This window comes from Desulfovibrio sp., from assembly GCF_018379785.1.
Taxonomy (GTDB): domain Bacteria; phylum Desulfobacterota; class Desulfovibrionia; order Desulfovibrionales; family Desulfovibrionaceae; genus Desulfovibrio.
In genome coordinates this window covers 1-54,597 of the sequence record NZ_JAGZUV010000012.1, presented here as the reverse complement: position 1 = coordinate 54,597, position 54,597 = coordinate 1, and the positions used below count along the sequence as shown (strand labels likewise).

Here is a 54,597-nt window from a genome sequence, read left to right as displayed (position 1 = left end):
TTGAACAAAGTGAAAGCCGGCGCCTTTAGACGCTGGCCGGTAACAAGCCCTTATAGGGCTGGAGCAAACCACCCGCTATGCGGGTGGTTTTGATTTCCGCCATGTCCGGAACGCCTACAGGGCGGCGGCCCTCGGAGCGTCGGCCAGCATGACGTTGATGACCGTTTTATCGACCGAGCACATGCCCTGCGTGCTGATGGTGCCGAGATTCTGGATGGTCGTTTCCGGGCGGATCGAGACAATGCCCTGCCCGTGGCCGATATGGATGTTCTGGCTGGCCAGAAGGGCGCAGAGCACGGCTTCGGAAGCCGCTGTGGCCAGTTTGAAAGCGCAGCCGCCCTTGGCTCCGTCGCAGAGCATGCCGGCCAGGGTGCCGCTCATGGAATTGATGACCCCGGCCAGTTGGCTGTCGTCGCAGCCGAGAAGCCAGGCCACGGAAACCGCCGCGCCGACGCCGGCCGCAATGGCGCAGCCGCACACCGGGGACAGGGGGCCCGAGAACTCCTTGATGGCGATGGTCACCAGATGGCTCAGGGCCAGCGCGCGGATCAGCTTTTCTTCGTCCAGATCCTTTTCGCGACAGACGATATAGGGCGGCAAAATGGCCGTAATGCCGTGATTGCCGCTGCCCGCGCTGGACATGACCGGCATTTTGAGCCCGGCCATGCGCGCGTCCGCCGCCGCCGCCGCGTACATGCGGACCTTGTTGACCATATTTTCCTCTATGACGCCCTCGTCCATCAGGCGGCGCAGAGCCGCGCCCAGGCCCAGGCCGGGCATCTGTTCCAGACCTGCCTGGGCCATGCGGTAGTTCATGGGCACCCCGGCGATAAGGAAGGCGATCTCTTCCAGCGGCAGGGCCTCGACCTCCTGCCGCAGTTCCTGGATGGTCATGTCCTTGAGAATGGGCGTGACGGCGCTTTTCTTCCCGTCCTCCGTTGCGGCCGGGGCGGCTTCCTCCACGGTTTTTCCGTCGCGTTCCACCAGAACTATATTGGTGTGGCCCCCGATGATGACGGCCCGGCCCGTGCCCTGCGCGCCGGTGACCACGGCTTCGATGAAGAAATTTTCCTCCGCGTCGCAAAGGCCCACCTGAATGGGAACGGCATCCAGAAGCCCGTGGGCCCGGTTTACGGCGTCCCCGTTCACATCGGCGAAGACTTCCAGGCCTTTGCGCCAGTCGCCGCAGGCAAGGGCCAGAGCCACGGCGAATTCTATGCCGTATTCACTGGTTCCCGGTATGCCCACGCCGCGCGCGTTTTTGAAGATGTTGCCGCTCAGGCGCACCCGGACGTCCCTGATGTCCCCGCGGCTTTCCTCCCGGGCGCGCGACACGGCCAGGGCGATGGCCGCCGGTTCCGTGCAGCCCAGGGCCGGTTTGACGTTACGCTTGAGCAAAGAAACGAGATGGTCGCGATACATGTTTTTTCCTTTCAGAGCGGACGCCTGTAACGGAGATGCCGGAGCAGGCCATCCGCGCGGTTATTGAGCGCCTTTTTCTTCCTTGTACTGGCGGATCGGAGCGGCGAAGAAGTCGCTGTACTGCTTGAGCACCTTGCCGAATTCCGCGCCCGGCAAATAGCTGGGACGGATATAGACCTGTTGCAGTTTGGCCTGCACGCCGGGATCGGCCAGGGCTTCCTTGAACAATTCCTGGAGGCGTTCCACGCGGTCGGCGGGAATGCGCCTGGGTCCCACGATGCCGTATACCGAGTCGAAAACCAGATTTTTGTCCACCTGTTCCACAAAGGTGGGCGCATCCGGGTAGTAGGCGTCGCGTTTGGCGCTGGAAACCGCGATGACTCGGATGGCGTCCTTGTGCGGCAGGAAGTTGGCCACCGGCGTATAGGCCACGCTGATGTGCCCGCCCAGCAGGGCCGTCACCAGTTCGCCGCCGCCGTTGTAGGCGACGTAGGGTACGTTGGAGCCGGGGAAATGCTTCATGAGCTGCATGTGAAAAAAGCGCTGCGCCGTGAGCGCGCCGGGGCTGCCGAGACTGTATTTGTCAGGCGCGGCCTTGGCTTTTTCCATAAGGTCGGCAAGTGAGGTGATGCCCGATGCGGGCAGCACGCCCCAGCCCATGGTGAACTCGGAAATCTGCGCGATGGGGGTGAAGCTCTCGTAGGTGAAGCCGCACGGCTTGACCTGCGGCACCACGGTCAGCACGTTGGCCGAGGTCAGGCTGATGGTGTAGCCGTCGGGCCGGGCGCGCGACAGCTCCACCATGGCGGGAATGCCGCTGCCTCCGGCCTTGCTGGTGACCAGCAGGGTGATGCCGTGCTTGTTTTGCAGGTATTCGCCGAGGATGCGGGCCAGCGTGTCGGGGGCGTTGCCCGCGCCGAAAGGCATGATCAGCGTAATGGGGCGGTCGGGAAAGGTTTCCGCCGTTGCGGGCGCGGCCATACAGCACAGGGCCAGCAGGCAAGCGGCGGCTGTCGCCAAACGTCTTTTGACTGTCTCAAACATGCTTGTTCTCCTTACGGTTGCAGGCTATCCCGCCGGTGTGGCGGGTTTGCGGCGCAGTTCGTCCCAGGCCGCCTTGAGGATGATCAGAAGGCTGACGGCCAGGATGGTGCAGGCAATGGGGCTGGTTACAAAAATACTCAGATCGTTGCGGGAGATAGAGAGCGTGCGCCGGAAATTGGATTCGGCAATGGGTCCCAGAATCAGCGCCAGCAGCAAGGGCGGCTGCGGAAAGCCCCCCTTGATCATCAAATAGCCGAGCAGGCCGAATCCGGCCATAATCCACAGGTCAAAGCTGGAATTGTTGGTGGCGTAACTGCCGACGGCGCAGAGCACCAGGACAATGGGCATGAGAATGGGGGTGGGCACATGGACTATTTTGCCCGCCACGCGCACGGCCAGCAGGCCGATGACCAGCATGGCCGCCTGGGCCACGAAGAAGCTCGCGAAAATGCCGCTGACCACCGTGCTGTGCTCGCTGAACAGCAGCGGACCGGGGGCCAGGCCCTGAATCATGAGCGCGCCCAGCAAAATGGCCGTCAGCACGTCCCCCGGCACTCCCAGAACCATCATGGGAATGAGCGCCCCGCCCGTGACGGCGTTGTTGGAACTTTCCGTGGCGGCAATGCCCTCAAGGGTGCCCGTGCCGAAGGCTTCCGGCGTGGCCGAGTGCCGCTTGGCTTCGCTGTAGGCGATGAAACAGGCCGCGCTGGCTCCTGTGGCCGGAATGATGCCGATGATCGTGCCGATGACCGAGGAACGCAGCAGATTGAATTTCTGGACCAGCAGCTCCTTGAGCGCCAGGCCCTTGTTGGAAAGACGGCCGTATTTCACTATGCCGAACTGGCCGCGAAAGACGTCTTCTAGGGAAAGCATGACCTGCGACACGGCAAACAGGCCCACCAGCGCCGGCACCAGGGGAATGCCGCTGAACAGGTCCGGCATATTGAAGGTATTCCGAAAATCCCCTGAAACCTGGTCAATGCCGATGGAGGAAAGAAAAAGTCCGAAAAAGGCGGCCGCAAGGCCTTTGATAATGTTGCCGGAAGAAAATGTCGCGACCACCGTAAGGGCGAACACGGCCAGGGCAAAGTATTCGGGCGCGCCGAAGCGCATGGCCGCCATGGCCAGCAGCGGGGCGCAGGTCACCAGGGCGACGCCGCTGAAGGTGCCGCCGAGAAAGGAGGCCCAGGTCGCCATGTCCAGGGCTTTGAGCGACTGCCCTTTTGCTGTGAGTTTGGGGCCTTCCAGGATGGTCGCGGCGGCGGCCACGGTGCCGGGGGTGCCCACCAGAATGGCCGAGATGCAGCCTCCGTAAATGGCGCCGCAATACATGCCCAGCAGCAGGGAGAAGGCCTCCACCGTGGGCATGCCGAAAGAAAGCGGTATGAGCAGCGCGACGCCCATGGCCGCCGTCAGGCCCGGTAATGATCCGAAAATGATGCCCAGAGCCACGCCCGAGCAGTTGGCGAGAAGCGCCGCCGGCGTCAGGGCCTGTTGCAGTCCCGCGAAGATATCCATTATGCCGGTCTCCTGTTAGGGCAAGAGAATTTGAAAAAAGCCGCCGAAGGCCAGCACGAGAATGCCGGTGGTTCCCACGGCGACGCAGATGATTTCCATGGGCTTGCGCCTGCCGAGCACGGGCAGGGCCACAAGCAGGAAAAGCAGGGTGGCAACGATGAACCCGCCGTTATGGGGCATGCCGAGCCAGGTCAGACCGCTGATCAGGTCGCCGAGCCAGACCATGGCGGCCATGTAGCAGACCCAGAACACATAGAATGCGAGAACTTTGGGGTCGAGATTGAACGACCGCGAGGCCTTGTCCGCATGACGACGCGCAATCCCCGTTATGACGAGAAGAATGCCGCATAGCGTCGTCGCGCCGAGCGTGATATAGGGCAGGGTGGAGGGACCGGCCCACTCCCCGGCGGACGGGGGCGGCAGCTGGCTGGTGCTCAGGGCGCCCACGGCGCAGAAAAGCAGGATGACGATCCCGGAAATGACGTCCTTATGGATTCTCATGGTCTCCTTCCCCCGGAAGTCTCAGGCTCTTTTTCTGCCGGGGCCTCCCGGCGGAGGCCCCGGCTCATGACGGATTAGGGCCGGGCTTTTTTCCACAAGCGGACGCGGCAAAAGCTGTCGCCCTTGCCGAGCCGTTCGACGATATCGCACGGGATGTCGTGCTCGGCGGCGCGGTTGCGGTCCAGCTCCATGGCGATATCGCAATACAGGTCCTGCTTTTCAGGGGAAAGTCCCATGGCTTTCCACTCTTCCAGCAGGGGACAGTAATGCATGCGCATTTCGCTGTACTCGTCGTTCTTGGTGATTTCCGTTTCAAAAACGCCGCCCATGTCGCGGTAGTGGATGTCCACCCATTCGTCGGGCGTTATTTTGTGTCCGTCGCGTTCCGCACGGATACAGCCGTAGCTGGTGATGGCCTTTCTCGCAGCGGCTTCGGCCTTGTCGGAAGGCAGAATCTTTTCCAGTTCGCCGCACAGGCAGGCCATTACACGGGCGCGGTCGCGCATTGCGCCGCGAACACGCTGTGTGACTTCTTTATTCCACTCCATACAGGCTTCTCCTTGTATAAGGACTAGTAGTCAAGCATGCTTTATGTATTTTGCTATAAAGAAAAAACACCATAGCCGCAGCATATGCTGTCCAGTGTATAATCAAATATTGTGCCAAAAATGTTCTCAAGAGATAACATGCTATTTTTTAAGTCTTTTTCTTGATAGCGGCGCATAACGGCCATGGGCAGTGAAGCGATTTTTTTCACATTTTTTAAAATTTTATTCTCATTTTTCTTAAATAAAGTTTATTTCTGAAAAAGCTATTGATTTTTTAAGATAAAAGTATTTAAAAAAATAAAAAATTTCTCAATATAAATTGCGAATGATAAAAATCGAGCGGGAGAAGGCGGACATGTCTTTCGTCAACGGAAATATGCAGTTGGTGGGGCAAAGCCCGGCTATTTGCCGATTGCGCGAACAGATCGGCAAAGTCGCCGCCATGGACGCCGTCGTCCTTGTGCAGGGCGAGTCCGGCACGGGCAAGGAACTGGTGGCGCGAGCCATTCATATGCAAAGCCCGCGTCAGCAGAAGGCGTTCGTGGCCATCAACTGCGGGGCCATTCCCGAGTCGCTGACGGAAAGCATTCTTTTCGGTTACGAGGGCGGGGCTTTTTCCGGAGCTCACAGCGCCGGTCAGACCGGTCTGCTGGAAAAGGCCAACGGCGGCACCCTGTTTCTGGACGAGGCGGGCGAAATGCCGCCCAGCCTGCAGGCCAAGATGTTGCGGACCTTGCAGAATTATAAAATCCGCCGTGTGGGAGGCAGCCAGGTCTGCCAGCTGGATGTGCGGATAGTCGCCGCCAGCAACCGGAACCTGCGCGACGCGGTCAAATCCGGGCGTTTCCGCGAAGATCTTTTTTACCGGCTGGACGTCATTCCGCTGATTGTCCCGCCCTTGCGCGAACGACAGGGGGACATACGCCTTCTGGTGGAGTTTTTTCTCGAGTCTTACAGTGCCGCGAGGGGGGTCCGTTACGAAATCTCCTCCGGCCTGCTCAAGAAGTTCGAGGCCTATGCATGGCCCGGCAATGTGCGCGAACTGAAAAATTTTGTGGAGTACGGCATCTGCTTCAGCGAAGACGGTCGGCTCACCAAAAAACTGCTGGAGCCGCGCTTTGCCCTGGTCGGTGCTTCGGAATGTCCCGGCGCGCGGGTCGTGCGCCGCCGGAAGCCTGCCTTTGACGCGACGCAACTGGAAACGCTGCTGCGCCGTTACGGCCGCAGTACGGAAGGCAAAAAAGCCGCGGCCCGCCAGATGGGCATCAGCCTGGCCACGCTGTACCGTCACCTCAGGCGGGATCAGGAGGACGGCGCACGGTAGGGCGGGCGAAGCTGTTTATGGTAACGGCTGCGGAAAGTCCGCGCAGAGCGTTTGGATATTTTCAATAGCAAACGCTCTGAAAACAGTGAAGGCCGGTTCCCCCGCATCCTGTCGGGAAAACCGGCCCTTTCCGCATGAACGGGAAAACGCGCTCAGCGCAGAGCCAGATCACGCAGCAGATTCGCCACGGCCATCCGGCCCATCTGTTCGGTGGCCCCGGCCGTGGACGAGGAGCAGTGCGAACCCATGACCAGATTGTCCAGCGCGTACCAGGCCGGATTTGCCGGGGGTTCCTGCTCAAAGACATCCAGGCCCGCGCCGTGGATACGGCCTTCCCGCAGGGCGGCCAGCAGGGCGTCCTCGTCGATGAGGCCGCCGCGCGCCGTATTGATCAGCACGGCTGTTTTTTTCATGGCGGCCAGGCGTTGGGCATTGATCAGATTACGGGTTTCGTCCGTAAGCAGCGTGTGCAGGGTGATGAAGTCGGCCTCGCGGCAGATGCGGTCCACATCGGCGCGCTCAATGCCCGCCTCCTGGGCGTAGGCTTCGTCCCAGGCGATATCGTGGGCCAGGATTTTCATGTCGAAACCGCGCGCCCGACGGGCCACGCATTTGCCGATGGCCCCCAGGCCCACAATGCCCAGGGTCTTGCCGTAGAGGTCGATGCCGGTGATCTTGCTCCAGTCCTTTTCCCGGCAGCGCCGGTCGATGAGCGCCGCCTTGCGGGCCACGGTGAGCATCAGGGTCAGGGCGTAGTCGGCCACGGCGTTGCTGTTGGCCCCCACAGTGCGCGAGACGGCGATGCCCCGCGCCTTGCAGGCCTCCAGATCAATATTGTCCAGACCCACGCCGTATTTGGCGATGGCCCGCAGTTTGGGCGCGGCGGCCAGCACCGAGGCGTTCATGGGGTCCACGCCCAGGATGACGCCCTCGCACGGGGCCAGCTTCTCCTTGACGGCTTCCTCGGAGAGGATGCCGCCCGTGTCGTTGCGGATGACTTCCAGCCCGGCGTCGCGCAGGATGTCGAAAAGTTCGGGATTGTTTTTGCCGAAGGAACGGGGCGTAACAAGAATCTTCACAGGACGCGCTCCTCTCGAGTTGTGTGCGTGAAATTGGGGATAGCGCCCGGCGCGGGCGTTTTTAATGAGGCCCGACCCTAACCCAAGGGCCGGATTTGTCAATGCGTCCGCCGTTGCGCGCCGCCGGGCCGCCTTGACTATCCGCATCCGGTTTAGTAGTGCATTATATCGTAGGATAGGGAATAATTACGCTTTTACGGATCGGGAGTCCGCGTGGTTCTGCTGGAAAAAATCAAGGAGTCGGCCATTTCCGTCATTCCGGTGATGCTGGTGGTCTGCCTGCTGCACTTCACGGCGGCCCCACTGGGCGACGCCCTGGCGGAATTTCTGGTGGGCGGCGTGCTGCTGATCCTCGGCTTGAGCGTTTTTTTGCTGGGCGCGGACATCGGCGTGCTGCCCGTGGGGCAGAAGGCGGGTTCGGCCCTGACTTCCCGCCGCAATCTGCCGCTCCTGCTGGGCGCGGGTTTTGTGATCGGCTTCTTCATCACCGTGGCCGAGCCGGACGTGCACGTGCTGGCCCAGCAGGTGAGCGCCGTGGACCCCGGCCTGTCCCGGCCCCTGCTGGTGCTCATGATCGCCATGGGCGTGGGCCTGTTCGTGGCCATCGCCCTGGGCCGGATCATCCTGCAGGTATCGCTCCGGTTGCTGCTGCTGCTTTTTTACCTGCTGCTGTTCGGCTGCGCGGCTCTGACCAGCCCCGCCTTTCTCGGCGTGGCCTTTGACGCGGGCGGCGCCACCACCGGGCCCATGACCGTGCCCTTCATCATGGCGCTGGGCGTGGGCGTGGCCGCCGTGCGCGGGGGACGCGGCAAGGACGACAGCTTCGGCCTCATCGGCCTGGCCTCCATCGGGCCGGTGCTTTCCGTGCTGATTCTGGGCATGCTGCACCACGGCCGCACCGGCGACGTGCCTGAAGTCATTGAGGCGCAGGCTTCCACCCTGCTGGGGCATTTTCTGGCCCTGGTGCCGGAAGTGGCCGGAGAGGTGGGCATGGCTCTGGGGCCGCTGGTGGGGCTGTTCGTGATCTTCAGGATGTTTCTGCTGCGCCTCACGCGTTACCAGACCATCCGCATGGCCGTGGGCCTGGTCTATACTTTTCTGGGCCTGGTCTGCTTTTTTGTGGGAGTCAAGGGCGGCTTTATTCCGGCCGGGCGGGAGCTGGGGGGGATTCTGGCCCAGCATGACTTCCGTTATTTCCTGATTCTGGCGGGCGTGGTCCTGGGGGCGCTGGCCGTCTGCGCCGAGCCCGCCGTCTGGGTGCTCAACGCCCAGGTGGAGGAAGTCTCCGGCGGGCATATCAAGCGCACGGTCATGCTGGTTTCGCTGTGCATCGGCGTGGCGGCGGCCGTGGGCATGGCCATGCTGCGGGTGGTGACGGGCATGAGCATCTGGTGGTTCCTGATCTCCGGCTATGTGCTGGCGCTGGGCCTGACCCTGTTCTGCCCGCGCATGTTCACGGCCATTGCCTTCGACTCGGGCGGCGTGGCCTCCGGACCCATGGCGTCCACCTTCATTCTGGCCTTTACCCTGGGAGCTTCCCACAGCCTGGGCGGCAACCCCATTACCGACGCGTTCGGCGTCATCGCCATGATCGCCATGACGCCTCTGATCACCATTCAGATTTTGGGCATTCTTGTGGATCGCCGGGAAAAGGCGGCCGCCCGGCGCCGGAACGCCTTGCGCGAACCGGCTTCCCGTGCCGCCGGGGAAGGGCGGTCATGAGCCTGTTGGCGACGATCTACGCGCCCGGCAAGCTCCTGGTGAGCATTGTGGGCAGGAATCAGGGCGATTGGGTGGTGGAGGCCGCCAAAAAGGCGGGCGCGCGCGGCGGCACGGTGCTGCTCGGACGCGGCACGGCGGAAAGCCGCATTCTGCGGCTGCTCTGCCTGGGCGATACGGAAAAGGACCTGGTGCTCACCCTGGCCCCGGCCGGGGAAATGCCCGCCATCATCAACGGCCTGCGCGACGGGAGCCACATGGCCGGGAAAGTGCCGGGCGTGGCCTTCGTGATCGACGTGTCGGGCATTCTGCGGCATATTCTGTCCGCGCCCGGCGCGGCCTCTCAACCTTCCCATACGGCAACAGGTGAAAGCATGAACGCACAGGCAAGCCATCAACTGATCTGCGTCATCGTCAACGCGGGCTATGCCGACGACGTGATGAACGCGGCGCGCACGGCGGGGGCCACGGGCGGCACGGTCATCAACGCGCGCGGCACGGGCCGGGAAGAGGACGTGAAATTTTTCGGCATCACGCTTGTGCCGGAAAAGGAATTGCTGCTTATTCTGGCGGAACAGGCGGCGGCTCCGGACATTCTTGAGGCCATCCGACGGACGCCCTGTCTGAATGAGCCCGGCATCGGCATTGCCTTCTGCATGGCGGTGGAGAGCTTTTTCCCCCTGGGCCGCGCCGGGGCGCCGGACTGAACGGCGTCGTATCCACGGCGCGCAATGAAGCGCGGCCCGGAAAGCCGAAGCCCCGGGCCGTGCCGGATCATGCCGAACCGGGCCAGTCGCGCCGGTTCAGGCCTCGAGATTCAGCTTGGAGCCGATGCCCTCGGCGGCCAGGCCGTCGATGCGGGCCATGTTCTGCTGCATCTCCTGGCCCTTGTCGAGGCTGCCGTTGATCACGGCCGACGCCATGGTGGCCTGAAAGTTCAGGGCATCCTTGGTGACGGCCACGCTCATGCCCATCTGCACGTCTTCCATTGCACACTCCTTGCGCCGTAAGCGCGGCGCTGCTGATAGTCTTCAACACATCTATCGGCCGGAATACGCATGCCTTGAGGGTGCGTGCCCGGCTTTTTTACCGGCTGTTTTCAAACCCCGACCGGATGTGTTTGCCCCGTTCGCCCGGCAAAAGCCGTTGCGGGCAGGCGGCGGGGCGTGTATAATAGGAAAAACAACAGGATATCGCCCATGAGCACTCTGCATGACGACACGGCCGTGACCATGCCGGAACTGGATTCGGTGGTGGAGCGTCTCTGCCACTCCTCGTCCCTGGACGCCGTCTGGCACCGCCCGGCCCAGGGTGCGGCCATGCCTTCGCTGGACGCCTTGAAGGAAATCATGGAGCGTCTGCGCGCGGCCGTCTTTCCGGGCTATTTCGGCTCGACCAGAATCCGGCGCGAGTCCATGCGCTACCATCTTGCGGCCAATCTGGACTCCATTTACCATAAGTTGAGCGAGCAGGTTCTGCGCGGCTTCTGTTTTTCCTGCGAGGGACGGCATGCGGTCACGCCCTGTGAGGCCTGCGAGAGCGAAGGCACGGCGGCGGCCTTGGAATTCATGGATCGCTTGCCCGAAATCCGCCGTCTGCTGGCCGGGGATGCCCAGGCCGCCTATGAGGGCGACCCGGCGGCCACCAGTCCCGGCGAAACCATTTTCTGCTATCCGTCCATGCACGCCATGTTCCACCACCGCATCGCCCATGAGCTGTATACACTCAAGGTGCCGGTGATCCCGCGCATCATTTCCGAAATGGCCCATTCGCGCACGGGCATTGACATTCACCCGGGCGCGACCATCGGCGAGGATTTCTTCATTGACCACGGCACCGGCGTGGTCATCGGCGAAACCTGTATCCTGGGGCGCAACTGCCGCCTGTACCAGGGCGTGACCCTGGGGGCCCTGTCCTTTCCCAAAAATCCCGACGGCACGCTGACCAAGGGCATTCCCCGGCATCCGGTGCTGGAGGACAACGTCACGGTCTATGCCGGGGCCACTATCCTGGGCCGGGTCACCATCGGCGCCGGCGCGGTTATCGGCGGCAATGTCTGGATTACCAGCGACGTGCCCGCCGGAGCCAGGATTTCCCAGGAGAAGCCGCGTGCATAAGAAAACGATTGCCCGCCGCCTGTTCGCCTTGGGACTTTGCCTGATGTTTCTGGCCCTGGCTGCCTGCGCCGGCCGGAATGTCGAGGTGCGTCCCAAAGGGGAGGCGGTTGTGGGTGTCGGCGTGGGCAGCCGTTAGAGCATTTCAGACTTGATCCGCCCTGGGAGCTGTTTTCAGAGCATTCTTTTCCCTTGTCCGCGTCTGCGCCGTTTCACGGCAACAGTTTCCGGCAGCGGGTGCTTGGAAACAGTGCGTATTCCGGGTCTGCCTGTTGTTGTGCGGGCGCGGTCCGGAAATGAAAAGGGCGGGGATTCCCCGCCCTTTTCATTTCCGAGATGTCGCGGCGCGCCGCGTACAGGGTCTTATCTCCAGCAGCCGCCGCGGCCGCCGTGCCCGTAACCGTGGCCCGAACCGTAGCCGCCGTGGTGCATGCCGGGGCCGTAGCCGTTGCCCATGCCGTCACGATGCCCCATCCCGTAACCGTGACCCATGCCGTAGCCACCCATGGGCAGGCCTTCCTTGTCGAGCTGCGCCCGGAGGTCGGCGCGGTCGGAGCGCATCTTGCCTTCAAGTTCGCCGATTTCCCGGGACAGGCTTTCAATCTTGCCCTTGTCGGGCGATACGCTGCTCATCTGGGCGTCCAGTTCGGCGCGTTTAGTGATCAGGGATTGCCGGACGGCGTCCATTTTTTCATAGTGATTGCTGAAAATCTGTTGTGCCTTGGCCTCCTGTTCCTGCGACAGCGGGGCATCGTAGCCCGGTCCGCCGTTGCTGTAGCCGCGGGCCTGGCTGAGACCGGCAAAGCCCAGAACCAGCATCGCCGCGAGGGCCAGAGACGTCATGCGCAGAGTGGTAGCCTTTTTCATTGTGTCCTCCCGAAGGGGTTGTGTGCGGAACCATTGCGGTCTGCACGGGTGTCAGTATGTTATGATGTCGCCTTTGCGTTTCAGACGAGCTGGCCTGTATATAGCAAGGCGCGTGCCATTATATATAATTATTTGAAATAATTAAAATAATAAAAAATAACCTGAAAAGGGCGTTGCTCCGTGCGCGGGAAGGACGTAACCTTTTTACCCGCAGCGGGTAAAAAGGTTACACGAAAGGAATCTTATGCAGGATCACTACTCTCCACTCTCTCATCTGGAAAAGCGGCGGCACTGGCGTTTTTTCTGGCGGCTTTTCGCGGGACTTGCCCTGGCGGGCATCTGCGCCGCGGCGTTCATGGTCACGCGAGGGGCGGAACAGGAAGAGCGGCAAATGCTGGCAAGCATGCAGGGCCGGGCCGATGTGCTGATCTGGGCTCTGGAGGGCAGCGCCCGTTCCTTCGGGCATATGCGGCAAAATCCCATGCTGGGCCTGGTGGAGGAAGTGGCGAAACAGCCGGGCGTCGCGTACATCGCCCTGGTGGCCGCGGACGGGCGGATTCTGATCCACAGCCGCCCGGAGCTGGTGGGGACGGTTCTGTACAGCCCGGAGGAACTGCAAAAGCTGCATGTGGGCGACAGCTCCCAAAGCCGTTTTGACCCGAACGATCCGGGCGTGTTTGAAACCTACAAGATTTTTACCCCGTTCCGTCCGCGCGGCGGCGCGGGCATGCCGGGCCATATGGGCATGGGCCGCATGATGCGGGGCGGACATCATGCCGGGATGATGTCCGGCGAGCTGGAGGACAAATACATTTTTGTGGGGCTGGACGCGTCGCATTTCGCGGCCAATCTGCACGAGTACGTGTTTCATCTCAGCGCCATAGCCGGTCTTGTCACCCTGGCGGGCCTGGTGGGCATCGTGCTGCTGTTCTACATCCAGAATTACCGCTTTTCCAAAAGGATGCTGGAGGATACGCAGGCCTTGGCCTCCCAGGTCATCAACAGCCTTCCGGCCGGGCTGGTGGTGACGGACCCGCACGGGGTCATCTCCCTGAGCAACAGCTACGGGCGGGACATGCTGGGTCTTTCCGGGCAGGAAAAGACGCCGCCTTCCGTGCATGACGCGCCGGTACTGGACTGGCAGGCCCTGATGGACGAGCTGGACGCGGGCAAGGTTATTCCGGAGCGCGACGCGGACCTTTTCCGCTCCAAGGCCAATCCGCTTCCGGTCAGCCTCAGCGCCGCGAAAATCATCGGCAGCGAGGGCGCGTTTCTGGGCTATCTCTTTATCTTGCGCGATCTGGGCGAGATCCGCAGGCTTCAGAAGCAGCTCCGGCAGAGCGAACGGCTCTCCGCGCTGGGCAATCTGGCTGCGGGCGTGGCTCATGAAATCCGTAATCCGCTCAGTTCCATCAAGGGCTACGCCACCTATCTGACCGAAAAGCTGAAAAACGACAAAATGGCCTATGCCACGGGAAATATTCTGATTCAGGAAACCGAGCGCCTGAACCGCGTCATGTCGGATCTGCTGAGCGTGGCGAAGCCGCTTGATCTGCGCCTGCAGCCCGTGCGCATTGAAAACGTTCTGGAACAGGCCGTGCGGGTGATTTCCTCGGACGCGGAGGAAAAGGGCGTGGCCGTGCATTTGCGCCTGCCCCGGCCCGGCGATTTGCCCCAGGGGGAGGCCCGGCTCGACCCCGACCGCCTGATCCAGGCCCTGCTCAACCTGCTGGTCAACGCCGTGCAGGCCACGGAGCCCGGCGGCAGCATCGAGGTCGCGCTGGAAAGCGGCCGGGAGCATGCCGCGGGCGGCGACGGCGTTTTCTGGAGCATCAGCATCAGCGACACGGGCTGCGGCATGTCGGCCCAGACCGTGGCCCAGCTTTTCACCCCGTACTTCACGACCAAGGCCTCGGGCACCGGACTGGGGCTCGTGCTCACCCAGCAGATCGTGGAGCGGCACGGGGGAGAGATCAAGGTGTTCAGCCAGCCCGGCAAGGGCTCGACGTTCACCATTCTGCTGCCCCAGGCTATGCGGGAAGGAGGTGAGGCATGAAAAAAACGTTGACGATTCTGGTGGCCGACGACGACGCCACGCACCGTGAAGTATTGCGGACCCTGCTTGAGGAATGGGGCTACGCGGTCCGAGAGGCCGTGGACGGCGAGCATGCTGTGGCGCTGTGCCGGGAGCAGCCCTTTGATCTGGTGCTCATGGACGTGCGCATGCCCAAAAAATCCGGCCTGGAGGCCCTGAAGGAGATCAAGGTCCACAATCCCGCCGTGCCGGTGCTGATCATGACCGCCTTCTCGGACGTCGCGGCGGCGGTGGAAGCCATCAAGTCCGGCGCGTACGACTATCTGACCAAACCCCTGGACTTTGAAAAGCTCAAGGTCGTGTTGCGCAATGTTTTCGCCCATGTGGGCCTGATCCGCGAAAACGCCACCCTGTCCCGCAGCCTTGCCGCCACCGAGGCGCAGACGGGCATGGTGGGGCGCAGCGAATCCATGCGCGCGCTCTGGGAGATGGTCCGCACCATCGCGCCCACGGACGCCACGGTGCTGATCACCGGCGAGTCCGGCACGGGCAAAGAACTGGTGGCCAAGGCCGTCCATGCCGCCGGCCGCCGGGCGCGGGGGCCGTTTGTGGCGGTGAACTGCGCGGCTCTGACCGAGTCGCTGCTGGCCTCGGAACTGTTCGGGCACGAAAAGGGCGCGTTTACCGGCGCGGACAAAAAGCATGAGGGGCATTTTCTCAAGGCGGACGGCGGCACGATTTTTCTGGATGAAATCGGGGAAATGCCGCTCTCCATGCAGGTCAAGCTGTTGCGCGTGATTCAGGAGCGCGAGGTGCTCAGCGTGGGCGGCAACAAGGCCGTGCCCGTGGATGTGCGCATCATCGCGGCGACCAACCGCGATCTGGCCAGGGAAGTGGCTGCCGGAACGTTCCGCCAGGATCTGTACTACAGGCTGAACGTGGTCACCCTGGCCCTGCCGCCCCTGCGCGAACGCGCGGACGATATTCCTCTGCTCGCCCAGTATTTCATGGCCCGCTTCGCGGACAAGAACAACAAGAAGATCAAGGGGTTCACGCCGGGAGCCATGGATCGCCTGGTGCGCTATGCCTGGCCGGGCAATGTGCGGGAACTGGAAAACGTCATCGAACGGGCGTCCATCCTGCTGTTGGGGGAGCATATCAGCGAGCGGGAGCTGCCGGAGCGCTTCGCCCCGGCCCGGGGCGATGCCCTGACGGACGCCCTGACCACGGATTGCCCGACCCTGGAAGACGTTGAGCGGGCCGTGATTTTGAAAACCCTGAAACGCTTCGGCGGCAACAAGACCGAGGCGGCCAAGGCCCTGGGCATCACCCGCAAGACGCTGCACGCCAAGCTGAGCAAGTATCAGTCCGCGCAGGAGGATGCGCCGGAGGGAGAGGATGAGGACAAGGGCGCGGCAACGAGCTAGGTTTATGACTCGTTTTTATGGGTGAAAACTATGCCCGAAGGGTGAAAAGATAGGTATCTATTCCGTGTGTCTCTGCCGGCTGTCATGGACATCCGGGCAGGCGCATGCCATAATAACTTGGCCTAGGGCCTGTCGACACTATGCCTTTTTGCCCGCTCGCTACGTCAGATTTCACCTGCTTTTTCGGTCGAGTACCAAAAGAGTACACTCCCTCAAAGCAGGCTTATCTTCCTTGCGGGCGAACAAAAATTCTATAGTGTCAACAGGTCCTAGTTGGCTCCGGTTCCGTCCGGAAGCGGAGCCGCATTTTTTCGTCCATCCGCGGGAGATGCCCATGATCGACAGCTCAGCCTACGGCGCGGCGCTGGAAGACCGTCTGGCGCGCATGCCGGGCGGCGTATGCGGCTCGGACAACTGGCTTTTGCTCCACGCCAACGACGCGTTGCGGGACATGCTCGGCATCCGGGGCGAGATTCTGCCCAGCACGGCCTTGAGCCGCTGGCTGAGTCAGGGCGTTCTGGAAGGCTTTCACGAGGCCGGGGGCTCGGAGGGCGCGCCCGGCGAGCAGGGCCGGATGATTTTCCGCCATCCGTGCGGCGCCAGCTATCTGTTCTACTGGTGGGGGGACGTGAGCAAAAGCCACGGCCCGGTACGCTGTTTCACCGTGTATGAAATTCCCATGGGCGAGCTGGATCAGGCCGCCCGGCTGTCCTGGCGCGAACTGGACAGCATGCTGGAATTCATTCACGACGGCATCTGGGTCATTGACGCCGACGGCGTCACCCGGCGCGTCAACCGGGCCATGGAGCGCATTGCCGGGATCAAGGCCGAAGAGGTGGTGGGCCGGCACGTGACCAAGCCCCTGCAGGAGGGGCGCTTCAAAACCTGTGTGACCCTGCGGGCCCTGAAGGCCCGGCATACCGTGACCCTTTTTGACGATTACGCCAACGGCAAACGCTGTCTGAACACCAGTACGCCGGTGTTTGACGAAAACGGCAAGGTCTGGCGCGTGATCGCCGTCATCCGCGACATCACGGAGCTGGAGAGCCTTCAGAAAAAGCTCTCCAACCTGGAAGTGGAGGCCATGGCCTACAAGCTCCGCGCCCAGGGCCTGGAGAGCGAGGCCAACAGCGGCCTCATGGGCCAGAGCCTGCTGCTGCACCGCGTGCGCCAGGACATTGTCAAGGCCGCGCATTCCGACGCCGTGACCCTGATCCTGGGCGAGACCGGCACCGGCAAGTCCCTGGCCGCCAAGATCATCCACGACATGAGCCACAGGGCGGAAAAGCCCTTTGTGGTGGTCAACTGCGGGGCCATGCCCGCGGCGCTCATGGAATCGGAACTGTTCGGCTACGAGGGCGGCGCGTTTACCGGGGCCTCCAAGGGCGGCAAGCCGGGCATGCTGGAGCTGGCCAGCGGCGGCACGCTATTGCTGGACGAAATCGGCGAGCTTTCCCTGCCCATGCAGGCCAAGCTGCTGCATGTGCTGGACGGCCAGCCCTTCTACCGGGTGGGCGGCACCCGCGCCATCGCCGTGGACACCAGGGTGATCGCGGCCACCAACAAGCCCCTGGACAAAATGGTGGCCGACGGCCGGTTCCGCGAAGATCTCTTCTACCGTTTGCGCGTGCTGAACGTGGACATGCCGCCCCTGCGCGAACGCAAGGACGACATTCTGCTGCTGGCCTGGCATTTTCTGCGCAAGATCAGTGAGGGCACCGGCACGGACAAGCGCCTGGACCCGCGCACGGAGCAGCTTTTCCTGGCCTATAACTGGCCGGGCAACGTGCGCGAGCTGCAATCCGTGATCCAGTCCCTGGTCACGCTGGCCGAGACGGAAATCATCGCCCCGGCCGACCTGCCGTCCTACATGCGGGAATCGGCCAGCGCGCCGCGTAAAGTGTCCCGGACGGAACAATCCCTGACCCGGGCCGTGGAGGCTCTGGAAAAAAGCATGCTGGCCGAGGCTCTGGCCGAAGCGGGCAGCACCTACAAGGCCGCCCGCCGCCTGGGCATCAGCCAGTCTTCGGTGGTGCGGAAAGCGAAAAAATACGGTATCCACGCCGAGGGCGAAGCACGGGACGCCCGGACCGGAGAAAATTCCGGCCCGGCGGAAGATGCGCCTGCCCTGAACATTGCCTAGGCTCAGCCCTCATTAAAACGCCGTTCGCGAAAAGCTGAGTTTTTTCGGGCAGCAAGGCGCAAAGGAAAAATTGGGCGAAGCCGTATTGGACATGCCGCGAGGTCGATTTCTTTTTTGCAACGCAGCCGCACGGAAAAAGGCGGTTTTGCAGCAGGTGAGCCTAAGAATTTTCGCCCTTTGCCGGTGTGCGAAGGCCGGGTTTGAATATACTCCCTCCGCCCAGGACTCGCCTCCCTTGGCAGAGAACGAAAATCCTTATTCAGAAGCAGCTCCCGGAGCAGCTCACGCATGAGCATGCGCAGGCAAATCCCTTGCCCCGGCAACGCGTTGCCGCATCTGGAGAACGTATGGATGACATTACCGTCGGCAAAATAATCAGCATGAGCATCAAACTGTATGCGCTGATGACGCCGCCCGCCGTGCTCAGCGCCTTTATCAGCGGCACCGGAAGCCTCGACAGAGAGCGGAAGGCCCTGACGGCCTGTAAAACATCCGTGGCTATTTTCATCATCGGCACGTTTCTCTTTTTGTTCGGTTCGCATCTGTTCAGGCTGTTCGGTTTCACCTTGGACGCCTTTCGCATCGGCGTGGGCCTGCTGCTCTTTTTGACCGCCATTTCGCTGATGAACGACGACTGCACCCAGCCGCGCACCAGGCAGGAAGGCGACATCAGCGTGGTGCCCCTGGCCATTCCTCTGGGCATGGGGCCTTCGGCCATCGGCGCGGTCATGGTTGTGGGCGCCACCACCGAGGGCCTGAACGACGTGCTGTCCGGGGTTTTCTGCCTGCTGCTGGCCTCGTTCGGCATGTTTCTGTTGTTGTGCATGGCCGACAAGGTGGAAAAAGTCCTGGGCGAAACGGGCATTGCCGTGATGTCCAAACTCACGGCCCTGCTGCTGTCGGCCATTGCGGCCCAGGTGATCTTTACGGGCATCACCGCTTTTTTGAAGTAGTGCCGTGCCCGTTTGAGCGAAGCGAATTACGGGCATCGACAGCATGGATAGCCATGTTTTTCGGCGTAGCGATCTTACCACGTAAAAAGATGTTTTAAGTGCTGCGTTATAGTGGACCGGAGCCGCAAGGGAGAGGGGTATGGAAGGCATTGTCAGCGAAGTGGTCGGGACGAGCATCAAGCTGTATGCGCTGATGACGCCGCCCGCCGTGCTCAGCGCTTTTATCAGCGGCACCAAGGAATACGACAAAAAACGGAAAGTCACCGTGGCCTTCAAAACCTCCACGGCGATTTTCATCATCGGCGTGGTGCTCTATCTGTTCGGCTCCAATCTGTTCGAGCTGTTCGGCTTTACCCTGGACGCCTTCCGCATCGGTTCGGGCGTGCTGCTCATGCTGACCGCCGTGGCCCTGATGAACGACGACGGCTCGCAGGTCCATGCCAAGCGCGAGGGCGACATCAGCGTGGTGCCTCTGGCCATTCCCCTGGGCATGGGACCGGCCTCCATCGGCGCGGTCATGGTCATGGGCGCGTCCGCCGAGGATCTGCACGAAATGCTGGTGGGCGTGTTTTCCCTGCTGCTGGCGGCCGCGGGCATGTTTCTGCTGCTCTGCCTGGCCGACGGCGTGGCACGGGTGCTGCGCCGCACAGGCATTGCCGTGCTGTCCAAGCTCACGGGCCTGCTGCTGGCGGCCATTGCGGCCCAGGTGATCTTTACGGGGGTCAGCGCGTTTTTGAAATAGAGCATGTTGCCTTTGAAACGTGTACTGCTTCAAAGGTAATCTGTTCCAATGCGGTTTTTCCGGACAGGAGAACGGGAATTTCAAGTGCAACAGCGGCCGTCCCGCGTGCGCGGACGGCGTTCCGGCGGAAGCCGGGAGGAGGACAGGGTGCGACTGCTGGAAACATATTTTAATCCCGCCGCCAGAGGCAGCTCCGTCAGGAAGGAGTGTCTGGCCGGGCTGACCAGTTTCATGGCCATGTGCTATCTCATCTTTGTGGTGCCGTCCATGCTGGCCGACGCGGGCATGCCCAAGGACTCCGCCGTGGCCGCCACCATCTGGGTGAGCATCCTGGCGACCCTGCTCATGGGCCTGTGGGCGAAATTCCCGGTGGGCGTGGCGCCGGGCCTGGGCATCACGGCCTTTTTCGCCTACTACATCTGTGGTCCCGCGGGCTATACCTGGCAGACGGGCCTGGGAGCGGTGTTCATTTCCGGCCTGGTGTTTCTGCTGCTCACGGCGACCCGCGTGCGCCAGATGATCATCAACGCCGTGCCCATGGACCTGAAATACGCTATTGTGGTGGGCATCGGCGCGTTCATCGCCTTTATCGGCATGAAAAGCTGCGGCATTGTGGCGGCGGACCCCTCCACTTTCGTGACCCTGGGCAATCTGGGCCAGCCCCAGACCCTGCTGGCCGTAGCCGGGGTCTTTCTGATCGGCGCGCTGATGGCCCTGCGCATTCCCGGCGCCATGATCATCGGCATTCTGGCCATCACCCTGGCGGGCATGCTGCTGGGGGTTTCGCCCGTGCCGAACGGGGCGATTTTTTCCGGCAAACTGCCCCTGCCCACGGAGACCTTCTTGCAGATGGACCTCAAGGGCGCGCTGCACCACGGCCTGTTTTCCATTATTTTCACCCTGACCATGGTGGATCTGTTCGACAATATGGGCGTGCTCATCGGCCTGGCGCACAAGGCCGGTTTCATGCGCGAGGACGGGCATATTGAAAACCTGGACAAGGCCCTGATCACCGACTCCCTGGCGACCATGTCCAGCGCCCTGCTGGGAGCCACCACGGCCACCAGCTATCTGGAAAGCGCCACGGGCGTGGCCGAGGGCGGCCGCACCGGCCTGACCGCCGTGGTCATTGCCGGGCTGTTCTTTCTCTCGCTGTTTTTCGCGCCCCTGGTGGCCCTGGTGCCGTCTTTCGCCACCGCGCCCGTGCTGATCATCGTAGGCGCGCTGATGATGCAGGAGGTGGGGCGCATCCGCTTCGCGGACTTCACCGTGGCCCTGCCCGCCTTTCTGACCATCGTGAGCATGCCCCTGACCTTCAACATCGCCACGGGCTTTGGTTTCGGCTTTGTGAGCTGGGTGGGCATCAAGCTGCTGTCGGGCCGCTTCAAGGACGTCAATGTGATCATGTGCCTGATTGCGCTGTGTTTCGGGATTAACTTCGCCCTGCGCCTGCATTAGAGGCTGTCGCCACGAGCGCCTTTTCGGTTATCTCCGCGTCGAACATCGCCTTTTATTCCGGTCGAGTACCATAGCGTTGCTGCAACGGCCGGGGCAAGCGTGCACTCCCCGCATGCTTTGGCCGTTATGCGAGGAACGAGCCTTACGGATGCTTCAAACGTTGTGGCGCAGGAGACTACGCTTGAAGACAGCATGGGTAACGGCACAGTCTGTTCCGTGCAATCGCTGTCGCCATCCGTATCGTTGCTGTCCTTATCCGTACGGCTCCTTTGTCGCCTACGGCCAAGGCAAGGCCTCCGGCCAACGGCTGCCGCGAAGACAGCGGCGCTAACAGGCTCGTTCTCCTTGATATGGCACGAAAATCCGCATCATGACGGCAGCCTCTGGGGAAACGCTCTACAAAGCCCTGCCGTGAGGCGACAGCCGGGCGAAAAAGCATTCTTTCTTGGCAGAGAGCGAAATTTCTCGTAGCCTGTGCGGGTCTTCGGACAATTTCCGCAAAGGGGGCAGGATGGTGGAAAGGGGACAGGTCAAACGCGAAATGCTGGGCAGTCGTCTGGGCTTTCTTCTGCTGTCGGCGGGCTGCGCCATCGGCCTCGGCAACGTCTGGCGTTTTCCGTATATCACCGGCGCTTACGGCGGCGCCATTTTCGTGGGCATTTACATTTTCTTTCTCTTCGCCATTCTGCCCATCATGATCATGGAATTCGCCGTGGGCCGCGCCTCGCGCCGGAACATGGGTCTGGCCCTGCGGGTGCTGGAACCTGCGGGCACGTACTGGCACCGTTTCGGCTGGGTGGCCCTGGTGGGCAGCTATATGCTGATGATGTTCTACACCACGGTGACCGGCTGGATGCTTTCCTACTGCTGGTTCATGGCCTCTGGCGCGCTGTCCGGGCTCACGCCCGAGGGCGTGGGCGGCTTTTTCAACGCCGCTCTGGGGCGGGTGGATGTGCAGATCATCGGCATGAGCCTGAGTGTGGCCCTGGGTTTCGGCGTCTGCGCCCTGGGCGTGCAGAAGGGCGTGGAACGCGTGGTCAAGCTGATGATGGTGGGCCTGCTGCTGATTCTGGTGCTGCTGGTGGTCCGCGCGCTGCTGCTGCCCGGCGCGGGCGCGGGCGTGCGCTTCTACCTTGTGCCGGACTGGGGCAAGTTCAGCGAGGTGGGGCTGCTCAATGTCTGCAACGCGGCTATGAACCAGGCCTTTTTCGCCCTTTCCGTGGGCATCGGGGCCATGACCATCTTCGGCAGCTATCAGCCCAAGGACCGCTCCCTCACCGGCGAGGCGCTCTGGATCATGGGCCTGGACACCTTTGTGGGCATCATGGCCGGGCTGATCATTTTCCCGGCCTGTTTCGCCTTCGGCGTGGAGCCCGGCGCCGGGCCGGGGCTGGTTTTCGTGACCCTGCCCAATATCTTCAATTCCATGGGCGGCGGCCGCCTCTGGGGCACCCTCTTTTTCATCTTTCTGGCTTTCGCCTCCCTATCCACGGTCATCGCGGTGTTTGAAAACATCATTTCCTACAGCGCCGACGTCTGGGGCATGCCGCGTCGCCGGGCCACGGTGCTGCATGCCGGGGCCATGTGGCTGTTGTCCCTGCCCTGCGCCCTGGGCTTCAACCTGCTGAGCTCCGTGCAGCCTCTGGGCGCGGGCAGCAGCATTCTGGACTTTGAGGATTTTCTGATCAGCAATAACATCCTGCCCTTGGGCGGTCTGCTTTTTCTGTTGTTCTGCTGCCGGCGGCGGGGCTGGGGCTGGGAGAACTTCCTGACCGAAGTGGATCTGGGCGTGGGCGTCAAATTTCCGCGCCGGCTGCGCGGCTATCTGACCTGGATACTGCCCGGTCTGATCCTCGTGCTCTTCGCGGTCGGCTATGTGGAGAAGTTCGGGCTCATGGAGCACCTGAAACTGTTTTAGGCCGCTGCGTACCGCCCCGGTACGGGAGGCTGGGCCGTCGGAATCCTGGTGGCGGGGATATTGCTCCGGCGGCTGCTGGTCCGACGGCGTCCGCGCCGTTGAGGCCGGAACAAGACCCGCTTGCCCGCGACGGCGGCTTGCCATCGGAAGAACATCGCGGCATACTGCGACTTCGCGTCCGCCGGGAGGCGCATCCCGGAATCCGCCCTGAACAAGGAATCGCTATGAAACCCACTCTGCTGCAACAAAAAGCGCGCCCCAAGAAACCGCTCTGGCGTGAATACGGTGAAGCCTTGCTGGTAGCTCTGGTCCTGGCCCTGGTGATCCGCACCTTTGTGGTGCAGGCCTTCAAGATCCCCTCGGAATCCATGCTTCAGACCCTGCTGGTGGGCGACCATCTGCTGGCCAGCAAATTCGCCTACGGGATCAAAATCCCCTTTACCGACACCTATGTCTACAAGGGCGACGATCCGGCCAGGGGCGACATCATCATCTTCAAGTACCCCAATGATCCCAGCGTGGACTACATCAAGCGGATCATCGGCGTGCCCGGCGACGTCATCGAGGTGCGCAACAAACAGCTCTACCGCAACGGCCAGCCTGTAAAGGAATCCTACATCCGCTTTGCGGACCCCGACGGCATCGAACCCGTGCGGGACAATTACGGGCCGGTCACCGTGCCGCCCAACAAATACTTCGTCATGGGCGACAACCGTGACAATTCCCTGGACTCCCGCTTCTGGGGCTTTGTGGACCGCAGCGCCATCCGGGCCAAGGCCTGGCGCATCTACTGGTCCTGGGGCGGCCTGGACGATATCCGCTGGGGACGCATCGGGCAGCAGATCCACTAGGGCGGATTAGCTTTGAACATTGGCATTTTCAAAGTTGCCGCTGCCCGCGTGCTGCGGAAAAAGCGTGGTTTATCGTTGCGGTCGTTGCCATGGTGATTCGCCTGTACAGCGGCGGCCTTGAAGGGGTGGACGCCTTTCCGGTGGAAGTGGAGGTGGATTACGTCCGCCAGGGCTTGCCCGGTTTCAGTCTGGTGGGTCTGGCTGAAACCGAGGTGCGCGAGGCCAGGGACCGCGTCTTTGCCGCGCTCCGGGCCTGCAATTTCCGGCTGCCCCCGGCGCGGATCACGGTCAATCTTGCCCCGGCCGGGCGGCGCAAGGCCGGAACCGGCTATGATCTGCCTCTGGCCGTGGGCCTGCTGGCCGCCGCCGGTCTGATTCCCGTGGACAGGGTGCGGGGCCTGTTTTTTATCGGCGAACTTTCGCTGACCGGGGCCCTCAAGCCCGTGCGCGGCGTGTTGCCTCTGGCTATTCTGGCCCGGCGGCATGAGTCCGCCGGTCTGGTTGCTCCGCCGGACAATGCGGCGGAAGCCGCCGTGGTGCGCGGCCTTCAGGTCTACGCACCGCGCGATCTGGCCCAGTGCGCGGCCTTCCTGGCCGGAGCCGAAACCCTGGAAGCCCGGCAACCGGGCGCGCCTCCCGCGCAACCGTCCATCCCCATGCCGGACTTCGCGGAGGTCAAAGGCCAGCAAGCCGCCAAGCGCGCTCTGGAAGTGGCCGCCGCCGGAGGGCACAATCTGCTGCTGATCGGGCCGCCGGGCAGCGGCAAAACCATGCTGGCCCAACGCCTGCCCACCATCCTGCCGCCTCTTTCCTTTGAAGAGGCCCTGGAAGTCACCAAAATCTACAGCGTGGCGGGCCATCTGCAGCCGGACGCGGGCCTGGTGGCCGCGCGTCCTTTCCGCTCGCCGCATCATACGGTTTCGGACGTGGCCCTGGTGGGCGGCGGCAGGCAGTCCCGGCCCGGCGAGGTCAGCCTGGCCCATCGCGGAGTGCTTTTTCTGGACGAGTTGCCGGAATACAACAAGCCCGCCCTGGAGGCGCTGCGACAGCCCCTGGAAGACGGCGTGGTGACCGTGGCCCGCGCGGCCCAGAGCATCACCTATCCGGCGGCCTGCATGCTGGTGGCGGCCATGAATCCCTGCCCCTGCGGCTATCACGGCGATCCCGCGCATGCCTGCACCTGCCGCCCGGAGCAACTGGCCCGCTATCGCAACAAACTCTCAGGTCCGCTGCTGGACCGCATTGATCTGCATGTGGAAGTGCCTGCCGTGCCCTATGCGGATTTGCGCGCCACGGAAGGCGGCGTCTCCTCGGCCGAAATGCGGGCCCGCGTGCTGGCCGCGCGCGCCGTGCAGGAAGAGCGTTTCGCCGGGCTCGCGCCGCGCTGCAACGCGGAACTCTCCGGCGGGCTGCTGGAACGGCAGTGCGCCCTGGATGCGGCCGGGCACAGCCTGATGGAGGCGGCCATGCGCCGTCTGGGCCTTTCCGCGCGGGCCTACACCCGCGTGCTGCGTCTGGCCCGGACCATTGCGGATCTGGCCGGAGCCGGGCGCATCAGCGCCGAACATCTTGCCGAGGCCGTGGCCCTGCGCGTGCTGGATCGCGGCGGCAGGGCAGACGCATAACCGGCGCAAATGAATTGAACTTACGGCTTCGTAGCGCGAGGCTGCGAGAGCAGCAGTTACATGGCATATGGTTATAAAAGAGCCCCGGCGGGTCAAGGCCGGGGCTCTTTGCGGATAATGCCGAAAATCGTTGTGCGCGCAACAGCGCGCTACTGGCTCATAAAGGCCGACATGGTCACCAGCGTATCCGTTACGGCGGAGTCAAAATGGTTCATGGCCGGACCTGTGTCCGCACCGGCCTTGATGGCCATCTCCAGTTCCAGAGCGGCGGCGGCCAGGGCCTTGGCTCCCAGATTGGCGGCCGCGCCCTTGGTGCTGTGCACCAGATGGCGGGCGGTTTCCGTATCGCCGTTTTTCAGGGCCTGTTCCACCTTGGCCGGGCTGTCCCGCTCCGTCTCAATGAATTTCTGCAACAGCTTGACGTACAGGTCGCGTTTGTTGAGCACGCGGGCAATGGCTTCCTTCCAGTCCAGAACTTCCTCGCTCATGATGTCCTTCTTAGCGTGGTTGGGTGAAAAAACGGATGTGCTGTGCGAGAATGATGCCAGCAAGGCCGACCCATGACAAGGGCTTTATGCCGGACGCGTCCGGTATGGCGTTTGACGCGCTTCCGCTGCTTTCCTTTCTTGCGGCGGACGGTTGCGAAGCACGTGCAGGGCATTTGTGAAATCCTCTCGGGTAACACGGATGCTTCGCAGGCTTTCGTCCGGGATTCTTTCGCTGGAGCGGAGCAGCATGTCCAGAGGCATCATCCTGCGCAATGCGGCATAGGCGGCTTCCCGCACGAGGAAAGCCAGTTCAGCGCCCGTATATCCGGCCAGACGCGCGGCCATGGCGGAAAAATCCACTGAATTCGCCAGAGGCAGACCACGCGCATGGATGGCAAGGATTTTCGCGCGTCCTCCGGCATCGGGTCTGCCAATGGGGATGATTTTGTCAAAACGGCCCGGGCGCAGCAAGGCGGAGTCCAACAGATCCAGGCGGTTGGTCGCGCCCAGGATAAAAACTCTCCCCCCAGCCTGAACGCCGTCCATCAGCGTCAGCAACTGCGCGGTAAACTTGGCGTCAAGGCGCAGACTTTCGGCGGAAGAACGGGATTGCGCAATGGCGTCAATCTCATCGAAAAAAATAATTGCCGGTTGCGCCTTCCGTGCCCGCGCGAAAACGTCTCTGAGTTTTTCCTCGGATTCGCCATGCCATTTGGTCACCAGTTCAGGCCCGTTGATCGGGATGAAGGCAGCGCTGCTTTCCGTGGCCAGGGCTCTGGCCAAAAGCGTTTTGCCGCAGCCGGGCGGGCCATGCAGCAGGCAGCCCCTGGACGGCATGATGCCGAGATGGCGCAGTATTTCAGGGTGCCGCAAAGGGAGCTCCACCTCTTCGCGTAATGCCCGCACCGCATTGTCGAGTCCGCCGATATCGGCATAGCGTGCGGGCCGCACGCGTGTTTTTTCCGCCTGTTTCTCGCCGGCCCCGGACGTGCTCCGAATGTCGGGCGCGGGCTTCGGGGATGCGGGGTTCCGGCCGGTATTGCGGTAGATTTCCGCCGCCTTTGCCGCCAGGACATCGGCCGAGAAATGCGGGCAAAGCGTGAGATGAAGCCGCGCGGCTTCCTTTTCCAGCCGTGCCCGCAACGCGTCCCCATCCGTTTCGCGGGCTTCGGGGAGCATATGGGCGAGAAACAGACAGCCCCAGTCCCAGCCGTGCAACGGCGAACAATGTTTTGCATCCGTATGGCCGCGCGAGCAATCATGGACGTGCAACACATCTTTCAGGCCGTTATCGTCCACGTCCGCGTTGTTGACACGCAACGCGGCCCCGGGCCGCAAACGAACCATTTCCCAAAGTTCGAACAGGCTGTCGCGCCAGGCTGCCGCTTTTTCCAGCGGCAGGCGCAATGTCGCCCGTCTTTCGGGCAGAAAGCGTCGATCAAAGCCGGGCATGTTCCGTGCCGCCGCCAATGCGGGGTCAGCATCCGCCGCTTCGTCCGTAGGAAACTCCAGAAGCAGAAAAACGGGCTTATCCACTGGTTTCATTCCTCTCCGGTAATGCCGTATTCAATGGGGGTTTTCATATAGAAAACCTTCAGCCCTTCTTTGCTGATCCGGGCAAAAAGCTCGTCCGTTTTGTCCGCGCCGAGCGCCATGGTCACTTCAATGGGCTGCTCTCCTGTTTCAAAGAAACGCGCGGACTGGTATTTCCCGTCGCGTCCGTAGCCGCCCTGGGCCACGCTGACGGTCACGCCGCTCACGCCCAGTTGTTTCGCCTCTTTCGTCAGCCACTCCGCGATGCTGAGCAATCCGTGTGTGCGCTTCAGTTGCGTGAAGAAAACCAATTGATAGCCGTGCATGGTCTTGTCTCCTTGCAGAGCCGTTTATCTTTGGAAAGCCGGCCTGCTCCTGCAGACTCTTGGGGAAATCCCGGACGCGCTTATGACGGATTCAGATATTGAGCCTTCTAAAAGAGACGCCTGACCAGGGCGAAGGAACCCATGCCCAGAAAAACCATCAGCAGCGAACCGCCCACATGCAAGGTGATTGCGCCGCAGGCCCAGCCGAAACGCTGGGTCTGCAACAGCGTCGCGACTTCCGCCGAAAACGTGGAAAAGGTGGTCAACGCGCCTAAAAAGCCGGTGATGCAGAGCAAGCGCCATTCCGGGGCCAGGGGAAATGTGTAAAAAATGCCCAGCGCCGCTCCCATGCAGTAGCTTCCGAGCAGATTGGCCGCCAACGTTCCCAAGGGTATCACCGGAAATACGGAATTGAGCGCGAGACCGAGCAACCAGCGAAGTGTGGCTCCCCCGGATGCCCCGACGCACACGGCCAGTATGGATTTGATCATCTGTGACAGCTCCCCTCGAAAAAGAATGGTCTGCCCGTGCGTCTAACGGGTTGCGGCAAAAGCGTTTTTCCCGGCGTAAACGGCGCTTGCCCCCAAGGCGCGTTCAATCCGCATGAGCTGATTGTATTTTTCCACCCGTTCGCCCCGGCAGGGAGCGCCGGTTTTCAAATGCCCCGTTTCCAGGGCCACGGTCATGTCGGCAATGAAGCTGTCCACGGTTTCCCCGCTTCGGTGTGAGACAAAAGCGCCCCAGCCGTTGCGCCGGCAGAGCCGCACGGCGTCGATGGTTTCGCTGAGCGTGCCGATCTGGTTGAGTTTGATCAGCGCCGCATTGGCGGTATGCTCTTTAATGCCTCGCTCGATATAGCGGACGTTGGTGACGAAAATATCATCGCCCACCAGTTCCACATGACGCCCCAGCGTGTTGCAGAGCATGGCCCAGCCGTCCCAGTCGTCCTCGGCCAGACCGTCTTCCAGCAGAACCACGGGAAAATCCCGCAGAATGGCGGCATAGTATTCCGTCATTTCTTCAGCGCTGAGAGCGCGTTTCTCCGTCCTGAGATGATAGAGCCCGTCCCTGTGAAAGGCTGTGGCCGCCGGGTCCATGCAGACGGCGATATCTTCGCCCGGCCGGTAACCGGCTTTTTCCACAGCCCGGAGGATCAGTTCCAGCGGCTGCCGGTTGGAGGAAACCGAGGGGGCGAAACCCCCTTCGTCTCCCACTCCGGCGGAAAGGCCGCGATCCAGCAACACGTTCCGCAGGGCCTGATAGACTTCGCTGCCCCAGCGCACGGCGTCGCGCAGGGAAGGCGCGCCCAGAGGAGCAATCATGTACTCTTGAAAATCCGCCCCTTGCCAGCGGGCATGCACCCCGCCGTTCAGGATGTTCATGCAGGGCACGGGCATGAGGCTGGCTCCGGTGCCGCCCAGATAGGCGTAGAGCGGGAGGCCGGCCGACAGGGCCGCCAGGCGGCAGACCGCCAGGGAAACGCCGAGCAGGGCGTTGGCCCCCAGGCGCGATTTGTTCGCCGTGCCGTCCAGAGTGACGAGAGTGTTGTCAATGCCGCGTTGATCCCGGCAATCCATGCCCCGCACGGCGGAGCATATTTCGCCGCACACCGCCGCCACGGCGCCCGACACCCCTTTGCCCCTGAACCGTTGTTTGTCGCCGTCGCGCCGTTCCACGGCCTCCCGCGTGCCCGTGCTCGCGCCGGAGGGGACGGCGGCCCGCGCGCGCAGGCCCGCATCGGATACAAGTTCCACCTCGACAGTGGGATTGCCTCGCGAATCAAGAATCTCCATAGCTGTCACTGTGGCAATCTGAAACGTCATGATGTCCTCCTTCATGGTGATCGTGCATAACAAAAAAGGAGCCGCGCCCTTGCCTGGCGCGGCTCCTTGCACAATATTCTCCCGCCGCCGCCGAAGCGCTGGCAGGAGTCATCAACGAATGCGGTTTTATGGGGGACCCCATCCCCGTTGCCTTGAATATATCCGTTGAGGTGAAAAAGTAAACCGTGCGGTCCGCCTGTTGCGGGCACGCGCGGAAAGTCCGCCGTCACGGCCTGTTTTTCATGCTGACGCCCAGATACAGGGGAAGCGCGCAGAGCTGCGCCGCCACGGAAAACGCCGCCAGATACGTTGGTTGCATATCGTATAGCCAGCCCATCAGCCAACTGCCCAGAAACCAGCTCAGACCGAAACAGGATTCGAAAATGCCGAAGTTGGTGGAGCGTTTTTCCTTGGATGTAAGCGTCACCACGGCGGCCTTGAGGATGGATTCCTGCGCGCCCATACCGATCCCCCACAGCGCGACGCCGACAAGGATGCTCCCGAGAGAGGCGGAGCAAAACACGAATATGGGGAAAAATGCCGCCATGAGGCCGGAAAAAATCAGGGTTTTGAAGCGGAAGCGGTCATAGAGCCAGCCGAAGAGCAGCGCGGCGAAGGCGTCCGCCAGCATGGCCAGCGCGTAGAGCAGGGGCAGTGCGTCGCCCTGGATGACGTTCTGGCGGGAAACATGCAGCGTGATCAGAGGAAAATCCACAAATCCCAAAGCGAAAAACATGATCCCGAATATGTAGAGAAGAAACCCGCTCCGGTTCGCGCCGCTATTTTGCCGTGCGCCCGCCTCTTCAAAATGTCCCGGGTCCGGGAAACGCCGGCGCGCCAGGAAGAGCCAGGCCATGGTCAAAAGCGCCGGGATGCCCAGGGCGGTGAAGCAGAGCGCGTAGGCCGTCCGGGGTTCGGCGTCGCTTTTGAACCAGAGAATGCCGAACAGGAATACCGGTCCCAGAAACGCGCCTATTTGATCGAGAAATTCCTGCACGGCAAAAGCCTTGCCCACGCCTACCCGGGTGGCCGCAAAGGAGAGAAGCGTATTTTTAGCGGGCTGGCGTACGGCTTTGCCGGTGCGTTCCAGAATGATCAGCAGACAGGCCCAGAACCAGCCGTTTTCCGGCACGAGCGCCAGAAAGGGAATGGCGACCATGTTGACGCCGTACCCCAGCATGGTCATCCCCCAATAGTGTTTTGTCTTGTCGGCGATGATTCCGGTCGCGAGCCTGAGCGCATAGCCGATGCATTCGCCGAAGCCGGTGGCAAAGCCGAGTGCGGTGGCCGAAGCGCCGAGCAGGGGAAGATATGCCCCGTAAATGCTGCGTGCTCCTTCGTGGGTCATGTCCGCGAACAGACTGACAATGCCCATGAGCACGACAAAGACAACCGCCGGCGAGGCCTTCCGCAAACGTGACGGCATGTCCGTCCCCCCTTTTTGCTGTACAAGCCGTGCCGCCCATCTTTTTTTCTGCCATGTCCGGCAGGGAGGGGCGCCACGGCAAATAAAAAAGACTCCCGCCGACATTTGTCAGGCAGGAGTCATCAGCACAGCATGCGGTTCAAGGGGGACTCCATCCCCATGAAAGAATCCTATCCCTGCCTGGGACCGGCGGCAAGGGAAATGTTCGCGGCGTCAGCGGATCGCCGGACGGGCGAACAGTGTGAATGGTACATCCCGCCGCGTGGTGTGCAAGTATGAGACGGTTACCCTGCCAGGCTCTGAGTAGGCGCTTTTAATGGGGGCTGAGCCTAATAGGTCAGGGCCTCGGGCAGCAGGCAGAAATTGGCAGGCGCGCCCGGCGTCAGGCGGCCCGCCCCGGACCCGCCCAGGCCCAGCGCCGCCGCGCCGTTGACCGTGAGCAGGCGCACCAGGGCCTCGGGCGGCACGTCCAGGCTTTCGCGCAGATAGACGGCCTCCTGGCGCACGTCCAGGTCGGTATTGGACGTCAGGCCGTCCGTGCCCAGGCAGAGCAGGCCGCCGCTTTCCATCAGGGCGCGCACCGGCGGCGCGCCCACGCCCAGATTGCGGTTGGAGCGCGGGCAGAGGCAGAGGGCCGTGCCCCCGGCGGCCAGCACTTCCACTTCCTGGGCATCCAGTTGCGCGCCGTGCACGGCCAGCGCGCCCGGTCCCAGCAGGCCGAGGCCGGCCGCGTAGGCCAGGGGCCGCATGCCCGGCGGCCGCCAGCCCTCGGGCAGCACCGTGCCCGCGTAGCAGTCGTACAGGGGGCCGTCTCCGCTGGTCAGCAGCCGGGTTTCTTCCGGCGATTCCGCCAGATGAAAGCTGAAAACCGTGTTGTGCCGGGCGCAGTGGTCCCGCGCGGCGCGCAGCACCTCCGGCGCGGTGGAGTACAGGGCATGTCCGGCCGGAGCGCAGCGCCCGGCCAGGGCCGGGTCCGCCGCCAGTTCGTCGCGGCAGCGCGGCGGCCAGGGGCGCTCGCCGTCGATAAAGGGCGGCCCGAAGCCGAACCATTCGCAGAAATGGCTCACCCCCACTCCGGCCTCGCGGCAGGCCCGGTCCACCAGAGCCACGCCGCCCCGCAGGGAACCGGCCACATCCCCTACGTGCAGGGCTCCGGTAGCGGCCAGGCTTTCGCAGGCGCTTTCCGCGGCTGCGGCCACTTCGGCGGCTGTTGACGCGCCCAGCTGGGGAATCATGCTGGCAAGCCAGGCCGTGAAGCCCTTGCCCCAGAGCGTGCGCCCGGCCAGATAGGAAAGCTGGATGTGGGCATGGGCATTGATGCAGGCCGGGACCAGGCAGACCGGCCCCACGTCGCGCACCCGCGCGCCTGCGGGCAGGCGGGCGTTCTTCCAAGGCAGCACGTCTTCCACCAGGCCGTCGCGCACCAGCAGCACGGCGTTGTCGATTTTTTTCAGGGCCGCGAAAAGCCGCGCGCCCCGGGCCGGACTTTCGCCGGTCAGGGGCACAATGGTTCTGGCCCGGATGGCCAGGACGGAGGCGGGCACGGCGGGCCTCGGTCAGCGGCCCCGGCGGGCGAACTGGCCGCCGGAAACGTAAAAGGTGTTTTCCACAATGAAGAGCGCGTGGGAATCAATGGCGTAGACCAGATTTTCCAGGCGCTTGAGCGACACGTTGTTGGTGACGGTGAGCAGAATCTCGCGGTCCGAGCCGGAATAGGCCCCCTTGCCGCGCAGCATGGTCGCGCCGAAACGCTCGGTAACCAGAATGGCCTCGCTGATCTCCTCGCCGTGGTCGGAAATGATCATCACCAGCTTGCGCCGGTTGAACATGCCCAGCACGTATTCCAGGGCATTGGAGGAGATGAACATCATCAGCATGGAGGCCACGATGAGGTCCAGGGAAAGGCGGAAGGCGCCCGTCAGGAACAGCAGGACGTTGAAGATGAAGTTGAACTGGCCGATGGGGATGTTCCAGCGCTCCTTGAGCAGCACCGCGACAATGTCAGTGCCGCCGCCGCTGCCCAGAGTGCGCAGCATGATGCCCCCGGCCGCGCCGTGCAGCACGCCGCCTACCACGGCGGCGTAAACCTCGGTGGAGAGCGGGATCTGGAAGGTGATGAACATGCCGAACACCGTGGTGCAGAGCGTGCCGTAGGCCGTGTAGAGCAGGAAGCGCCGCCCCACGAAGAACCAGCCCCCGATATAGATGGGCAGGCAGATCAGCATGTACCAGAGCAGGGGCGTGAGGGTGCCGGTCCAGTAGGCCACGAGCAGGGCCACGCCCATGACGCCACCGGCCAGGAAGTCATGGGGCGCGGCCACGCTCTGAATGCAGATGGTCATCAGGAGCGAGCCCAGGGTCATCCAGAGCAGGTTCCACCAGACCGATTCGGCCAGTTTTTGATTGTAGGTATACAGCTTCATGCGTTGCTATTACAGGATGCCCCAGAGCATCTTCAAGGCCACCAGGATCAGAAAAACCGCAAAGCCGCGCTTGAGCTTGGCCGTGGGCAGGGCATGGGACAGCTTGGCCCCCAGGGGCGCGGTGAGATAGCTGGCGGCGGCCAGGCCGAGCAGGGCCCAGAGATTCACGAAGCCCAGGGAAAGTGCGGGCAGGTCGGGCCTGCCCCAGCCGCCGATGATGTAGCCCAGGGTGCCGGCCACGGCAATGGGAAAGCCGATGGCCGCCGAGGTACCCACGGCGTGGTGCAGGGGCACGTTGCAGAAGCTCATGAAGGGCACGGACAGCGTGCCGCCGCCGATGCCCACAAAGCTGGAGACCAGACCGATGACCCCGCCCACTCCGGCGGTGCCCAGCGCGCCGGGCATGTCGCGGCTGGCCGGGGGCCGGTAGTTGGAAAGCATCTGGGCGGAAACCACGAACAGAAAGCAGATGAAGAAGATTTTCAGAAACATGGTGGGCATGTGCGTGGCCACCAGGCCGCCCACGAAGGTGCCCACCAGAATGCCGGGCGTGATGTTGCGGAAAATGTCCCAATGCACGGCCCCGCGCGCGTTATGGGCTCGCGCGCTGGAAATGGAGGTGATCATGATGCTGGCCAGCGAAGTGCCCAGGGCCATCTGCTGAACGTACTCGGGCGGCACGCCCTGTCCGGGGAAAATGGCCACCAGCATGGGCACGATGACGATGCCGCCGCCCACGCCCAGCAGTCCGGCCAGAACACCGGCCACCGCGCCACAGCAGAGATAGACCAAGAGAGAAAGGAACATGCAGCGTCTCCTGAAAGAATATAAAAACCTCGACCAAACCATTGCTGCCACGCGGCGGCCCCGCGCGGCAGCGCGCTCGTTGTGTCCCGGCCGCCGGACCATGTTTTGACGGCCGGGATGTACATATCCACCGCGTTCGCTTTGCCCGCGAACATCCGGCGGCTCAACGCCGTGGGGCTTTATGCCCAGCCCTCGGTCGGCGGCGGGAACGCGCTCCCGCTCGGCGTCAGGCGCGGGCGTCCGCTTTCGCAGCCGTCGGAGTGAAGCAACTTTTCAACGTTGCTTTGTTCTATTTCAAAACAATTTCCACCGTGCCCGCGGCCATGCCCTTGAGCGGCGCGAGCATGCCGCGCAGGCCCCCCTCCAGCATCCGGGCCGTAAAGTCGTTGAGGGGCACTTCCCGGCCGTTGACTTTCAGGTTGAGGGAGGGCGGCGTCAGGGCCAGACAGTCCTTGGGAGAGGCTTCTCCGGCCAGAATGTCCCTGGTCAGGGCCGCGCAGTTCTCCCGGCCGCACAGGCCGCAGTCCAGCCCGCCCAGCACAAAGGCCTTGGCGTCGGCCACGCGGGCCAGTTCTTCCACGGAATTCTCGTCAAAAGCGGGCAGGGGCGGCAGGCTGACCGGGCCGAAGGTGCCCACGGCCAGCTCCGGCGCGAGCATGGGGGCCTCCAGTATGTCGCGCAGGCAAAGCACGCGCGGCAGGAAGGTGAGGTTCTTGCCGCCCTCCACCAGCACGATGTCCGCCGGAAGCCGGGTGAACAAATCCATGAAGCCTATTTTGCCGCGCCAGAAAATGGCGGCGTCGTCCTCGCCCAGGGCGGCCACGGGGCGGCCCGGCGCGCTGAGTTTGCTGGTGTCGCGGCCCGGCAGGTCCAGGCCGTGGTGGGTGCATTTGATGACAGCGACCTTGCGGCCCAGGCCCTCCAGGGCCGTGGCCAACAGGCCCGTGAGCGTGGTCTTGCCGGAATTTTTGAAGCCGGTGATGCCGATGGCCCGCATACGCTTCCTCCCGCTGCTGATGCCGTGGACGCGGCAATGATTGCGTGCATTGTTCCGGGCAGGCACGAAGGGGTTGATCCGTTCCTCCGGCGGCGTCGGGCCCGGTCCGGCGGACGCCCGATGGGCGCCCGCCGCGCGTCCGTTCCAGCGCCTCGCGCCGTGGGCGCAAGGGTGTGAAAAACTGTTCCAAACCTAGACAAAGCCCTTGGAGGCGTCAACAGACTTTTTCCTTTACAAAGGCCCGTCGCGCGCCTAACATTTTCACCCATGAAGCTGAGTGATGCCCATGCGTCGCGCCGCCCCGGCCGCACGCCGGAGTTTGCGCCGTTGCGGCCCGCCCCCGTGCCGATCTGTCCCCCGTTGGTTCCAGCGGGGCTTTTTTTTTAACTTTCAGTCCCTACGCCCATGAATACCGACAACCGCTATCATTGGCCGCACAAGGACCTGCTGGACGTGACCCAGCTGAGCGGAGAAGACGTCCGCCATCTGCTGGATCTGGCCGCCAGCTTTCAGGAAATCAACCGGCGCCCGGTCAAGAAGGTGCCCACCCTCAAGGGCAAGACCGTGGTGCTCTTTTTTGTGGAAAACAGCACCCGCACCAAAACCTCCTTTGACGTGGCGGGCAAGCGCCTGTCCGCCGACACCTATTCCCTGGCCAAGTCCGGCTCCAGCCTGAACAAGGGCGAAAGCCTCAAGGACACGGCCCTGACCCTCCAGGCCATGGGGCCGGACGTCATCGTCATCCGCCATTCCAGCAGCGGCGCGGCGGCCTTCATGGCCGATCTGCTGCCCTGCGGCGTCGTCAACGGCGGCGACGGCTGGCACGCCCATCCCACCCAGGCCCTGCTGGACTGCTTCAGCCTGCGCCAGGTCTGGGGCGACAGCTTTGCCGGGCGCACCCTGCTGATCCTGGGCGACATCGCCCACAGCCGGGTGGCCCGCTCCAATGTGCGTCTGCTGCATCTGCTGGGGGTCAAGGTCCGGCTCTGTGCGCCGCGCACCCTGCTGCCCGCCGGGGTGGAAACCTGGCCGGTGGAGGTCTTTTCCGACCTCAAACGCGCCGTGCGCGACGTGGACGCGGTCATGTGCCTGCGCCTGCAACTGGAGCGCCAGCAGGCGGGCCTGCTGCCCGATCTGGCGGAATATTCGCGGCGCTTCTGCCTGGGCGCGGCCCAGCTGGAGCTGGCACGGCCCGAGGCCAAGGTGCTGCATCCAGGCCCCCTGAACCGGGGCCTGCAAATTTCCCATGAGATTGTCGACGCGCCCGCCAGTCTGGTGCTCGATCAGGTGGCCGCGGGCGTGGCCACGCGCATGGCCGTGCTTTACCTGCTGGCCACGCGCAACGACGGAGGAAACGCATGACGCTCTGCATCAAAAACGCCCGCCACCTGGAGGCACCGGTGGACCTTCTGGTGGACGGGGACAGGATACTGACCATGACCCCGGCGGGCCATCACGCCGCGCCCGGGGGCTGCGAAATTTTCGACGCGCACGGCCTGACGCTGATGCCCAGCTTCATCGACGCCCATGTCCATCTGCGCGAACCGGGTTTCGAGTACAAGGAAGACATCGCCTCCGGCCTGGAAGCGGCGGCCCACGGCGGTTTCGGCGCGGTCATGTGCATGGCCAACACCAAGCCGGTCAACGACACGGCGGCCGTGACCCGTTTCATGCTGGAGCGCGCCCGCGAGAGCCATCCGCACGGGCCGCGCCTGCATCCCATTGCGGCGGCCAGCGTGGGCCTCAAGGGCGAGGAAATGGCCCCGCTGGCGGAACTGAAACAGGCCGGATGCGTGGCCGTGTCCAATGACGGCCGCCCGGTGGAAAATGCGGAACTGCTGCGCCGGATCATGGAATACGCGGCGGATCTGGACCTGATTTTCATCGACCACTGCGAGGACGCCCGCCTGGGCAAGGGCTGGCTGATGAACGAGGGGGCCGTGAGCGGCCTTCTGGGCGTCAAGGGCCAGCCGGACGTGGGCGAGGCCGTTCAGATCGCGCGCGACGTCATGCTGGCCGAATATCTGCATCTGCCCGTGCACATCGCCCATGTCTCCTCCAGCCTGAGCGTGGACGTCATCGCCTGGGGCAAGGCGCGCGGCGTTCAGGTCAGCGCCGAAACCTGCCCGCACTATCTTCTTTTGGACGAGAGCGCGCTGGAGGGCTACAACACGGCCGCCAAGGTCAGCCCGCCGCTGCGCCGCCCCGAGGACCGCGAGGCCCTGCGCCGGGCCGTGAAGGACGGGACCATCGACATTCTGGTCACGGACCATGCCCCGCACGCGGCCCATGAAAAGGAAGGCACCCTGGACGAAGCCCCCTGCGGGCTCACCGGCCTGGACCTGGCCGTGAGCCTGACCTGGGCCCTGGTGCGCGAGGGGGTGCTGGCCGAGGCCGATCTGCAGCGCCTTTGGTGCCGCCGCCCGGCGGAAATCTTCCGCCTGCCCTGGAACGGCTTCGCGCCCGGCGACCCGGCGGATTTCTTTCTTCTGGACCCGGATGAGGTCTGGACGCCCGGCCCGGAGACCATGTATTCCAAAAGCCGCAACACGCCCTTTCTGGGCCGGAGCCTGCACGGGCGCGTCAAGCACCACTGGCTCGGCGGACAGCGGCTGTTCTGATCGCATCCGGGGCGGATTGCCCTTAAAGGGCCGCGCTTCTTCAACTGTTCATTCAGCCGGGAAATACGTTTCCCTGCTGAATCCACGCCGCGTCGCGGCGTTGGAGCATTCCCGGGTGAAGTTCCCTAACCTGAATTGCGTGAGGTTTCCCCATGTCCATGCTTGATATACTGAGCGACAAGAGCCTGTTCCGTCGGCAATGCCTGATCAACGGCCAATGGTGCGACGCGGACGACAACAGCGTGCTGGCCGTGACCAATCCGGCCAATGAGGAACAGTTGGGCACGGTGCCCAAATGCGGCGCGGCCGAAACCCGCCGGGCCGTCGCGGCGGCCTCAGCCGCCTTTCCGGTCTGGAGCGCGCTGACCCCTTTGCAGCGCGGCGCGTATCTGCGGGCCTGGGAACAGGCCGTCAAGGACAATCTGGAGGATCTGGCCAAAATCCTGACTCTGGAAGAAGGCAAGCCCCTGGCCGAGGCCAGAGGCGAGATTCTCCAGGGCGCGTCCTATTTCCCCTGGTTCGCCGAGGAATGCCGCCGCGTCTGCGGCGACGTCACCCCGTCGTTCCGTCCCGGCACCCAGGCCCTCACCCGGCATGCGCCCGTGGGCGTGGCTGCGGCCATCACCCCCTGGAATTTCCCCTTCTCCATGCTGCCGCGCAAGGCGGCTCCGGCCCTGGCCGCCGGGTGCACCATCGTGGTCAAGCCCGCGGGCCGCACGCCTTACAGCGCTCTGGCCCTGGCCGAACTGGGCACGCGCGTGGGCATTCCCGCCGGGGTCATCAATGTGCTGACCGGCGACGCGGCGGCCATCGGCGGCGAAATCGCGGCCAATCCCATAGTGCGCAAAGTCAGCTTCACCGGCTCCACGGAAGTGGGCAGACAACTGGCCGCCGACTGCGCGCCCACGCTCAAGCGCATGTCCCTGGAACTGGGCGGCAACGCGCCCTTTATGGTCTTTGACGACGCGGACTTGGACAAGGCCCTTGATCTGGCTATGGGCAGCAAATTCCGCAACGCCGGGCAGACCTGCATCTGCGCCAACCGTTTTCTGGTCCAGAGCGGCATCCATGACCGTTTCGTGGACGGGCTCGCCGCACGGGTCAAGGCCCTGCGCGTGGGCAACGGCCTTGACCCGGCCACGGACACGGGCCCGCTGATCAACGTCCGCGCCGTGGAACGGGTGGACGCCATGGTCCGCGACGCTGAGGCCAAGGGCGCGCGTCTGCTGGTCGGCGGGCACAGGCACGCGCTGGGCGGCAATTTTTACGAGCCCACCCTGCTCACGGGCCTGAGGCCGGACATGCGGGTTTTCCAGGGCGAAATCTTCGGGCCCGTGGCCGCCGTCATGCCTTTTGCCGTGGAAGAAGAGGCCGTGGCCCTGGCCAATGACACCAGCTACGGCCTGGCTTCCTATGTCTGCACGCGGGATCTGGCCCGGACCTGGCGGCTGTTCGGCGCTCTGCAATACGGCATGGTGGGCGTCAACGACGCGACCCTGGCCGCGGCCGAGACGCCTTTCGGCGGCGTGAAATACAGCGGCCTGGGCCGCGAGGGCAGCAGCGAGGGCCTGCTGGAGTATATGGAGACGCATTATATGTTGTTGGGCGGACTGGCCTAGACTCAGCCCACATTAAAACGCCGTCCGCGAAAAGCTGAATTTTTTCGGGCAGTAAGGCGCAAAGGAGAAATAGGACGAAGCTGTATTGAACATGCCGCGAGGTCAATTTCTTTTTTGCAACGCAGTTGCACGGAAGGAGGCGGCTTTGCAGCAGGCGCTTTAATGAGGGCTGAGTCTGGTGTCGCGCCAGGCGATGCATCTCACCAGGAGGGATCGGCCATGTTGATTCGCAAGCCCGTGGCCGCCGGGCGTTTTTACCCCGCCGCGCCCGACGCCCTGACCCGGGAAGTGCGGGCCTGCCTTGATGCGGGGGCCGCCATCCGGAGGGCCGGGGTTCAGGACGCGTCAGCACCGGCGAAAATTGACGCCGCATTCCGCCCCTGGGGCCTGATGTTGCCCCATGCGGGCTACGTCTATTGCGGGCGGGTGCTGGGCGCAACCCTGGCGGGCGTGGAGCTGCCGCGCACCTTGATCGTGCTTTGCCCCAACCACACCGGGCGGGGCCAGACCCTGGGCGTCTGGCCCGAGGGCGCATGGCTCACGCCCCTGGCCCCGCTGCCCGTGGATGCGGACCTGTCCGCCGCCCTCATCGAAAGGGGCGACGGCAATGGGGGCTTCGCGGCGGACACGCTTTCCCATCTGGGGGAGCACGCCGTTGAAGTCGTGCTGCCTTTTCTGCAGGTGGCGGCGGGCGAGGAAAGGCCCTTGCGCATAACGCCCGTCTGCGTGGGCACGCAGCAGCCGGAGGCCCTGCGCGCGGCCGGGCGGGCCCTGGCCGATGTGCTGGCCGACTGCCGGGCCAAGGGACAGGAAGTGGGCGTCATCGTCAGTTCGGATATGAATCACTATGAAGGCGAGCGCCGCACAGTGGAAAAGGACGCTCTGGCCCTGGAGCGGGCTCTGGCCTGTGATCCCGAAGGCCTGCTGGCTGTGGTGGCGCGCGAACGAATCAGCATGTGCGGGGCCGGACCGTTGGCCCTGGCGCTTTTTGCCGCCCGGCAGTTGGGCCGGGCGCGGGCGGAACTCGCGGCGCACGACACCTCGGCCGCGGCCTCGGGCGATACGGAGCACGTTGTGGGCTATGCCGGGTTGCGTCTGTTTTTGCATGAAAAATAACGCCGCCGGAGCCAGGGGGCGTAAACGCAAAGAAAAGTCGTCCGAGAGTGCGGACGGCTTTTTCTTTAGAGTATATTGCGATAATTTCCCGGTGCGGATTCCCACGAAGAATCCGCATCAAAACGCTCCAAGAGCGGAGGCCGGTAAGCCGTCAGCTGGCGCGGGGCCGTGAATTCCGGGCGGCCTGGCGGGAATGCTGCGGGCGGGAGGCGCGTTGTTTGACGGCCTTGCGGTTCTTGTGATTTTTGCTCTTGGCGTATTTGGTCCGGGAGCCGTGCTTGGCCTGTCTGTGAACTTCCGGCTGGGCCTGGGCGTACTGTCGGCCCGCTTCATGGGCGGTTTTGCGGAGATCCAGGCGATAGTTTTCCTGGGGCATCTGGGTCAGGGCGGCGGCCACGGACACGGCCTGGTTGCCGCAGACCTGAAAACCAGCGTCCAGCAGGCGGCAGGCCTCGGTGCCGCGCATGCGCACGTCGGGCGCGCCCAGAATCACGGCCAGCAGGCGCTTGTCTCCCCGGCTGGCCGTAAAAATCAGATTGTAACCCGAAGCGTTGACCCAGCCCGTTTTCAGGCCGTCCGCGCCGGGGTACTGGCCGAGCAGGGGATTTTTGTTCCAGGTGACCCGGCCCTGGTGATTGAGCACATGGGTGTTGTGGAATTTGAGCGCCCAGGGATAGGCACGCAGATAGGCGCGGGCCAGGGTAAGCATGTCGCGGGCCGTGGTGTACTGCCCCTGGGCGGGCAGGCCGTGCGGATTGCGGAACCGGCTGTCGCGCATGCCCAGCACGCGGGCTTTGACGTTCATCATGTTCACAAAGGCCGTGGCCGAACCCCCTACAAATTCGGCCACGGCCATACTGGCGTCGTTGCCGGAGGACACGGCCATGCCCATGAGCAGCTCTTCCAGGGGCACCCGCTCCCGGTTTCTGAGCCCCATGCGCGAGCCGCCGGTGCGCGCGGCCGCGCGGCTGACGGGCACGACGCTGTCAAAGGCGGCATGCCCGGCGCTGATGTGGTCCAGAGCCAGAAACATGGAAAGCACCTTGGTCAGCGAGGCCGGAGGGATGTGCTCATCGGCGTTCTGTTCGAAGAGGATGGCGTCGTTGTCCAGATCATACAGAATGGCCGAACAGACGCCTACAAAACCGTGGGGAGGCACGGCCGGGGCCGCAACGGCCCGGCCCGGCCCTATCTGGGGAGCCGCCAGGGCGAAAAGGAGAAAGAAAAACAGCAGATGGGCCGTGGGCCGGAACGGCAGGAGGCGGGAACTGGGTGACATGGCAAACCTGTGGTTTTCGCCCGGAGGGACGGGGAACTGTGGAATTGTTAGACAATGTTTAGATATGCCGTGTCGCCGTCGGGTGCAAGAAAATTTCGCGTTCCAGGGAAATTTGACAGATCGGGCCGGGCGTGCTGTTTTGCCGGGAATGACGCGTGGCGTGCGCGGGTCGATATTTCCGCCGTCGGCTGGAAGCGTCCCGGCCGCCGGACAGCAGGCGCGTCTCACGCGCCGGAGGAGGTTCCATGCCCACCGTGTTTTCCCATCCCGCGCCCGTACTGGCCTTGGCGGCGGCCCTGGGCTCCCGCGTCGTTCCCGCGCGCCTGCTGCTTTTCGGCGTGTTCTGGCCGTTCTTCCGGACCTGGACGTGATCGGCTTCAAGCTGGGCATCCGTTACGCGGACCTGCTGGGGCACAGGGGTTTTTCTCACTCTCTGCTTTTTGCGCTGTTCATGGGGCTGTTCGGCGCTGCCCTGGCCCCCTGGCTGCGCTGTTCCCGTCCGGCGGCCTTCGGCGTGGGCTTGGCGGCCGTGGCCAGCCACATTCTGCTGGATGCCATGACCAACGGCGGGCTGGGCGTGGCCGCACTGTGGCCTTTGGACAAGGCCCGGCATTTCCTGGACTGGCGGCCCATCCTGGTTTCACCTCTCAATTTGCACGCCTTTTTCGGCAGGCAGGGGCTGGAGGTGCTGATCTCGGAGTGGCGCTGGGTCTGGTTGCCCTGCCTGGCGGCGGGCGCGTCGGCCTGGCTGTAGCGCCGCGCTCTGGCCAAAGCCCGGCGGGAAGCTCCGCCACTGGGGCGTCCGCGTTCCTCAGGACGCGCCGGGCCTCAGATTCTGGCTTTGCGCCGGTCCGCCTTGCCGGAGTAATACTGCCGCTTGGAAGCATACATATTGCGCTCCGCCGTTTTGATCAGTCCGTAGGCGGAGAAGGGGGCGGGGCTCCAGGCCGTGCCCATGGCGCAATGGTACTGTTTTCCCTTCGCGGCCTTTTCCACGGCCCGGACTTTGCGCGGAAGCGTTTCTCTATCCGCGTCGATGACAAAGGCCACAAACTCATCGCCGCCGATGCGGTAGGCGTTGTCCCGGCCGAATTCCGCGCACAGCACGGAAGCGATGCCCTGCAGCATGCGGTCCCCGGCCTCATGGCCGTGCGTGTTGTTCAGCTCATGCAGGCCGTTGGCGTCAACATAGACGCAGCCCAGGGACTGAAAGCCGCGCGTCTGATATTCCGGCAGGGAGTTCTCAAAGCAGTTTCTGTTCAGCAATCCGGTCAGGGCGTCGAATTCGCTCATTTTTTTGATGGCGAGATGGGTGTCGATATTGCTGAGGGCCGTGGCAAAACTCAGGGTGGCGATTTGCAGCCGTTCGGTGTCTTTCCAGCGCCGCCGCATGTTCGCGGCGGCCAGCACGCCGGTCAGCGCGCCTTTCGGTTCCTCCACGAGCGCCAGCATGAGGTTGTGCAGACCCATACGGCGCAGTTCCTCGCTTTCATGCGGCGGCAGTTTCCGCGCCGTGCCGACAGGGTCCAGTAAAAGGTTTTTTTGCTCCGCGAGCAGGGCGCGCAAGGCGGGCAATTCCATCGCCGCGTGCAATGGCATGCGATTCTGTTCGTTCAGGGCGTCTTTCCGGAAGTTCCAGGACTGATCGGCCTGGCCGTTCTTGAAAATCAGAAAGCAGGTGCTTTCCGCCGTCAGCATGTCGGCCACGGTGGACAGGCCTTTCCGGATATGATCGGGATTTCTGTGCGCCGAGGACAGTGTCTTTTCCATATCGAGGGCCTGCCGGGTCAGATGGAGCTGGGCTTCCTTTTCCTTGGTTTCCCGCCGGGCGTTGAACACCGCCCAGCCGAAAAAGGCCCCGCAGGCCGCGAGCACGCCGGAGATCAGCAGGATAAGGGCCGTCTTGATCCTTTTGGCGTCCTGGAACAGCACGCTTTCCGGGATGGACAGCATGACGCTCCAGGTATTGATGCCCAGCGGCTCATAGTGCAGATAAAAATATTCCCCCACGGTTCTGGACAGAAAGACGATGTTGCCGGGCCGCCCTTCCGCCAGATCCTTTCGCATCCGCGCCCAGTCATAACCGGCTTTGGCCTGCCGCCCGCCCAGCGCATTGCTGTTGCCCGGCGTTTTATGCCAGGTGTCCAGAATGAAGTCGCCGCTGTCGCCCGCCATGATATAAATCTGGCAGACCGTGCCGAAGGCCCGGGACTCGAACAGGCCCGGCAGCCTGCCCAGTTCGATGACGCCCATCAGCAGCGCCGTGGGCGTGCCGTTTTGCAGGATGGGCACGCAGTTGCGCAGCACCTTTTTTCCGCTGCCGTCCAGGGCCGTCTCCACATTGGAAACATAGGGGGCTTTCCGGAGTTCTTCTTCAAAAGAGAGGAGGCCAGCCACGCTCCGGCGACTGCCGTTTTTTAAGAGAACCTCGTCGCCGGGCAGCAGGATTTCCAGCGAGGAGACCAGGCCGCGCGTCTCATAGGCCGCCAGAATGGTTTCGATGCCCCGCGAGGCCGGGTTTTCCTCGCGGCCGACCAGGGCCGCGAGGGCCCGCAACTGGTCCTGATCGCCCATGACGCGGTCGTGAATTTCCTTGCGCAGTTGCAGGGTGGCCTGGCGCAAGACCCTGAAGCCCGACTGCTCGGTCAGGTCGTTGATGAACCATGAGACGAACAGAAGGGCGGCGAGAAAAGAGGCAAGCAACAGGGCCGTGGCGATGAGATTTTTGTGCACGATAGCTGTGAGGTCTGTGGCCGGTGTTAATGTGGGAGTTCAGGGGCTGTTTGTTTCGCCGCAAAAGGGCAGGAGAAACAGGAGTGAATTACTATACTCTGCACGATGTGCGGCCGGAAGTCCAGAACCCGCCGCGCGGATGGCGCTGCGTTATGGGCCGATATGAAAAAAGGCCGCCCCGAGGGGCGGCCTTGGCAGTTGCCGTCAGTAACCGCGGCGTTTATTTGCCCAGTACTTTCAGAGTCTCCAGGGCGATCTGCAATTCCTCGTTGGTGGGAATGATCAGCACCGGAATTTTGCTGTCCGGCAGGGAGATGGTCCGCGCGCCGGGCTTGCGGATGGCGTTTTCCTTGAGGTCCAGCTTGATGCCGAAGGTTTCCAGACCATCGCAGACGGCGGCGCGCACGATGTCGTCATTTTCACCGATGCCCGCGGTGAAGACCAGGGCGTCCACCTTGCCGTCCAGCAGGAAGAAATAGGAACCCAGGGTCTTTTTGATGCTGCGCACCAGCATTTGCAGGGCCAGGGCGGCGCGCTCGTTGCCCTTTTCCACCTGGGAGTGCACGTCGCGCATGTCCGTGTAGCCGCACAGGCCCAGCAGACCGGACTTCTTGTTCATCAGGGTGTCGGCCTCGGCCGGGGTCAGGCCTCTCTTTTCCATCACAAAGGGCACGATGGCCGGGTCGATGCTGCCGCAGCGCGTGCCCATGATCAGGCCTTCCAGGGGGGTCAGGCCCATGCTGGTGTCAAAGCACTTGCCGTCCTTGACGCAGCTCATGGACGAGCCGTTGCCCAAATGCATGGTGATGGAGCGCAGCTCGTTGAGAGGCTTGCCCAGATATTCCGCCGTCTTGCGGGCGATGTACTTGTGCGAGGTGCCGTGGAAGCCGTAACGGCGGATCTTGAGATCCTCATACAGCTCGTAGGGCAGGGCGTACATATAGGCTTCCGGCGGCATGCCCATGCCGAATTCCGTATCGAACACGGCCACGTTGGGCACGCCGGGGAAGAGCTTTTCAGCCACTTCAATGCCCATGAGGTTGGCCGGATTGTGCAGGGGGCCGAGCAGGATGCATTCCTTGATGATTTCCTTGACGCGCCGGTCCACCAGCACCGGGTCCGTGATGGCTTCGCCGCCGTGCAGCACGCGGTGCCCGATGGCGAAAATTTCGCCCTTGTCCTTGATCACGCCGAACTCGGGGTCGGTCAGCAGGGCGATGACCAGTTCCATGGCTTCCACATGGGTGGGGAAGGCCGACTCGCGGACGATCTTGTTTTCCTTGTCCGTGTCGGGCGCGATTTTGTGGGTCAGGCGGCCGCCGTCCTGGCCGATGCGCTCGGCAAGACCGGAGCAGAGCACGCGTTGCGTGTCCATTTCCAGAAGCTGATATTTGCACGACGAGGAACCCGCGTTGATCACCAGAACTTTCATATGCCGTCCTTTTTCCTGCCTGGGGGTTGAGGGAAAATGTCAAAGGCGGGAGCGTCGGGGCGCTCTCGCCCGTTGGTTGCATGCCTTCAGAGCATTTCAAAGTTGAAACGCTCGTGACGACAGCCTCTAATCCTTGCCGCTCTTTTCCGCGGCGGCCTGCACGGCGGTGATCGCCACCGTGTTGACGATGTCGGGCACGGTGCAGCCGCGCGACAGGTCGTTGACCGGCTTGTTCAGGCCCTGGAGCACCGGGCCGATGGCCACGGCCTGGGCGGCGCGCTGCACGGCCTTGTAGGTATTGTTGCCGGTGTTCAGATCCGGGAAGATGAAGACCGTGGCCTTGCCCGCCACCTTGCTGTCGGGCATCTTGGTCTTCGCCACCGTGGGATCAATGGCCGCGTCGTACTGCAGGGGGCCTTCCAGGGCCAGATTCGGGGCCATTTCCTTGGCGATCCTGGTGGCTTCCACCACCACGTCCACGTCCGCGCCCTTGCCGGACGTGCCGGTGGAGTAGGAGAGCATGGCCACGCGCGGCTCAATGCCGAAGACCTTGGCCGTATGGGCCGAGGCCACGGCGATTTCCGCCAGCTGCTGGGCCGTGGGATTGGGGTTCACCGCGCAGTCGCCGAAGGCCAGCACGCGGTCTTTGAGGCACATCAGAAAGACCGAGGAAACCACGGAATAGCCGGGCTTGGTCTTGATGAACTCAAAGGCCGGGCGAATGGTGTGGGCCGTGGTGTTCACCGAGCCGGAAACCATGCCGTCGGCGTCGTCCTTCTTGACCATCATGGTGGCGAAGTAGGTGGCGTCGCTTATGACGTCGCGGGCGTGCTCCAGGGTAATGCCCTTGGCCTTGCGCAATTCGTAGTAGGTCTGGGCGTAGTCGTCGAATTTGGGCGATTTTACCGGGTCGATAAGCGTGGCCCCGGCAATGTCCAGACCCAGTTCGCTGGCCTTCTGGCGGATGACGTCCACGTTGCCCAGCAGGGTGATGTCCGCCACTTCGCGGCGCAGCAGAATGTCCGTGGCGCGCAGGATGCGTTCCTCCTCGCCTTCGGCCAGGACGATGCGCATTTTGTCGTTTTTGGCCCGCTCGATGAGTTCGAATTCGAACATCATGGGCGTCATGCGGCCGCTGCGCTTGCAGACCAGGCGGTTGGCGATTTCCTTGCCGTTGACATGGTGCTCGTAGAGGCCCAGCACAGTGTTGATCTTGCGCATGTCGCCGGGTTCGATGAGGCCGTAGACTTCCTGCAGGGCCGTGATGGTCCGGTAGGTGTGAAACTCGGTGAGCAGGATGGGCAGGGGCGCGCCGGTCCAGCCTTCAATGAGTTTGCAGACTTCCTCCGGCGGGCGCAGGCCGCCGGTGAGCAGCACGCCCGCGATGTCCGGCTTGGCCGAGGACAGGCGCGAGGCGATGGCCGCCAGCAGGATGTCCGTGCGGTCGCCGGGCGAGATGATCAGCTGATCCTTGGCGATGTAGCGGAGAAAATTGTCCACATGCATGGCCGCCACCAGGTAGTCGCCCACCAGGGTGTCCATGCGGTTCTCGCCGAAGAGCACTTCGGCGTTGAGGCCCTTTTTCACGTCGCCCATGGTGGCCCGGCCGATGGTCGGGTCGTTGGGCACGGCGTAGATCAGGGCCGGCTGCCCGTCCTGGCCGAACTGGGCGCGCAGCTCGTCCAGGTCGGTCTGGGAAAGATGGCTCCGGTTGATGATGGTCGCCACCACGTCCAGCGCATAGGGATCCAGGCTGTCCATGGTCATCTGCAGGGACTGGCGGATGTCTTCGGCCGTGGCGTTGTCGCCGCTGGTCACCAGCATGACCGGGCAGCCCAGGTTGGCCGCGATTTCGGCGTTGAGCTCGAATTCAAACACCGGATCCTTGCCCAGAAAATCCGTGCCCACGCAGAGCACGAAGTCGTGCTCCATGAGGATTTTTTTGAACTTCTGGATGATGTTTTCCAGCAGGATGTTGCGCGAGCCCTGGTTGATGATTTCCCGCGCTTCGGCATGGGTGTAGGCGAAGGTGTCCGCGTACTCCATGTTGATCTTGAAGTGCTCGAGCATGAGGTTGATGTCCGGGTCGCGGTCATCCAGCTGCGGCTCGTTGATGATGGGCCGGAAGAAGGCCACGTTGCGCATGTGGCGGCTGAGCATCTGCATGGTGCCCAGGGCGATGGCGCTTTTGCCCGTCAGGGGGCCCGTGGCCGTGACATAAAGTGCGTTGTGCTTCATAGGAACTCCTTGCCCGGCGTTCCGCGCCGACGGCGGGGCGGAACGCCCCTCTTCGCCGCCGTCCGTACCGGACCCCGTGAAGTGAAAAGGGGCGCGGCTTGTCCGCCGCGCCCTGTCTGTCTCATATGCCGTCATCGCGTCCGCGCGTCCAGTGGGCTGGCCCCGGACGCGCGGCGGGTTCTGTTTGCGTGCTTACTTCGTCGTTTCCACTTCGGGATAGGGCAGATCCGCCAGTTGCTTGAGCAGCGCGTAGCGCTCGGCATAGGCTTCGGCCAGTTCGCTCTTCAGCTTCTTGGAGATTTCGGGATCAATCTTGTCCAGGGAAGCGTAGCGGGTTTCACCTTCCAGGAATTCGTGCAGGTTGGCGCTGGGGGCCTTGCTGTCAAGCTGGAAGGGGTTCTTCTTTTCCTTGGCCAGCTCGGGGTTGTAGCGGTACAGCGGCCAGTAGCCGGTCTGCACGGCCATCTTGGCTTCCTCCATGCTCTTGCCCATGCCCTTGCGCAGGCCCTGGTTGATGCAGGGCGCGTAGGCGATGATCAGCGAGGGGCCCTTGTAGGCTTCGGCTTCGCGGAAGGCCTTGAGCACCTGCTGCTTGTCCGCGCCCATGGCCACGGAAGCCACATAGACGTAGCCGTAGGTCATGGCCATGCGACCCAGTTCCTTTTTGCCGGTGCGCTTGCCGCCCGCGGCGAACTGCGCCACCGCGCCCAGCGGCGTGGATTTGGAGGACTGACCGCCGGTGTTGGAGTACACTTCGGTGTCCATGAGCAGCACATTGATGTCGTCGCCGGAGGCCAGCACGTGGTCCAGGCCGCCGTAGCCGATGTCATAGCCCCAGCCGTCGCCGCCGAAGACCCAGACGCTCTTTTTGGTGTAGAGGTCGTCCATATCCCAGAGCTCGTGGGCCAGCGGGCTGTCGAAACCGTCCAGGTTGGCGAGGATCATCTCGCCGTACTTGCGGGAGCCTTCGGGATCTTCCTTGTTGTCCAGCCAGCCCTGCAGGGCGCTCTTGAGCTCGGCGGGCACGTTTTCTTCCTTCAGGGCCTCTTCCACCAGCATAGCCAGGCGGTTGCGGCGCTGCACATAGGCCAGGCCTATGCCGCAGCCGTATTCGGCGGCGTCTTCGAACAGGGAGTTGCCCCAGGTCGGGCCGAAGCCGTCCTTGTTGGTGCAGTAAGGCGTGGTGGGCGAGGAGGCGCCCCAGATGGACGAGCAGCCCGTGGCGTTGGCGACGAGCATGCGTTCGCCGAAGAGCTGGGTGAGCACCTTGACGTAGGGAGTTTCGCCGCAACCGGCGCAGGCGCCGGAGAATTCCTGGAGCGGCTGCTGGAGCTGCGAGCCCTTGATGGTGTCGCGCGGCAGCAGGTTGTCCTTGAGGCTGATGTGCTCCTCGGCGAATTCCAGGTTGGCCTTCTGGGCGTCCAGCTGGCCTTCCAGGGGCTTCATGACCAGGGCCTTTTCCTTGGCCGGGCAGATGTCGGCGCAGGAACCGCAGCCCAGGCAGTCCTCGGGATAGACCTGGATGCGGAACTTGAGGCCCTTGAGTTCCTTGCCCATGGCGTCCTTGGTTTCAAAGCCGGCGGGCGCGCCCTCCAGTTCCGCTTCGGTGGCCAGCACGGGCCGGATGGCGGCGTGCGGGCAGACGAAGGAGCACTGGCAGCACTGGATGCAGTTGGCCACCTGCCATTCGGGGATGTTGATGGCCACGCCGCGTTTTTCGCAGGCGGCGGTGCCCAGGGGCACGAAACCGGCGGGATCCATGGCGGACACGGGCAGCTTGTCGCCCTGCTGGGCCAGGATGGGCCGCACGATTTCGCGGATGTAATCGTCGTCGCAGCAGTGGCAGACCACAGCGCCTTCGGTGGTGTCGGCCCAGGAAGCGGGATACTTGACTTCTTCCAGGGCGTCGCTGGCCTTTTCAACGGCCGCGATGTTCATGTTCACGATCTTGTCGCCCTTGAGGCCGTAAGTCTTCTTGATGGATTCCTTGAGCAGCTCCACGGCCCTGCCGAAGTCGATGACCTTGGCAAGTTTGAAGAAGGCCGTCTGCATGATCATGTTGATGCGGCCGCCGAGGCCCACTTCCTGAGCCACTTTCACGGCGTCGATATTGTAGAACTTCAGCTTCTTGCGGGCGATGATGCGCTTCATGGAGGCGGGCAGATGCTGCTCCATGTCGGCCAGGGACCAGTTGGAGTTGAGCACGAAGGTGCCGCCTTCCTTGATGCCTTCCAGGATGTCGTACATGGTCACATAGGCGGCCTTGTGACAGGCGATGTAGTCGGCCTGGGTGATCAGGTAGGAGGAGGTGATGGGCTGCTTGCCGAAACGCAGGTGCGACACGGTGAAGCCGCCGGACTTCTTGGAGTCGTAGGCGAAGTAGGCCTGGGCGTACATGTCGGTGTTGTCGCCGATGATCTTGACGGCCTGCTTGTTGGCGCCCACGGTGCCGTCCGCGCCGAGGCCGAAGAACTTGCACTGCACGGTGCCTTCGGGCACGGTGTCGATTTCCTCTTCCACATCCAGGGAAAGGTGGGTCACGTCGTCATTGATGCCCACGGTGAAGTGGTTTTTGGGCTGGAGGCCCAGCATGTTGTCGAACACGGCCTTGGCCATGCCCGGCGTGAAATCCTTGGAGCCCAGACCGTAGCGGCCGCCCACGATGGTGGGCGCTTCGCCCTTTTCGAGGAAGGCGGTGCAGACATCCTGGTAGAGGGGCTCGCCCAGGGCGCCGCATTCCTTGGTGCGGTCCAGCACGGAAAGGCAGGTCACGCTGGCCGGGATGGCGCGCAGCAGATGCTCGGCCGAGAAGGGACGGTAGAGGCGCACTTTCACAAGGCCCGTGCGCTGGCCCTGTTTGTTCAGGTAGTTGACCGTCTCTTCAATGACCTCACAGGACGAGCCCATGCTGATGATCACGCGGTCGGCTTCCGGATGGCCCACGTAGTCGAAGAGGTGGTACTTGCGGCCCGTGATGGACTCCACCTTCTTCATGTTCTCCACCACAATGCCGGGCACGGCATCGTAATAGAGGTTGGCGGCCTCGCGGTTCTGGAAGTAAATGTCAGGATTCTGGGCGGTGCCGCGCACGTGCGGGTGTTCGGGATTCATGGCGGAGGCGCGGAATTCGGCCACCTTGTCCCAGTTCACCAGGTCCTTGATGTCTTCGTAGTCGATGACTTCGATCTTCTGCACTTCATGGGAGGTGCGGAAGCCGTCGAAGAAGTGGCAGAAAGGCAGGCTGGCGTCGATGGCCGAAAGATGGGCCACCAGGGCCATGTCCATGCACTCCTGCACCGAGGAGGCGCAGAGGAAGGCGAAGCCGGTCTGGCGGGCGGCCATGACGTCCTGATGGTCGCCGAAGATGGACAGGGCGTGGGAGGCCAGGGCGCGTGCCGCCACATGGAAGACGCCGGGCAGCAGTTCGCCCGAGATCTTGTACATGTTGGGGATCATCAGCAGCAGGCCCTGCGAGGCCGTGTAGGTGGAGGTCAGCGAACCACCGGCCAGCATGCCGTGCACAACGCCCGCCGCGCCCGCTTCGGACTGCATTTCACGCACGATGACCGTCTGGCCCAGCACGTTCTTCCTGCCGCGGGAGGCCATTTCATCCATGACCTCGCCCATGACCGAAGAAGGCGTGATGGGGTAAATGGCCGCCGTCTCCGACAGGGCGTAGGCAATATGTGTTGTGGCGTTATTGCCGTCCATGGTTTTCATTTTAGCCATCTGTTCCTCCTTGGCGCCGTGTGGGCGCGCAATGTTTTTTCAGTCAGCTCCGGGCCGTCGGTAACCGCCCGGTATGGCGCAATAGTGGTGAAGCCGGAAAAGATGCCGCGCGGGCGCTTGAACCGTCCCGCCGACAGTGCCGGAGGCCCGCTCCCGTCCATAAAAAAACCGGGAAAGCCGCCGTCAATCCGGGATGAAACAGTTTATCCGATCCGCGTCTGCCCGTCCATCAGAACTATTACGGGGCTTGGCGTAGCCGCCGCATATCCGGGAAATCCGTCCTTCGTGTTCACGCGTTGCCAGCAGCCATAGCATAAAATTGTTTGATTGAACAGTTAAAATGGGCTTGCATTGTGAAATATTTTTTTATCTTTCCTGTGCTCCGGGCCGCGCGAAACAAAGGCCGCCGGAAATCCTGATCGGATTTCCGGCGACGGGAGGGAGGCGCATCGGCATGACGCATTTCTTGAGGCCGCTGTATTCGCGGAGGAATTTCGCCCTGTGCTTGTTTTTGAACCGGGATCTTCAGGCCCCTGCCCGGCAACAGGCGTCAGCTGATCTGGCCGAAGAGATCATTAAGCGCTTCGGTCATGGACGGATGCGTATAGATCATGTCGCGCAGAAAGGCGGAGTTCTGACCGGCGCGCATGGCGGCGGTGACGGTATTGATCATTTCCCCGGCGTCCGCGCAGTGCAGGGCGCAACCGAGAATCGCTCCGCTGTCCGCGTCCGCCACGGCCTTGAGCAGGCCGCTGGTCTCGCCGAGCAGGCGGGCGCGCGGAATGGCCGCGGCGGGCAGTTTGGCAATCGTGACGTTCAGTCCCTGGGCGCGGGCTTCCTCTTCGCTGAGGCCCACGCGGGCCAGGGGCGGGTCCATGAACACGGCGTAGGCCACTGGCCCCCGGTTGCCGGTGTCGCGTTTGCCCTCGCCCCAGAGCGCGTCCCGCACAATGCGGAAGTCGTCCAGGGAAATATAGGTGAACTGCAGGCCGCCCTTGACGTCGCCCAGAGCCCGGATATGCGGCTGGGAGGTCCGCAGCCGGCCGTCCACGGCAATGGCCCCGTGTTCGTCCAGGCGGACGCCCGCGGCCTCCAGGTTCAGCCCTTCGGTCAGAGGCCGCCGCCCGGTCGCCAGCAGCACGGCGTCGGCCGTGAACACCCGCTCTTCCTCCGCGCCGTCCGGCCCGGCGACGCGGCAACGCAGTTCCGTGCGGGTCGCGCCGTCTTCGGCAATGTCGCGCACCGACCGGGCGCTGACTCCCAGGTGAATGCTCACGCCCTGAGCTTCCAGGGCCGCGCGCACGCTCTGGGCCATGTCCGCGTCCTCGCGCGGCAGGAAACGCCGGGAATATTCCAGCATGGTCACGCTGGAACCGAACTTCGCGTACATGGAGGCCATCTCCAGCGCGATATAGCCCGCGCCCAGAATGACCAGCCGGCGCGGCAGACGGGTCAGGTCCAGCAGGCTGGTGCTGGTGTAAACGTTGGCGCTTTCGGCCAGGCCCTCAATGGGCGGAATCACGCTGTACGCGCCGGTATTGATGTAAATATCCTCACCGTGCAGGAGTTCCGCGTGCCCGTCGGCAAAGCGCACTTCCACCTCATGGGGCGATGCAAAGGAAGCCTGGCCCGTGAGCACGGTCACGCCCCGGCTGGTCAGCATCTCCAGGTTCTTTTGGCGCAGGAAGCCGGTGACTTCGTCCTTGCGGGCCACGGCGCGGGCATAGTCCGCGGCTTTCTGCGCGAAATCGCGCTCCGCGCAGCCGGAGAGCGCCTTGGCCTCGTGCACCAGCGTTTTGGTGGGAATGCAGGCGATGTTGATACAGGTGCCGCCGTACATCCGGTCCGATTTTTCAATCATGGCCACGCGGCGGCCTTTGCCGGCCAGAGCGGCGGCGATGGTTTTGCCGCCTTTGCCGAAGCCGATGATGATGTCGTCGAAGTTTTGCATGATATGTCCTCCGGACGGCGCGGGGGCCGCCCGAGTGCTGTATGGTAATTAATGAAACACGTAGCCGCCGTCGGCCCGGTACTCGGGCGAGCCGTTCAGGTACCAGAGCGCCTGTTGTGCGGGCCGGGTCTTGTGGACCATTTCATAGGCATAGGCGGCCCGGCGGCCGGTGCGGCAGACGAAAAGCACGGGCTTGTCCGTCGGCACTTCCGCGAGTCGCGCGGGCAGTTCCTCCACCGGAAGAAGCCGGGCCCCGGGCACATGGCCCTGGGCGAACTCGTCGGGGCTGCGCACGTCAATGACTACCAGATCCTTGCCCAGGCTGTCGATGAGGGCCTGGGCGGCCTGAGCCTTGAGCGGTCCCGTGGCGGGCAGGTCGGCGCGGGCCGTGGCGACGGTGCCGGAGAACAACAGGGCGGCGAATATAAATAAGGAAAGCAGGGCGGCGGGGCGGAAATTTTTCATGGCGCAACTCGCTTGTTTGAGGTGGACGGAGTCAAAAAATGAATTAATTATTTAACGATTGTTAAAAAACTAAAAAACGCTATGCTTGTCAAGCGATATTTTGAAGTTCAAGGAGCATGCCCATGGGAAGACCACCGCTGCACGACGATGCAAAACTCAAACAGGATATGGTGGATTGCCTCTGGCAGCTCGGCTACGACGCGCCCATCAGCGCCGTGGTGCAGAGCACCGGGGCCAAGGCCGCCAGTCTGTATGCCCGCTTCGGCAGCAAGAAGGGCATGCTGCTGGCCGCGCTGGACGTCT

General features: G+C 63.1%; 46 protein-coding genes and 2 riboswitches. Of the genes, 21 read left to right on the top strand and 25 right to left on the bottom strand.

The window, feature by feature from the left end; translation table 11 throughout:
• Window positions 1–114 precede the first annotated feature (114 nt).
• The 5 genes from KH208_RS04150 to KH208_RS04130 all read right to left on the bottom strand — a co-directional run bounded on the left by KH208_RS04150 (window position 115) and on the right by KH208_RS04130 (window position 5,033).
• The gene (locus KH208_RS04150) at window positions 115–1,422 is read right to left on the bottom strand and encodes a serine dehydratase subunit alpha family protein (protein ID WP_291434082.1); all 1,308 of its coding nucleotides are present in this window, start codon (window positions 1,420–1,422) and stop codon (window positions 115–117) included.
• 60 nt (window positions 1,423–1,482) lie between these two features.
• Window positions 1,483–2,466, bottom strand: coding sequence for a tripartite tricarboxylate transporter substrate binding protein (locus tag KH208_RS04145; RefSeq protein WP_291434080.1), 984 nt, complete (start codon window positions 2,464–2,466; stop codon window positions 1,483–1,485).
• 24 nt (window positions 2,467–2,490) lie between these two features.
• Window positions 2,491–3,984 carry a tripartite tricarboxylate transporter permease gene (locus KH208_RS04140; protein WP_291434078.1) on the bottom strand — a complete coding sequence of 498 codons (1,494 nt, stop codon included), beginning with the start codon at window positions 3,982–3,984 and terminating at the stop codon, window positions 2,491–2,493.
• 15 nt (window positions 3,985–3,999) lie between these two features.
• Window positions 4,000–4,485, bottom strand: coding sequence for a tripartite tricarboxylate transporter TctB family protein (locus KH208_RS04135; protein ID WP_291434077.1), 486 nt, complete (start codon window positions 4,483–4,485; stop codon window positions 4,000–4,002).
• A 74-nt stretch (window positions 4,486–4,559) separates the two neighbouring features.
• Entirely contained in the window at window positions 4,560–5,033 is a 474-nt protein-coding gene (locus tag KH208_RS04130) for an L-2-amino-thiazoline-4-carboxylic acid hydrolase (RefSeq protein WP_291434075.1), read from the bottom strand.
• Window positions 5,034–5,388: 355 nt separating this feature from the next.
• On the opposite strand from KH208_RS04130, the gene KH208_RS04125 reads away from it, so the two are divergent.
• Entirely contained in the window at window positions 5,389–6,357 is a 969-nt protein-coding gene (locus tag KH208_RS04125; protein WP_291434073.1) for a sigma 54-interacting transcriptional regulator, read from the top strand.
• 152 nt (window positions 6,358–6,509) lie between these two features.
• On the opposite strand, the gene KH208_RS04120 is transcribed toward KH208_RS04125, so the two are convergent.
• A complete protein-coding gene (locus KH208_RS04120; RefSeq protein WP_291434072.1) occupies window positions 6,510–7,436 on the bottom strand; it encodes a phosphoglycerate dehydrogenase in 927 nt (308 codons plus the stop codon).
• Window positions 7,437–7,649: 213 nt separating this feature from the next.
• Between KH208_RS04120 and KH208_RS04115 the strand changes: the two genes are divergently transcribed.
• A complete protein-coding gene (locus KH208_RS04115; RefSeq protein ID WP_291434071.1) occupies window positions 7,650–9,158 on the top strand; it encodes a DUF1538 domain-containing protein in 1,509 nt (502 codons plus the stop codon).
• On the top strand, window positions 9,155–9,862 hold the full coding sequence (locus tag KH208_RS04110; protein WP_291434070.1) for a P-II family nitrogen regulator: 708 nt from the start codon (window positions 9,155–9,157) through the stop codon (window positions 9,860–9,862). The genes KH208_RS04115 and KH208_RS04110 overlap by 4 nt, the downstream gene beginning before the upstream one ends.
• 96 nt (window positions 9,863–9,958) lie before the next feature.
• Here KH208_RS04110 and KH208_RS04105 read toward each other — a convergent pair whose 3' ends face one another.
• Window positions 9,959–10,144: a hypothetical protein gene (locus tag KH208_RS04105; protein WP_291434069.1), complete on the bottom strand. Its 186-nt coding sequence runs from the start codon at window positions 10,142–10,144 to the stop codon at window positions 9,959–9,961.
• 210 nt (window positions 10,145–10,354) lie between these two features.
• Here KH208_RS04105 and epsC point away from each other — a divergent pair, with 210 nt between their 5' ends.
• Together epsC and KH208_RS04095 are read left to right on the top strand one after the other, a co-directional pair.
• On the top strand, window positions 10,355–11,272 hold the full coding sequence (gene epsC, locus KH208_RS04100) for a serine O-acetyltransferase EpsC (protein WP_291434068.1): 918 nt from the start codon (window positions 10,355–10,357) through the stop codon (window positions 11,270–11,272).
• Window positions 11,265–11,408: a hypothetical protein gene (locus KH208_RS04095; RefSeq protein ID WP_291434066.1), complete on the top strand. Its 144-nt coding sequence runs from the start codon at window positions 11,265–11,267 to the stop codon at window positions 11,406–11,408. Before epsC ends, KH208_RS04095 begins: the two co-directional genes overlap by 8 nt.
• Window positions 11,409–11,632: 224 nt before the next feature.
• On the opposite strand, the gene KH208_RS04090 is transcribed toward KH208_RS04095, so the two are convergent.
• Complete coding sequence (locus KH208_RS04090; RefSeq protein ID WP_291434064.1) at window positions 11,633–12,136, bottom strand: periplasmic heavy metal sensor; 504 nt, start codon at window positions 12,134–12,136, stop codon at window positions 11,633–11,635.
• A 244-nt stretch (window positions 12,137–12,380) separates the two neighbouring features.
• Here KH208_RS04090 and KH208_RS04085 point away from each other — a divergent pair, with 244 nt between their 5' ends.
• The 9 genes from KH208_RS04085 to KH208_RS04045 all read left to right on the top strand — a co-directional run bounded on the left by KH208_RS04085 (window position 12,381) and on the right by KH208_RS04045 (window position 25,288).
• The gene (locus tag KH208_RS04085) at window positions 12,381–14,192 is read left to right on the top strand and encodes an ATP-binding protein (protein WP_291434062.1); all 1,812 of its coding nucleotides are present in this window, start codon (window positions 12,381–12,383) and stop codon (window positions 14,190–14,192) included.
• A complete protein-coding gene (locus KH208_RS04080) occupies window positions 14,189–15,598 on the top strand; it encodes a sigma-54 dependent transcriptional regulator (protein ID WP_291434060.1) in 1,410 nt (469 codons plus the stop codon). Before KH208_RS04085 ends, KH208_RS04080 begins: the two co-directional genes overlap by 4 nt.
• Before the next feature lie 334 nt (window positions 15,599–15,932).
• Window positions 15,933–17,741 (top strand): sigma 54-interacting transcriptional regulator, encoded by a 1,809-nt coding sequence (locus KH208_RS04075; RefSeq protein ID WP_291434058.1) that lies wholly within the window; start codon window positions 15,933–15,935, stop codon window positions 17,739–17,741.
• Between the two features lie 347 nt (window positions 17,742–18,088).
• Window positions 18,089–18,694 carry a MarC family protein gene (locus KH208_RS04070; RefSeq protein ID WP_291434056.1) on the top strand — a complete coding sequence of 202 codons (606 nt, stop codon included), beginning with the start codon at window positions 18,089–18,091 and terminating at the stop codon, window positions 18,692–18,694.
• 139 nt (window positions 18,695–18,833) lie between these two features.
• Window positions 18,834–19,436, top strand: a complete 603-nt coding sequence (locus KH208_RS04065) for a MarC family protein (protein ID WP_291434054.1) — start codon at window positions 18,834–18,836, stop codon at window positions 19,434–19,436.
• A gap of 147 nt (window positions 19,437–19,583) precedes the next feature.
• Window positions 19,584–20,894, top strand: coding sequence for an NCS2 family permease (locus KH208_RS04060; protein WP_291434052.1), 1,311 nt, complete (start codon window positions 19,584–19,586; stop codon window positions 20,892–20,894).
• 511 nt (window positions 20,895–21,405) lie between these two features.
• A complete protein-coding gene (locus tag KH208_RS04055) occupies window positions 21,406–22,812 on the top strand; it encodes a sodium-dependent transporter (RefSeq protein ID WP_291434049.1) in 1,407 nt (468 codons plus the stop codon).
• A 224-nt stretch (window positions 22,813–23,036) separates the two neighbouring features.
• Window positions 23,037–23,663: a signal peptidase I gene (lepB, locus tag KH208_RS04050; RefSeq protein WP_291434047.1), complete on the top strand. Its 627-nt coding sequence runs from the start codon at window positions 23,037–23,039 to the stop codon at window positions 23,661–23,663.
• Window positions 23,664–23,752: 89 nt separating this feature from the next.
• On the top strand, window positions 23,753–25,288 hold the full coding sequence (locus KH208_RS04045) for a YifB family Mg chelatase-like AAA ATPase (RefSeq protein WP_291434045.1): 1,536 nt from the start codon (window positions 23,753–23,755) through the stop codon (window positions 25,286–25,288).
• 149 nt (window positions 25,289–25,437) lie between these two features.
• On the opposite strand, the gene KH208_RS04040 is transcribed toward KH208_RS04045, so the two are convergent.
• The 10 genes from KH208_RS04040 to KH208_RS03995 form a co-directional block, all read right to left on the bottom strand.
• Window positions 25,438–25,776 (bottom strand): Hpt domain-containing protein, encoded by a 339-nt coding sequence (locus tag KH208_RS04040; protein ID WP_291434043.1) that lies wholly within the window; start codon window positions 25,774–25,776, stop codon window positions 25,438–25,440.
• 84 nt (window positions 25,777–25,860) lie between these two features.
• Window positions 25,861–27,321, bottom strand: a complete 1,461-nt coding sequence (locus KH208_RS04035) for an AAA family ATPase (RefSeq protein WP_291434041.1) — start codon at window positions 27,319–27,321, stop codon at window positions 25,861–25,863.
• Window positions 27,318–27,635 carry a DUF190 domain-containing protein gene (locus tag KH208_RS04030; RefSeq protein ID WP_291434039.1) on the bottom strand — a complete coding sequence of 106 codons (318 nt, stop codon included), beginning with the start codon at window positions 27,633–27,635 and terminating at the stop codon, window positions 27,318–27,320. Before KH208_RS04030 ends, KH208_RS04035 begins: the two co-directional genes overlap by 4 nt.
• Before the next feature lie 107 nt (window positions 27,636–27,742).
• Window positions 27,743–28,126, bottom strand: coding sequence for a fluoride efflux transporter CrcB (gene crcB, locus KH208_RS04025; protein ID WP_291434037.1), 384 nt, complete (start codon window positions 28,124–28,126; stop codon window positions 27,743–27,745).
• 42 nt (window positions 28,127–28,168) lie between these two features.
• Complete coding sequence (gene eno, locus KH208_RS04020) at window positions 28,169–29,458, bottom strand: phosphopyruvate hydratase (protein ID WP_291434035.1); 1,290 nt, start codon at window positions 29,456–29,458, stop codon at window positions 28,169–28,171.
• A gap of 95 nt (window positions 29,459–29,553) precedes the next feature.
• A riboswitch (Fluoride riboswitch) is annotated at window positions 29,554–29,613 on the bottom strand.
• Window positions 29,614–29,684: 71 nt separating this feature from the next.
• Window positions 29,685–30,884 carry an MFS transporter gene (locus tag KH208_RS04015; RefSeq protein ID WP_291434033.1) on the bottom strand — a complete coding sequence of 400 codons (1,200 nt, stop codon included), beginning with the start codon at window positions 30,882–30,884 and terminating at the stop codon, window positions 29,685–29,687.
• A 106-nt stretch (window positions 30,885–30,990) separates the two neighbouring features.
• Window positions 30,991–31,052: riboswitch (Fluoride riboswitch) on the bottom strand.
• Between the two features lie 161 nt (window positions 31,053–31,213).
• Window positions 31,214–32,428 (bottom strand): amidohydrolase family protein, encoded by a 1,215-nt coding sequence (locus KH208_RS04010; protein ID WP_062254604.1) that lies wholly within the window; start codon window positions 32,426–32,428, stop codon window positions 31,214–31,216.
• A gap of 12 nt (window positions 32,429–32,440) precedes the next feature.
• Complete coding sequence (locus KH208_RS04005) at window positions 32,441–33,307, bottom strand: YitT family protein (RefSeq protein ID WP_008682335.1); 867 nt, start codon at window positions 33,305–33,307, stop codon at window positions 32,441–32,443.
• 9 nt (window positions 33,308–33,316) lie between these two features.
• Complete coding sequence (locus KH208_RS04000) at window positions 33,317–34,114, bottom strand: sulfite exporter TauE/SafE family protein (protein ID WP_008682334.1); 798 nt, start codon at window positions 34,112–34,114, stop codon at window positions 33,317–33,319.
• Window positions 34,115–34,403: 289 nt separating this feature from the next.
• Window positions 34,404–35,111 (bottom strand): molybdopterin-guanine dinucleotide biosynthesis protein MobB, encoded by a 708-nt coding sequence (locus KH208_RS03995; RefSeq protein WP_062254606.1) that lies wholly within the window; start codon window positions 35,109–35,111, stop codon window positions 34,404–34,406.
• 405 nt (window positions 35,112–35,516) lie between these two features.
• Between KH208_RS03995 and KH208_RS03990 the strand changes: the two genes are divergently transcribed.
• From KH208_RS03990 to amrB, 4 genes are all read left to right on the top strand, one after another.
• Window positions 35,517–36,473: an aspartate carbamoyltransferase catalytic subunit gene (locus KH208_RS03990; protein WP_291434026.1), complete on the top strand. Its 957-nt coding sequence runs from the start codon at window positions 35,517–35,519 to the stop codon at window positions 36,471–36,473.
• Window positions 36,470–37,732, top strand: a complete 1,263-nt coding sequence (locus KH208_RS03985) for a dihydroorotase (RefSeq protein WP_062254608.1) — start codon at window positions 36,470–36,472, stop codon at window positions 37,730–37,732. Before KH208_RS03990 ends, KH208_RS03985 begins: the two co-directional genes overlap by 4 nt.
• Before the next feature lie 152 nt (window positions 37,733–37,884).
• The gene (locus KH208_RS03980) at window positions 37,885–39,351 is read left to right on the top strand and encodes an NAD-dependent succinate-semialdehyde dehydrogenase (protein WP_291434024.1); all 1,467 of its coding nucleotides are present in this window, start codon (window positions 37,885–37,887) and stop codon (window positions 39,349–39,351) included.
• A gap of 219 nt (window positions 39,352–39,570) precedes the next feature.
• Entirely contained in the window at window positions 39,571–40,467 is an 897-nt protein-coding gene (amrB, locus tag KH208_RS03975) for an AmmeMemoRadiSam system protein B (protein WP_291434022.1), read from the top strand.
• A 151-nt stretch (window positions 40,468–40,618) separates the two neighbouring features.
• Here amrB and KH208_RS03970 read toward each other — a convergent pair whose 3' ends face one another.
• Entirely contained in the window at window positions 40,619–41,746 is a 1,128-nt protein-coding gene (locus KH208_RS03970; protein WP_291434020.1) for a D-alanyl-D-alanine carboxypeptidase family protein, read from the bottom strand.
• 245 nt (window positions 41,747–41,991) lie between these two features.
• Between KH208_RS03970 and KH208_RS03965 the strand changes: the two genes are divergently transcribed.
• Window positions 41,992–42,117 carry a hypothetical protein gene (locus tag KH208_RS03965; RefSeq protein WP_291434018.1) on the top strand — a complete coding sequence of 42 codons (126 nt, stop codon included), beginning with the start codon at window positions 41,992–41,994 and terminating at the stop codon, window positions 42,115–42,117.
• Complete coding sequence (locus tag KH208_RS03960) at window positions 42,114–42,500, top strand: metal-dependent hydrolase (protein ID WP_291434016.1); 387 nt, start codon at window positions 42,114–42,116, stop codon at window positions 42,498–42,500. Before KH208_RS03965 ends, KH208_RS03960 begins: the two co-directional genes overlap by 4 nt.
• Window positions 42,501–42,574: 74 nt before the next feature.
• Here KH208_RS03960 and KH208_RS03955 read toward each other — a convergent pair whose 3' ends face one another.
• The 6 genes from KH208_RS03955 to KH208_RS03930 form a co-directional block, all read right to left on the bottom strand.
• The gene (locus tag KH208_RS03955) at window positions 42,575–44,479 is read right to left on the bottom strand and encodes a GGDEF domain-containing protein (protein ID WP_291434014.1); all 1,905 of its coding nucleotides are present in this window, start codon (window positions 44,477–44,479) and stop codon (window positions 42,575–42,577) included.
• Window positions 44,480–44,699: 220 nt separating this feature from the next.
• Complete coding sequence (locus KH208_RS03950) at window positions 44,700–45,911, bottom strand: acetate kinase (RefSeq protein ID WP_291434012.1); 1,212 nt, start codon at window positions 45,909–45,911, stop codon at window positions 44,700–44,702.
• 126 nt (window positions 45,912–46,037) lie between these two features.
• Window positions 46,038–48,149, bottom strand: a complete 2,112-nt coding sequence (pta, locus tag KH208_RS03945; protein ID WP_291434010.1) for a phosphate acetyltransferase — start codon at window positions 48,147–48,149, stop codon at window positions 46,038–46,040.
• 192 nt (window positions 48,150–48,341) lie between these two features.
• Window positions 48,342–51,878, bottom strand: coding sequence for a pyruvate:ferredoxin (flavodoxin) oxidoreductase (gene nifJ, locus KH208_RS03940; protein ID WP_291434008.1), 3,537 nt, complete (start codon window positions 51,876–51,878; stop codon window positions 48,342–48,344).
• 550 nt (window positions 51,879–52,428) lie between these two features.
• On the bottom strand, window positions 52,429–53,829 hold the full coding sequence (locus KH208_RS03935) for an FAD-dependent oxidoreductase (RefSeq protein WP_062254621.1): 1,401 nt from the start codon (window positions 53,827–53,829) through the stop codon (window positions 52,429–52,431).
• A 48-nt stretch (window positions 53,830–53,877) separates the two neighbouring features.
• Complete coding sequence (locus KH208_RS03930; RefSeq protein WP_291434006.1) at window positions 53,878–54,294, bottom strand: rhodanese-like domain-containing protein; 417 nt, start codon at window positions 54,292–54,294, stop codon at window positions 53,878–53,880.
• 122 nt (window positions 54,295–54,416) lie between these two features.
• On the opposite strand from KH208_RS03930, the gene KH208_RS03925 reads away from it, so the two are divergent.
• Window positions 54,417–54,597, top strand: a 181-nt coding sequence (locus KH208_RS03925) for a TetR family transcriptional regulator (RefSeq protein WP_291434004.1), incomplete at its 3' end; no start/stop codon positions are given.

Excerpts from the sequence above, each read along its gene's own strand:
- KH208_RS03985 (WP_062254608.1), top strand. The coding sequence starts at position 36,470 with ATGACGCTCTGCATCAAAAACGCCCGCCACCTGGAGGCACCGGTGGAC.
- KH208_RS04085 (WP_291434062.1), top strand. The coding sequence starts at position 12,381 with ATGCAGGATCACTACTCTCCACTCTCTCATCTGGAAAAGCGGCGGCAC.
- KH208_RS04135 (WP_291434077.1), bottom strand. The coding sequence starts at position 4,485 with ATGAGAATCCATAAGGACGTCATTTCCGGGATCGTCATCCTGCTTTTC.
- KH208_RS04045 (WP_291434045.1), top strand. The coding sequence starts at position 23,753 with ATGGTGATTCGCCTGTACAGCGGCGGCCTTGAAGGGGTGGACGCCTTT.
- KH208_RS04125 (WP_291434073.1), top strand. The coding sequence starts at position 5,389 with ATGTCTTTCGTCAACGGAAATATGCAGTTGGTGGGGCAAAGCCCGGCT.
- KH208_RS04070 (WP_291434056.1), top strand. The coding sequence starts at position 18,089 with ATGGATGACATTACCGTCGGCAAAATAATCAGCATGAGCATCAAACTG.
- KH208_RS04035 (WP_291434041.1), bottom strand. The coding sequence starts at position 27,321 with ATGAAACCAGTGGATAAGCCCGTTTTTCTGCTTCTGGAGTTTCCTACG.
- KH208_RS04055 (WP_291434049.1), top strand. The coding sequence starts at position 21,406 with ATGGTGGAAAGGGGACAGGTCAAACGCGAAATGCTGGGCAGTCGTCTG.
- KH208_RS03935 (WP_062254621.1), bottom strand. The coding sequence starts at position 53,829 with ATGCAAAACTTCGACGACATCATCATCGGCTTCGGCAAAGGCGGCAAA.
- KH208_RS03990 (WP_291434026.1), top strand. The coding sequence starts at position 35,517 with ATGAATACCGACAACCGCTATCATTGGCCGCACAAGGACCTGCTGGAC.
- nifJ (WP_291434008.1), bottom strand. The coding sequence starts at position 51,878 with ATGGCTAAAATGAAAACCATGGACGGCAATAACGCCACAACACATATT.
- KH208_RS03930 (WP_291434006.1), bottom strand. The coding sequence starts at position 54,294 with ATGAAAAATTTCCGCCCCGCCGCCCTGCTTTCCTTATTTATATTCGCC.
- KH208_RS04075 (WP_291434058.1), top strand. The coding sequence starts at position 15,933 with ATGATCGACAGCTCAGCCTACGGCGCGGCGCTGGAAGACCGTCTGGCG.
- KH208_RS03970 (WP_291434020.1), bottom strand. The coding sequence starts at position 41,746 with ATGTCACCCAGTTCCCGCCTCCTGCCGTTCCGGCCCACGGCCCATCTG.
- KH208_RS04080 (WP_291434060.1), top strand. The coding sequence starts at position 14,189 with ATGAAAAAAACGTTGACGATTCTGGTGGCCGACGACGACGCCACGCAC.
- KH208_RS04130 (WP_291434075.1), bottom strand. The coding sequence starts at position 5,033 with ATGGAGTGGAATAAAGAAGTCACACAGCGTGTTCGCGGCGCAATGCGC.
- KH208_RS04065 (WP_291434054.1), top strand. The coding sequence starts at position 18,834 with ATGGAAGGCATTGTCAGCGAAGTGGTCGGGACGAGCATCAAGCTGTAT.
- KH208_RS04090 (WP_291434064.1), bottom strand. The coding sequence starts at position 12,136 with ATGAAAAAGGCTACCACTCTGCGCATGACGTCTCTGGCCCTCGCGGCG.
- KH208_RS04110 (WP_291434070.1), top strand. The coding sequence starts at position 9,155 with ATGAGCCTGTTGGCGACGATCTACGCGCCCGGCAAGCTCCTGGTGAGC.
- KH208_RS03965 (WP_291434018.1), top strand. The coding sequence starts at position 41,992 with ATGCCCACCGTGTTTTCCCATCCCGCGCCCGTACTGGCCTTGGCGGCG.
- eno (WP_291434035.1), bottom strand. The coding sequence starts at position 29,458 with ATGACGTTTCAGATTGCCACAGTGACAGCTATGGAGATTCTTGATTCG.
- crcB (WP_291434037.1), bottom strand. The coding sequence starts at position 28,126 with ATGATCAAATCCATACTGGCCGTGTGCGTCGGGGCATCCGGGGGAGCC.
- KH208_RS04000 (WP_008682334.1), bottom strand. The coding sequence starts at position 34,114 with ATGTTCCTTTCTCTCTTGGTCTATCTCTGCTGTGGCGCGGTGGCCGGT.
- KH208_RS04150 (WP_291434082.1), bottom strand. The coding sequence starts at position 1,422 with ATGTATCGCGACCATCTCGTTTCTTTGCTCAAGCGTAACGTCAAACCG.
- KH208_RS04005 (WP_008682335.1), bottom strand. The coding sequence starts at position 33,307 with ATGAAGCTGTATACCTACAATCAAAAACTGGCCGAATCGGTCTGGTGG.
- KH208_RS04015 (WP_291434033.1), bottom strand. The coding sequence starts at position 30,884 with ATGCCGTCACGTTTGCGGAAGGCCTCGCCGGCGGTTGTCTTTGTCGTG.
- pta (WP_291434010.1), bottom strand. The coding sequence starts at position 48,149 with ATGAAGCACAACGCACTTTATGTCACGGCCACGGGCCCCCTGACGGGC.
- lepB (WP_291434047.1), top strand. The coding sequence starts at position 23,037 with ATGAAACCCACTCTGCTGCAACAAAAAGCGCGCCCCAAGAAACCGCTC.
- KH208_RS04040 (WP_291434043.1), bottom strand. The coding sequence starts at position 25,776 with ATGAGCGAGGAAGTTCTGGACTGGAAGGAAGCCATTGCCCGCGTGCTC.
- KH208_RS03995 (WP_062254606.1), bottom strand. The coding sequence starts at position 35,111 with ATGCGGGCCATCGGCATCACCGGCTTCAAAAATTCCGGCAAGACCACG.
- KH208_RS03980 (WP_291434024.1), top strand. The coding sequence starts at position 37,885 with ATGTCCATGCTTGATATACTGAGCGACAAGAGCCTGTTCCGTCGGCAA.
- KH208_RS03950 (WP_291434012.1), bottom strand. The coding sequence starts at position 45,911 with ATGAAAGTTCTGGTGATCAACGCGGGTTCCTCGTCGTGCAAATATCAG.
- KH208_RS04145 (WP_291434080.1), bottom strand. The coding sequence starts at position 2,466 with ATGTTTGAGACAGTCAAAAGACGTTTGGCGACAGCCGCCGCTTGCCTG.
- amrB (WP_291434022.1), top strand. The coding sequence starts at position 39,571 with ATGTTGATTCGCAAGCCCGTGGCCGCCGGGCGTTTTTACCCCGCCGCG.
- epsC (WP_291434068.1), top strand. The coding sequence starts at position 10,355 with ATGAGCACTCTGCATGACGACACGGCCGTGACCATGCCGGAACTGGAT.
- KH208_RS04105 (WP_291434069.1), bottom strand. The coding sequence starts at position 10,144 with ATGGAAGACGTGCAGATGGGCATGAGCGTGGCCGTCACCAAGGATGCC.
- KH208_RS04140 (WP_291434078.1), bottom strand. The coding sequence starts at position 3,984 with ATGGATATCTTCGCGGGACTGCAACAGGCCCTGACGCCGGCGGCGCTT.
- KH208_RS04030 (WP_291434039.1), bottom strand. The coding sequence starts at position 27,635 with ATGCACGGCTATCAATTGGTTTTCTTCACGCAACTGAAGCGCACACAC.